Annotated in this window: 59 protein-coding genes, 1 tRNA gene, 1 pseudogene and 1 riboswitch; of the genes and pseudogenes, 30 read left to right on the forward strand and 31 right to left on the reverse strand. The window is 65.2% G+C overall.

Annotated elements, in window-relative coordinates; translation table 11 throughout:
- Window positions 1-164: 164 nt before the first annotated feature.
- A complete protein-coding gene (locus GGR40_RS00005) occupies window positions 165-575 on the reverse strand; it encodes a hypothetical protein (RefSeq protein WP_429274156.1) in 411 nt (136 codons plus the stop codon).
- Window positions 576-758: 183 nt separating this feature from the next.
- Here GGR40_RS00005 and lptB point away from each other — a divergent pair, with 183 nt between their 5' ends.
- The 4 genes from lptB (at window position 759) to GGR40_RS00025 (ending at window position 5,299) form a co-directional block, all read left to right on the forward strand.
- Window positions 759-1,559: an LPS export ABC transporter ATP-binding protein gene (gene lptB / locus GGR40_RS00010; RefSeq protein ID WP_429274157.1), complete on the forward strand. Its 801-nt coding sequence runs from the start codon at window positions 759-761 to the stop codon at window positions 1,557-1,559.
- Window positions 1,560-1,585: 26 nt separating this feature from the next.
- The gene (gene rpoN / locus GGR40_RS00015; protein WP_429274158.1) at window positions 1,586-3,079 is read left to right on the forward strand and encodes an RNA polymerase factor sigma-54; all 1,494 of its coding nucleotides are present in this window, start codon (window positions 1,586-1,588) and stop codon (window positions 3,077-3,079) included.
- Between the two features lie 124 nt (window positions 3,080-3,203).
- Window positions 3,204-3,890: an energy transducer TonB gene (locus GGR40_RS00020; RefSeq protein WP_429274159.1), complete on the forward strand. Its 687-nt coding sequence runs from the start codon at window positions 3,204-3,206 to the stop codon at window positions 3,888-3,890.
- Between the two features lie 116 nt (window positions 3,891-4,006).
- Window positions 4,007-5,299 (forward strand): glycosyltransferase, encoded by a 1,293-nt coding sequence (locus tag GGR40_RS00025; protein WP_429274160.1) that lies wholly within the window; start codon window positions 4,007-4,009, stop codon window positions 5,297-5,299.
- A gap of 64 nt (window positions 5,300-5,363) precedes the next feature.
- Here GGR40_RS00025 and GGR40_RS00030 read toward each other — a convergent pair whose 3' ends face one another.
- Window positions 5,364-5,981, reverse strand: a complete 618-nt coding sequence (locus tag GGR40_RS00030; protein WP_429274161.1) for an SOS response-associated peptidase family protein — start codon at window positions 5,979-5,981, stop codon at window positions 5,364-5,366.
- Between the two features lie 43 nt (window positions 5,982-6,024).
- A riboswitch (TPP riboswitch) is annotated at window positions 6,025-6,136 on the forward strand.
- A gap of 63 nt (window positions 6,137-6,199) precedes the next feature.
- Here GGR40_RS00030 and thiC point away from each other — a divergent pair.
- Window positions 6,200-8,059, forward strand: a complete 1,860-nt coding sequence (gene thiC, locus GGR40_RS00035) for a phosphomethylpyrimidine synthase ThiC (protein WP_429274162.1) — start codon at window positions 6,200-6,202, stop codon at window positions 8,057-8,059.
- Between the two features lie 40 nt (window positions 8,060-8,099).
- Here thiC and GGR40_RS00040 read toward each other — a convergent pair whose 3' ends face one another.
- Complete coding sequence (locus tag GGR40_RS00040) at window positions 8,100-8,408, reverse strand: alkylphosphonate utilization protein (protein WP_429274163.1); 309 nt, start codon at window positions 8,406-8,408, stop codon at window positions 8,100-8,102.
- A 106-nt stretch (window positions 8,409-8,514) separates the two neighbouring features.
- On the opposite strand from GGR40_RS00040, the gene GGR40_RS00045 reads away from it, so the two are divergent.
- The 6 genes and pseudogenes from GGR40_RS00045 (at window position 8,515) to GGR40_RS00070 (ending at window position 11,362) form a co-directional block, all read left to right on the forward strand.
- A complete protein-coding gene (locus tag GGR40_RS00045) occupies window positions 8,515-8,802 on the forward strand; it encodes a hypothetical protein (protein ID WP_429274164.1) in 288 nt (95 codons plus the stop codon).
- Window positions 8,799-9,535, forward strand: a pseudogene (locus GGR40_RS00050) (DUF72 domain-containing protein). The gene GGR40_RS00045 and the pseudogene GGR40_RS00050 overlap by 4 nt, the downstream one beginning before the upstream one ends.
- A gap of 36 nt (window positions 9,536-9,571) precedes the next feature.
- The gene (locus tag GGR40_RS00055) at window positions 9,572-10,186 is read left to right on the forward strand and encodes a hypothetical protein (protein WP_429274165.1); all 615 of its coding nucleotides are present in this window, start codon (window positions 9,572-9,574) and stop codon (window positions 10,184-10,186) included.
- 40 nt (window positions 10,187-10,226) lie between these two features.
- Complete coding sequence (locus GGR40_RS00060) at window positions 10,227-10,535, forward strand: YciI-like protein (RefSeq protein ID WP_429274166.1); 309 nt, start codon at window positions 10,227-10,229, stop codon at window positions 10,533-10,535.
- Window positions 10,532-10,912: a DUF4440 domain-containing protein gene (locus GGR40_RS00065; RefSeq protein WP_429274167.1), complete on the forward strand. Its 381-nt coding sequence runs from the start codon at window positions 10,532-10,534 to the stop codon at window positions 10,910-10,912. Before GGR40_RS00060 ends, GGR40_RS00065 begins: the two co-directional genes overlap by 4 nt.
- A 159-nt stretch (window positions 10,913-11,071) precedes the next feature.
- The gene (locus tag GGR40_RS00070; protein ID WP_429274168.1) at window positions 11,072-11,362 is read left to right on the forward strand and encodes a hypothetical protein; all 291 of its coding nucleotides are present in this window, start codon (window positions 11,072-11,074) and stop codon (window positions 11,360-11,362) included.
- 2 nt (window positions 11,363-11,364) lie between these two features.
- On the opposite strand, the gene GGR40_RS00075 is transcribed toward GGR40_RS00070, so the two are convergent.
- Together GGR40_RS00075 and GGR40_RS00080 are read right to left on the reverse strand one after the other, a co-directional pair.
- Window positions 11,365-11,850 (reverse strand): hypothetical protein, encoded by a 486-nt coding sequence (locus GGR40_RS00075; protein ID WP_429274169.1) that lies wholly within the window; start codon window positions 11,848-11,850, stop codon window positions 11,365-11,367.
- A 228-nt stretch (window positions 11,851-12,078) separates the two neighbouring features.
- On the reverse strand, window positions 12,079-12,351 hold the full coding sequence (locus tag GGR40_RS00080; protein ID WP_429274170.1) for a hypothetical protein: 273 nt from the start codon (window positions 12,349-12,351) through the stop codon (window positions 12,079-12,081).
- 313 nt (window positions 12,352-12,664) lie between these two features.
- Between GGR40_RS00080 and GGR40_RS00085 the strand changes: the two genes are divergently transcribed.
- Window positions 12,665-13,105, forward strand: a complete 441-nt coding sequence (locus tag GGR40_RS00085) for a COG3650 family protein (RefSeq protein WP_429274171.1) — start codon at window positions 12,665-12,667, stop codon at window positions 13,103-13,105.
- On the opposite strand, the gene GGR40_RS00090 is transcribed toward GGR40_RS00085, so the two are convergent.
- From GGR40_RS00090 to GGR40_RS00105, 4 genes are all read right to left on the reverse strand, one after another.
- On the reverse strand, window positions 13,102-13,530 hold the full coding sequence (locus tag GGR40_RS00090; RefSeq protein WP_429274172.1) for an OsmC family protein: 429 nt from the start codon (window positions 13,528-13,530) through the stop codon (window positions 13,102-13,104). The genes GGR40_RS00085 and GGR40_RS00090 overlap by 4 nt on opposite strands.
- A gap of 549 nt (window positions 13,531-14,079) precedes the next feature.
- Window positions 14,080-15,231, reverse strand: coding sequence for a glycosyltransferase family 4 protein (locus tag GGR40_RS00095; RefSeq protein ID WP_429274173.1), 1,152 nt, complete (start codon window positions 15,229-15,231; stop codon window positions 14,080-14,082).
- 152 nt (window positions 15,232-15,383) lie between these two features.
- Complete coding sequence (locus GGR40_RS00100) at window positions 15,384-15,884, reverse strand: hypothetical protein (RefSeq protein WP_429274174.1); 501 nt, start codon at window positions 15,882-15,884, stop codon at window positions 15,384-15,386.
- A 241-nt stretch (window positions 15,885-16,125) separates the two neighbouring features.
- Entirely contained in the window at window positions 16,126-16,473 is a 348-nt protein-coding gene (locus tag GGR40_RS00105; protein ID WP_429274175.1) for a hypothetical protein, read from the reverse strand.
- A 488-nt stretch (window positions 16,474-16,961) separates the two neighbouring features.
- Between GGR40_RS00105 and GGR40_RS00110 the strand changes: the two genes are divergently transcribed.
- From GGR40_RS00110 to GGR40_RS00130, 5 genes are all read left to right on the forward strand, one after another.
- Window positions 16,962-17,690: a response regulator transcription factor gene (locus tag GGR40_RS00110; RefSeq protein ID WP_429274176.1), complete on the forward strand. Its 729-nt coding sequence runs from the start codon at window positions 16,962-16,964 to the stop codon at window positions 17,688-17,690.
- The gene (locus tag GGR40_RS00115) at window positions 17,690-19,015 is read left to right on the forward strand and encodes an ATP-binding protein (RefSeq protein WP_429274177.1); all 1,326 of its coding nucleotides are present in this window, start codon (window positions 17,690-17,692) and stop codon (window positions 19,013-19,015) included. The genes GGR40_RS00110 and GGR40_RS00115 overlap by 1 nt, the downstream gene beginning before the upstream one ends.
- Before the next feature lie 139 nt (window positions 19,016-19,154).
- Window positions 19,155-19,844 carry a carbonic anhydrase gene (locus GGR40_RS00120; RefSeq protein ID WP_429274178.1) on the forward strand — a complete coding sequence of 230 codons (690 nt, stop codon included), beginning with the start codon at window positions 19,155-19,157 and terminating at the stop codon, window positions 19,842-19,844.
- Entirely contained in the window at window positions 19,841-21,394 is a 1,554-nt protein-coding gene (locus GGR40_RS00125) for a SulP family inorganic anion transporter (protein WP_429274179.1), read from the forward strand. The genes GGR40_RS00120 and GGR40_RS00125 overlap by 4 nt, the downstream gene beginning before the upstream one ends.
- A gap of 274 nt (window positions 21,395-21,668) precedes the next feature.
- Window positions 21,669-22,520 carry a TorF family putative porin gene (locus tag GGR40_RS00130; protein WP_429274180.1) on the forward strand — a complete coding sequence of 284 codons (852 nt, stop codon included), beginning with the start codon at window positions 21,669-21,671 and terminating at the stop codon, window positions 22,518-22,520.
- Between the two features lie 53 nt (window positions 22,521-22,573).
- On the opposite strand, the gene GGR40_RS00135 is transcribed toward GGR40_RS00130, so the two are convergent.
- Window positions 22,574-23,197, reverse strand: a complete 624-nt coding sequence (locus GGR40_RS00135) for a YitT family protein (protein WP_429274181.1) — start codon at window positions 23,195-23,197, stop codon at window positions 22,574-22,576.
- A 125-nt stretch (window positions 23,198-23,322) separates the two neighbouring features.
- Window positions 23,323-25,155 (reverse strand): translational GTPase TypA, encoded by a 1,833-nt coding sequence (typA, locus tag GGR40_RS00140; RefSeq protein WP_429274182.1) that lies wholly within the window; start codon window positions 25,153-25,155, stop codon window positions 23,323-23,325.
- A 312-nt stretch (window positions 25,156-25,467) separates the two neighbouring features.
- On the opposite strand from typA, the gene GGR40_RS00145 reads away from it, so the two are divergent.
- From GGR40_RS00145 to GGR40_RS00155, 3 genes are all read left to right on the forward strand, one after another.
- On the forward strand, window positions 25,468-28,185 hold the full coding sequence (locus GGR40_RS00145; protein WP_429274183.1) for a TonB-dependent receptor: 2,718 nt from the start codon (window positions 25,468-25,470) through the stop codon (window positions 28,183-28,185).
- 224 nt (window positions 28,186-28,409) lie between these two features.
- Window positions 28,410-28,892 carry an RDD family protein gene (locus GGR40_RS00150; RefSeq protein ID WP_429274184.1) on the forward strand — a complete coding sequence of 161 codons (483 nt, stop codon included), beginning with the start codon at window positions 28,410-28,412 and terminating at the stop codon, window positions 28,890-28,892.
- Window positions 28,893-28,916: 24 nt separating this feature from the next.
- Window positions 28,917-29,372, forward strand: a complete 456-nt coding sequence (locus tag GGR40_RS00155) for a DUF805 domain-containing protein (RefSeq protein ID WP_429274185.1) — start codon at window positions 28,917-28,919, stop codon at window positions 29,370-29,372.
- On the opposite strand, the gene GGR40_RS00160 is transcribed toward GGR40_RS00155, so the two are convergent.
- Window positions 29,369-31,906: an ABC transporter permease gene (locus tag GGR40_RS00160; protein WP_429274186.1), complete on the reverse strand. Its 2,538-nt coding sequence runs from the start codon at window positions 31,904-31,906 to the stop codon at window positions 29,369-29,371. The genes GGR40_RS00155 and GGR40_RS00160 overlap by 4 nt on opposite strands.
- The gene (locus GGR40_RS00165; RefSeq protein WP_429274187.1) at window positions 31,899-32,630 is read right to left on the reverse strand and encodes an ABC transporter ATP-binding protein; all 732 of its coding nucleotides are present in this window, start codon (window positions 32,628-32,630) and stop codon (window positions 31,899-31,901) included. The genes GGR40_RS00160 and GGR40_RS00165 overlap by 8 nt, the downstream gene beginning before the upstream one ends.
- Window positions 32,631-32,681: 51 nt before the next feature.
- Between GGR40_RS00165 and GGR40_RS00170 the strand changes: the two genes are divergently transcribed.
- The gene (locus tag GGR40_RS00170; protein ID WP_429275182.1) at window positions 32,682-33,374 is read left to right on the forward strand and encodes an arylesterase; all 693 of its coding nucleotides are present in this window, start codon (window positions 32,682-32,684) and stop codon (window positions 33,372-33,374) included.
- Here the strand turns inward: GGR40_RS00170 and recF are convergent.
- The gene (gene recF, locus GGR40_RS00175; protein WP_429274188.1) at window positions 33,371-34,462 is read right to left on the reverse strand and encodes a DNA replication/repair protein RecF; all 1,092 of its coding nucleotides are present in this window, start codon (window positions 34,460-34,462) and stop codon (window positions 33,371-33,373) included. The genes GGR40_RS00170 and recF overlap by 4 nt on opposite strands.
- Window positions 34,463-34,530: 68 nt before the next feature.
- Window positions 34,531-35,271 (reverse strand): queuosine precursor transporter, encoded by a 741-nt coding sequence (locus GGR40_RS00180; RefSeq protein ID WP_429274189.1) that lies wholly within the window; start codon window positions 35,269-35,271, stop codon window positions 34,531-34,533.
- A 99-nt stretch (window positions 35,272-35,370) separates the two neighbouring features.
- Here GGR40_RS00180 and GGR40_RS00185 point away from each other — a divergent pair.
- Window positions 35,371-35,447: transfer RNA gene (locus tag GGR40_RS00185), tRNA-Arg, on the forward strand.
- Between the two features lie 59 nt (window positions 35,448-35,506).
- Window positions 35,507-35,815 (forward strand): PilZ domain-containing protein, encoded by a 309-nt coding sequence (locus tag GGR40_RS00190; RefSeq protein WP_429274190.1) that lies wholly within the window; start codon window positions 35,507-35,509, stop codon window positions 35,813-35,815.
- On the opposite strand, the gene GGR40_RS00195 is transcribed toward GGR40_RS00190, so the two are convergent.
- The 8 genes from GGR40_RS00195 to GGR40_RS00230 all read right to left on the reverse strand — a co-directional run bounded on the left by GGR40_RS00195 (window position 35,812) and on the right by GGR40_RS00230 (window position 40,700).
- Window positions 35,812-36,606: an NUDIX hydrolase gene (locus tag GGR40_RS00195; RefSeq protein WP_429274191.1), complete on the reverse strand. Its 795-nt coding sequence runs from the start codon at window positions 36,604-36,606 to the stop codon at window positions 35,812-35,814. The genes GGR40_RS00190 and GGR40_RS00195 overlap by 4 nt on opposite strands.
- Before the next feature lie 318 nt (window positions 36,607-36,924).
- Complete coding sequence (grxD, locus tag GGR40_RS00200; protein WP_429274192.1) at window positions 36,925-37,254, reverse strand: Grx4 family monothiol glutaredoxin; 330 nt, start codon at window positions 37,252-37,254, stop codon at window positions 36,925-36,927.
- A gap of 28 nt (window positions 37,255-37,282) precedes the next feature.
- The gene (locus GGR40_RS00205; RefSeq protein ID WP_429274193.1) at window positions 37,283-37,516 is read right to left on the reverse strand and encodes a BolA family protein; all 234 of its coding nucleotides are present in this window, start codon (window positions 37,514-37,516) and stop codon (window positions 37,283-37,285) included.
- A 25-nt stretch (window positions 37,517-37,541) separates the two neighbouring features.
- Window positions 37,542-37,844 carry a DUF1476 domain-containing protein gene (locus tag GGR40_RS00210; protein ID WP_429274194.1) on the reverse strand — a complete coding sequence of 101 codons (303 nt, stop codon included), beginning with the start codon at window positions 37,842-37,844 and terminating at the stop codon, window positions 37,542-37,544.
- Window positions 37,845-38,027: 183 nt separating this feature from the next.
- Complete coding sequence (gene leuD / locus GGR40_RS00215) at window positions 38,028-38,624, reverse strand: 3-isopropylmalate dehydratase small subunit (RefSeq protein ID WP_429274195.1); 597 nt, start codon at window positions 38,622-38,624, stop codon at window positions 38,028-38,030.
- On the reverse strand, window positions 38,624-38,806 hold the full coding sequence (locus GGR40_RS00220) for a hypothetical protein (RefSeq protein WP_429274196.1): 183 nt from the start codon (window positions 38,804-38,806) through the stop codon (window positions 38,624-38,626). Before GGR40_RS00220 ends, leuD begins: the two co-directional genes overlap by 1 nt.
- 18 nt (window positions 38,807-38,824) lie before the next feature.
- The gene (gene leuC / locus GGR40_RS00225; protein ID WP_429274197.1) at window positions 38,825-40,273 is read right to left on the reverse strand and encodes a 3-isopropylmalate dehydratase large subunit; all 1,449 of its coding nucleotides are present in this window, start codon (window positions 40,271-40,273) and stop codon (window positions 38,825-38,827) included.
- A gap of 70 nt (window positions 40,274-40,343) precedes the next feature.
- Complete coding sequence (locus GGR40_RS00230; RefSeq protein ID WP_429274198.1) at window positions 40,344-40,700, reverse strand: hypothetical protein; 357 nt, start codon at window positions 40,698-40,700, stop codon at window positions 40,344-40,346.
- A gap of 178 nt (window positions 40,701-40,878) precedes the next feature.
- Here GGR40_RS00230 and GGR40_RS00235 point away from each other — a divergent pair, with 178 nt between their 5' ends.
- On the forward strand, window positions 40,879-41,394 hold the full coding sequence (locus GGR40_RS00235; protein ID WP_429275183.1) for a sterol desaturase family protein: 516 nt from the start codon (window positions 40,879-40,881) through the stop codon (window positions 41,392-41,394).
- A gap of 32 nt (window positions 41,395-41,426) precedes the next feature.
- Here GGR40_RS00235 and GGR40_RS00240 read toward each other — a convergent pair whose 3' ends face one another.
- Both GGR40_RS00240 and GGR40_RS00245 read right to left on the reverse strand, forming a co-directional pair.
- Window positions 41,427-41,786 (reverse strand): YbaN family protein, encoded by a 360-nt coding sequence (locus tag GGR40_RS00240; protein WP_429274199.1) that lies wholly within the window; start codon window positions 41,784-41,786, stop codon window positions 41,427-41,429.
- A 14-nt stretch (window positions 41,787-41,800) separates the two neighbouring features.
- Window positions 41,801-42,211: a SufE family protein gene (locus tag GGR40_RS00245; RefSeq protein WP_429274200.1), complete on the reverse strand. Its 411-nt coding sequence runs from the start codon at window positions 42,209-42,211 to the stop codon at window positions 41,801-41,803.
- A 168-nt stretch (window positions 42,212-42,379) separates the two neighbouring features.
- Between GGR40_RS00245 and GGR40_RS00250 the strand changes: the two genes are divergently transcribed.
- Window positions 42,380-44,434: an NAD(+) synthase gene (locus GGR40_RS00250; protein ID WP_429274201.1), complete on the forward strand. Its 2,055-nt coding sequence runs from the start codon at window positions 42,380-42,382 to the stop codon at window positions 44,432-44,434.
- A gap of 33 nt (window positions 44,435-44,467) precedes the next feature.
- Here GGR40_RS00250 and GGR40_RS00255 read toward each other — a convergent pair whose 3' ends face one another.
- From GGR40_RS00255 to GGR40_RS00280, 6 genes are read right to left on the reverse strand one after another with little or no spacing between them, the layout of a single operon-like run.
- Entirely contained in the window at window positions 44,468-44,719 is a 252-nt protein-coding gene (locus GGR40_RS00255) for a hypothetical protein (RefSeq protein ID WP_429274202.1), read from the reverse strand.
- Window positions 44,716-45,024, reverse strand: coding sequence for a hypothetical protein (locus tag GGR40_RS00260; RefSeq protein ID WP_429274203.1), 309 nt, complete (start codon window positions 45,022-45,024; stop codon window positions 44,716-44,718). Before GGR40_RS00260 ends, GGR40_RS00255 begins: the two co-directional genes overlap by 4 nt.
- Entirely contained in the window at window positions 45,021-45,299 is a 279-nt protein-coding gene (locus GGR40_RS00265; RefSeq protein ID WP_429274204.1) for a hypothetical protein, read from the reverse strand. Before GGR40_RS00265 ends, GGR40_RS00260 begins: the two co-directional genes overlap by 4 nt.
- A 30-nt stretch (window positions 45,300-45,329) precedes the next feature.
- Window positions 45,330-45,725 carry a PspC domain-containing protein gene (locus GGR40_RS00270; RefSeq protein ID WP_429274205.1) on the reverse strand — a complete coding sequence of 132 codons (396 nt, stop codon included), beginning with the start codon at window positions 45,723-45,725 and terminating at the stop codon, window positions 45,330-45,332.
- 28 nt (window positions 45,726-45,753) lie between these two features.
- The gene (gene pspA / locus GGR40_RS00275; protein WP_429274206.1) at window positions 45,754-46,557 is read right to left on the reverse strand and encodes a phage shock protein PspA; all 804 of its coding nucleotides are present in this window, start codon (window positions 46,555-46,557) and stop codon (window positions 45,754-45,756) included.
- The gene (locus tag GGR40_RS00280) at window positions 46,554-46,775 is read right to left on the reverse strand and encodes a hypothetical protein (protein WP_429274207.1); all 222 of its coding nucleotides are present in this window, start codon (window positions 46,773-46,775) and stop codon (window positions 46,554-46,556) included. The genes pspA and GGR40_RS00280 overlap by 4 nt, the downstream gene beginning before the upstream one ends.
- A 161-nt stretch (window positions 46,776-46,936) precedes the next feature.
- Here GGR40_RS00280 and pspF point away from each other — a divergent pair, with 161 nt between their 5' ends.
- The 5 genes from pspF to infB all read left to right on the forward strand — a co-directional run bounded on the left by pspF (window position 46,937) and on the right by infB (window position 54,001).
- Entirely contained in the window at window positions 46,937-47,971 is a 1,035-nt protein-coding gene (gene pspF / locus GGR40_RS00285; RefSeq protein ID WP_429274208.1) for a phage shock protein operon transcriptional activator, read from the forward strand.
- A 226-nt stretch (window positions 47,972-48,197) separates the two neighbouring features.
- A complete protein-coding gene (rimP, locus tag GGR40_RS00290; protein WP_429275184.1) occupies window positions 48,198-48,788 on the forward strand; it encodes a ribosome maturation protein RimP in 591 nt (196 codons plus the stop codon).
- 3 nt (window positions 48,789-48,791) lie between these two features.
- Window positions 48,792-50,447 (forward strand): transcription termination factor NusA, encoded by a 1,656-nt coding sequence (gene nusA, locus GGR40_RS00295; RefSeq protein ID WP_429274209.1) that lies wholly within the window; start codon window positions 48,792-48,794, stop codon window positions 50,445-50,447.
- On the forward strand, window positions 50,428-51,183 hold the full coding sequence (locus tag GGR40_RS00300) for a DUF448 domain-containing protein (RefSeq protein WP_429274210.1): 756 nt from the start codon (window positions 50,428-50,430) through the stop codon (window positions 51,181-51,183). Before nusA ends, GGR40_RS00300 begins: the two co-directional genes overlap by 20 nt.
- A 22-nt stretch (window positions 51,184-51,205) precedes the next feature.
- A complete protein-coding gene (gene infB, locus GGR40_RS00305; RefSeq protein ID WP_429274211.1) occupies window positions 51,206-54,001 on the forward strand; it encodes a translation initiation factor IF-2 in 2,796 nt (931 codons plus the stop codon).
- Window positions 54,002-54,054: the final 53 nt, after the last annotated feature.

Below are 54,054 nucleotides of genomic sequence, written 5' to 3' on the forward strand. Positions count from 1 at the left end.
CCTCCCGCCGATCACAACCCTCGATGAAACGCCCCATCTCACGCCTCCCAAGCAGGCCCGAAACATAGCACATCAACGCGTTTTCACACAGCCTCTACCCAGACAGACATATTCGCTACAATCCGCGCAAACGGGGCGACCTGCCTCGGGTTCGTATCCCGATTTCAATCCGCGAACGCCAGCGACAATCCCTTGAACAACGCGGTCAGGGCGAACGGCAGGCCTATCGCCAGCAGCCACACTGCCAGTCGGTCCCGGCGATAGCGGGGTGTCAGCGCCGGATCGTGGGCCTGTTCATCGGTCAAGCCGCTCCACCGCGCTTCGAAGCGGCGGCAGGCGGGGATGATCGCCACGACCAGTATGACCAGCGCGAAGTAGGGCACCAGAGAACCGCCATGCGACTTCAGAGCGCCGATGGTCATGAAGATCTGCAGGGCGGTGTAGCAGAGCAGGGCATAGGCGATGTGGTCGCTCATCTTCCGGCGCCAGTCGAGCGTGGATGCCGCAAAGGGCGATGATGCCGGCGGGGAACCGTGGGACGTCTCGTGCGCTGCCTGATCCGTCATCCTGTCCATGAAGGCGGTTATCCTTACGTCTTTGCCGCTTGAACTACATCACTGAAAGGCGTTCATGACAAGTTCAGTTCCTGAGCCCGTCTGCGGCAGGTCATTGCGTCATGCACGAAACCTGCCAACTGGCCTCCCTAAGCGCAAATGCCGTCTTGCGGCGCCGTGCCTGCCTGCGGTAAGTCTTCGGCGATGACGGTACGAACGCAGGATTCCGATCTCGGCCCCCACCATGGGCCGGCAGCCACCGATGCCTCGCTTCTGGCGCAGAACGGCGGGCTTGAGGTCATCTCGATCGCCAAGAGCTATGACAAGCGCGCGGTGCTTACCGACATTTCGCTCTCCGTCGCGAAGGGCGAAGTCCTGGGTCTGCTCGGCCCCAACGGCGCGGGCAAGACGACGTGCTTCTATTCGATCATGGGGCTGGTGCGGCCGGATTCGGGGCGCATCCTGATGGACGGCGTCGATGTCACCCGCCTGCCGATGTACCGGCGCGCCATCCTTGGGCTGGGCTACCTGCCACAGGAAACCTCGATCTTCCGGGGCATGACGGTGGAGCAGAACATCGGCGCGGTGCTGGAACTGAACGAGCCGGACAAGGCAGTGCGCGCCGCCGAACTCGATCGCCTGCTGGACGAATTTGGCCTGACGCGGCTGCGTTCCAGCCCGGCGATGGCGCTTTCGGGCGGTGAGCGCCGCCGCTGCGAGATCGCCCGCGCGCTGGCGGCCAAGCCTTCGATCATGCTGCTGGACGAACCGTTCGCAGGCATCGATCCGCTGTCGATCTCGGATATTCGCGATCTTGTGAAAGATTTGAAGACGCGCGGCATCGGTGTGCTCATCACCGACCACAACGTGCGCGAAACGCTGGATATCGTCGATCGCGCCTGCATCATCTACGGCGGGCAGGTTCTGTTCGCGGGCAGCCCCGAAGCGCTGGTGGCGGACGAGAACGTGCGGCGCCTTTACCTCGGCGAAGGCTTCACGCTGTGAGGCCGCGCCGACCGGGCTGCTGATCCATGGCGCTGGGGCCGCGCCTCGATCTTCGGCAAAGCCAGTCGCTGGTGATGACGCCGCAGCTGCAGCAGGCGATCAAGCTGCTGGCGCTGTCAAATCTGGAGATCGAGACCTTCATCGGTGAGGCGCTGGACGCCAATCCGCTACTCGATGTCGGCGCGCAGGCTCCGGCGGCCGAGACGGTGGAACCGCCCGCAGATGTTCGGGCAACCGCGCTGGAGACGTCGGGCGTCGATCGCCTGATCGGCGAAGGGCGCGCGGCAGACGACCGCCCGCTGGACATCGATGCCGCCGCGCTCGACCGGGATCGGGATACGGGGGACGGCGCCGATGCCGCCTGGGGATCGGACCTGCGCATGGGCGGGGGCGAGGAAGGCCCCGGCATCGACGAGCGAGCGGCTCTGGGCGGCACCCTGTCGGAACATCTGGAGGCGCAGGTCGGCGCGGTTTCGCGCGATCCCTTCACCGAAGGCGTGGCGCGCTACATCATCGGCCAACTGGACGAGGCGGGCTACCTGCCGATCAGCCTGTCCGAACTGGCTGGCGATCTGGGCGTCGGCGCGGCGGACATGGAGCCGGGACTGGCGCTGGTGCAGTCGCTCGAGCCGACCGGCGTGGGCGCGCGCGGCCTGTCCGAATGCATCGCCCTGCAGGCGCGCGAGGCTGACCGCTACGACCCGTTGATGGCGCGGATGATCGACAATCTGGACCTGCTGGCGCGCGGCGAACTATCGCGGCTCAAGCGGATCTGCGGCGTCGACGACGAGGATTTCGCAGACATGCTGGCCGAACTGCGCGGCTACGACCCCAAGCCGGGTCTGCGTTTCGGCGGGGAGCCGAGCGGGGCGGTCACGCCCGACATCCTCATCACGCCCAAGGCCGATGGCGGCTGGACCATCGCCCTGAATCAGGCGACTTTGCCGCGGCTGATCGTCAACCGCGGCTACTACGTGGAACTGAAGGGCGAGTGCGACGACAAGGCGTCCCGCGCGTGGCTTTCGGACAAGCTGGCCGATGCCAACTGGCTGATAAAGGCGCTGGACCAGCGGCAGAAGACGATCCTGAAAGTCGCCGCCGAACTGGTGAAGCAGCAGGACGGGTTCTTCCGTCATGGCGTGTCGCACCTCAAGCCCCTGACCCTGCGCACCGTGGCCGAGGCGATCTCGATGCACGAATCGACCGTCAGCCGGGTGACTTCGAACAAGTTCCTGAACTGTCCGCGCGGCACTTATGAGCTGAAGTATTTCTTCAGTTCGGGCGTCGCATCGGCGGACGGCGAGGGCGGGGCTTCGGCGGAAGCGGTGAAGGCGGCGATCCGGCAACTGATCGATGGCGAGGATCCCAAGGCGATCCTTTCGGACGATGCGCTGGTGGACCTGCTGAAGGCCAGGGGGTTCGAACTGGCGCGGCGTACCGTGGCCAAGTACCGCGAGGCGATTGGACTGGGCAGCTCGGTGCAGCGGCGCCGTCAGAAGGCTTTGGCAGGCGTGCGTTAAATTTCAGCCACAGTGGATGAATGCCATTCCCAAGTAAAACGGTTGTGATACTCTCCTCTTTCGTGACCGGTGCCGTATCTGCGGTAAGTCGCCAAGGATACGGGCCATGCTTGAGGAGAAGCCCATGTCTTACGTCGACGGCAATTCCGGAAGTAGAAGCAAGGTTCTGACGGGCGGCGCGGTCGCCCTGATGCAGGTCGGACTGGCGATTGCGCTGGTCAACGGCTTTGCGGTCAAGTTCTTCGAGAAGGAGAAACCCCCCCGCCTCGCCAGCGAGTTCTTCCCGACCAGACCGGTCGAGCCCGAAATCCTCCCGACGCCGGAAACCAGGCCCGAACAGAAGCTGGTTCGCGATACGCCGATCACCGCGCCGTTGCCCAAGATCGACGTCGCGCCGCTGCCCGACATCACCGGCGTCGCCATCGATCCGATGCCGACCGGCAGCGGCCTCGACCTCGATCGCGGGCTGGTCCCGCCTTCGTCCACGCCCAGCGATCCGCCCGCGCGCTTTGCGCCCAGGACGGCCAAGCCGCGCGGCAACGTGGCAGGGTGGGTGACGACTTCGGATTATCCCACGGCGGATATCCGCGCCGGGCACACCGGAACCGTGCGGTTCCGCCTTGCCATCGACGCGAACGGGCGGGTGAGCGACTGCACCATCACCCAGTCCAGCGGTTTCCCCGGGCTCGATGCCGCTACCTGCCGCAACGTCAGCAAACGTGCCCGGTTCGATGCGGCAAGCGATGCCACCGGCGGTCGGACGGCAGGCACTTACGATGGCACCATCCGCTGGGTGATCCCGAACGACTGACGGACCTGAACAACTCGGGGGTGGCCCGGTCGTCGTTTGCGCGGCGGCCGGGCTTCGGCTTTCCCGTAGGCGCAGGTGGACAAGCGATTCACCATGTTAGTCCTAGCCTTGGCGGCATGATCCCCAAGACCTTCCACTTCATCTGGGTCGGCGACGAAAGCAGGCGTCCCGACAACTGCATCGACACCTGGCGCCGCGCGCATCCCGACTGGCAGTTCCGCCTATGGGGCAATGCGGAACTGGGGGACCGTAATTGGGTCAACGCACGCCACATGGCCGAAATGGGCGCGCGCGAACTGAACGGCGTGGCCGACATGATGCGCTGGGAAATCCTGCTGGAGCACGGCGGCGTAGTGTTCGACGCCGATTCGGTCTGCGCCCGCCCGCTCGACGACTGGCTGCTCGATTGCGAGGCGTTCGCCTGCTGGGAAAGCGAGATCGCGCGGCCCGGCCTGATCGCTGCAGGCTATTTCGGTTGCGGCGCAGGCAACCCTTTCGTTCGCCGCATCGTAGAGGACATCGCCGCATCGCCGACGGTGACGGACGCGATGGCATGGCAGACGGTGGGGCCGCAGCGGCTGACCGACTGCTATCGCAAGTTCGCCTACACGCCGCTGCGCATCTACCCGAGCCACTACTTCATTCCGCGCCACTTCACCGGCGTGACCTATGAGGGTGCCGATCCGGTCTATGCGCACCAGCTCTGGGGATCGACCCTGCGCGGGTATGAAACGATGCACGCGATCGACGTATCCGAAGTCGCCGCGCCGGTTCCAGATGCGCCCATCTCACCGCTGGAGCGGATTCATGCGCCCTACTTCCTCCAACGGGTGCCGGTGGGATCGGAACTGGCGGATCTGGGGCGGCTGGAGGTGTTGGCGGGCCTCTGCGCCGGGCAGCGGGTGCTGCACCTTGGCTGTGCCGACTGGCCCATCACCGACCCGGCTACATCCTTGCACGTTGCGCTGGAGCCGCATTGTGCGCGACTGGACGGCCTCGACCCGCATGGCGAGGCACTGGAGGCGCTGCGCCCGCACGTCTCAGGGGCACTGTTCACCGATATCGCGCAGGTGACCGGCAGCTACGACGTCGTGCTGGTCCCCGAAGTCATGGAGCATGTCCCCGACATCGCCGCTTTTCTGGCCGATGTGGAGGCGATTGACGCGCCGCTGTTCCTCATATCCGTGCCCGACGCATTCCAGTGCCGCACCCGCCACTTCGATTACGACACCGAGGCCGGGGTGTTCCTGGAAGGCGTCCACCCCGATCACAACCACTGGTATTCGCCCTATACCTTCGCCAACACGCTGGCGAAGTACAGCAACCTGCATCTGGAACGGATGTGGTTCTTCAACCAAATTTCTCTGCTGGCGCTGCTGAGCAAGCGGGAACAATCCGCGGCGGCGTGACTTTCGAAGGTGTGTCCCCGGTCAAGGGCGGTTTCTTCGACGAAGAGGCCGCCCTTCCAACGTTTTAGCGCACCGTCATCAGCGAGGACGAATAGGGCTGCACCAGCGCTCTGGCCCGGTCCCACCCACCGCGCAGCCACGTGCTCTGCACCGCTGCGTCGGCGGGCAGGATCACCGGCATCGTCTCACGCCCCTCTGCCCGAAGCGCCGCGTTGGCGGGACAGGCCAGCAGCGCGAAGGAGGGGATCTCGCTGTCCTTCCATACCGCCGCCATGGCGAACACCGGCTGGTCGGCGCATCCGAACCACGCCTGTCGCCGCTTGCCGTCAGTGGGGGAAGGGCGACCCCATTCCATGAAGGCGGTGGCCGGGACCAGGCAGCGGAACTCGCTGTTGCGCAAGTTGCCGATCCAGAACGGGCTTTCCAGATTGCGCACCGTCAGAATGCCGCGCGCCTCATGCACCGAGGGCGGTGGGGGCACGCCCCATAGACGGGGGATCATCCGGCGCGGCGTGCGGTGCTGCGGGCGTGGCCCGGCGATTGCCTCCCGGCCCGCCGTGATCGCCGGCGCGAACTGCCCCGGTGCGATGTGGCCGCCGTCCCAGGGGTCGTTCCCGGATTCGGCACCGAACTGGTGCGCGACTTCGGGGGCGGGGGCGTCAAGGCGATAAAGCATCGGCATTGCGCAGGGCACTAGACCTGTGGCCTGACCGCGTCTATCTTCGCCCTCGTCCCCGGGGAGCCAGCAAGTGGCTGAGAGTTGTGGGTATGCTCCACAAGACCCGTCGAACCTGAACCCGTTAATACGGGCGGAGGAAGTGGAGCGTCGGGTGGAGAACCGTGTTCACGCCTGCGGTTGCATCTCTTTTTCCGTCCCATGGAAAAACAGAGAGGCATTCCATGGCAGACGTAAATTCCAGGCTTGAAATCGGTGTCACCACCGGCCCCATACGCGGATCGCGCAAAATCCACGTCGGCCCCTTGCGCGTGGCCATGCGCGAGATCCACCTTGAACCCGGCAGCGGCGAGCCGCCAGTGCGGGTCTACGATACTTCTGGCCCCTACACCGATCCCGATGCGACGATCGATATCTCGGCGGGCCTTCCCCCAAAGCGGCGCGAGTGGATTCTGGCGCGCGGGGACGTGGAGGATTACGCCGCCCGCGCAGTGAAGCCCGAGGACAATGGCCTGAAAGGGCCGGATCGCTCAGCGGGCGTACCGGGCTTTCCCAACGTGGTGCAGCGGCCGCTGCGCGCAAAGGCGGGGGGCAACGTCAGCCAGATGCACTACGCCCGGCGCGGCATCATCACGCCCGAGATGGAGTACGTGGCCGAGCGCGAAAACCTGGGCCGCGCGATGCTGCGCGAATACGCGCGCGACGGCAACGACTGGGGCGCGGCCATTCCCGACTACGTAACGCCAGAATTCGTGCGCGAGGAAGTGGCGCGGGGCCGGGCCATCATCCCCAGCAACATCAACCATCCCGAAAGCGAACCGATGGCGATCGGTCGCAATTTCCTGGTGAAGATCAACGCCAACATCGGCAACTCCGCCGTCGCATCCGACGTGGCGATCGAGGTCGACAAGATGGTCTGGTCCACCCGCTGGGGCGCCGACACGGTCATGGACCTGTCGACCGGACGCAACATCCACGACACCCGCGAATGGATCATCCGCAACAGCCCCGTGCCGATCGGGACGGTGCCGATCTATCAGGCGCTGGAAAAGGTCGGCGGCGTGGCCGAAGACCTGACCTGGGACGTGTTCCGCGACACCCTGATCGAACAGGCGGAGCAGGGCGTGGATTACTTCACCATCCATGCGGGGGTGCGCCTGCCCTTCGTACCGCTGGCGGCGAAGCGCGTTACCGGGATCGTCAGCCGTGGCGGTTCGATCATGGCCAAGTGGTGCCTGGCGCATCACCGGGAATCGTTCCTCTACGAACATTTCGACGAGATCACCGAGATCATGAAGGCCTACGATGTCGCCTATTCCCTGGGCGACGGACTGCGGCCCGGCTCCATCGCCGACGCCAACGACGAAGCGCAGTTCGCCGAGCTTTACACGCTGGGCGAACTGACGAAGCGGGCGTGGGCGCAGGACGTGCAGGTGATGATCGAGGGGCCGGGCCATGTGCCGATGCACAAGGTCAGGGAGAACATGGAAAAGCAACTGGCCGCCTGCGGTGAAGCGCCGTTCTACACGCTAGGGCCGCTCGTCACCGACATTGCGCCGGGCTACGATCACATCACCAGCGGCATCGGCGCGGCGATGATCGGATGGTACGGCACGGCGATGCTCTGCTACGTGACGCCCAAGGAACACCTTGGCCTGCCTGACCGCGACGACGTGAAGGTGGGCGTCGTCACCTACAAGCTGGCCGCCCACGCCGCCGATCTTGCCAAAGGACACCCGGCGGCGCGCGTGCGAGACGATGCCCTGTCCCGCGCTCGCTTCGAGTTCCGCTGGCGCGACCAGTTCAACCTGTCGCTCGACCCCGATACGGCAGAACAATACCACGACCAGACCCTGCCCGCCGAGGGGGCCAAGTCAGCACACTTCTGTTCCATGTGCGGCCCCAAGTTCTGCTCGATGAAGATCAGTCAGGAAGTGCGCGAGTTCGCGGCAACGCAGAACGCACCGGTCGAAACCTTCGTCGCCGTAGAAGACGCGGAAGCCGGCATGGCGCAGATGAGCAAGGTGTTCCGCGAAACGGGCAGCGAACTCTACATGGGTTCAGGCGGCCGCGAACACGATTGAGAATGCCGTCGTCCCGGACTTGATCCGGGACGACGCAGCCTTACCGCTTGCGCACGAATTCGGCGCGCAGGACCAGCCCTTTGATGCCGGGATAGCGGCAGTCGATCTCCTGCGCGTCGCCGGTCAGCCGGATGGAGGGGATCACGGTGCCGCGCTTCAGGGTCTGGCCTGCGCCTTTGACGTCCAGATCTTTGATCAGCGTCACCGAATCTCCGTCCGCCAGCGGGTTGCCCACGGCGTCGCGCACTTCGACGGTGTCCGCCGCCGCGCGCCGGGCGGCCAGCTCGGACGCGGGGAGCCATTCGCCGCTGTCCTCGTCGTAGATGTAGTCCTCTTCGTCGTTCGTCACGCGGGCAATCTCCTCCGGCTGCGCCTTGGCAGGCCGGGGACGATTTGACCAGCTTCGCAGCGGGGCAGGGTGTGCTAGGTTGCGGTCTCCCAACGGAGAATCCTGCATGCGCCGTGACGATGCCGCCGACTGGATGAAACTGGCCCACGACAGCTACTGGCTATGGGCGGAAAGCCTGATGGTCATGGGCATGCGCACCACCGACATGATGACCGGGCGCGGCAGCGATCGCGAGAATCGGCTGATGGTGTCGGAAAAGGTCAAGGCCGCCACCGAAGTGGGGATGATGCTGGCAACCGCAGGCGTCTCTCCGAAAAGCGCAGGGAAAGCGGTGCGCCACTATCGCTGCAAGGTCAGCGCCAATCGCAGGCGGCTGGCGCGGAAGAAGACATGAGCGTGCATGTCGGCATCGGCGGCTGGACCTATGAGCCTTGGCGCGGGCTGTTCTATCCCAAGGGCCTGCCGCAGACGCGCGAACTGGCCTACGTCGGCGAACACCTGACCGGCACCGAGATCAACGCCACCTTCTATCGCGGGCAAAGCCCGGCCAGCTTCGCCAAATGGCGCGATGCCGTACCGCAAGGCTTCCGTTTTGCCCTGAAGGGCAGCCGCTACTGCACCAACCGCAAGGACTTGTCTGAAGCAGGCGAAAGCGTCGCCCGGTTCATGGCGCAGGGACTGACTGAGCTGGGTGACAAGCTCGGCCCCATCAACTGGCAGCTCGCGGCGACAAAGAAATTCGACGCGGCGGAGATCGCCGCCTTTCTCGCCCTGCTGCCCGGCAACCATGACGGGCTGGACGTACGTCACGCCATAGAGCCGCGGCACGAGAGCTTCGACAACCTGCATTCTTCGACTTGTGCCGCAAGGCCGCAGTGGCCGTGGTGCTGGCCGACTCGCCCAAGTATGCAGTGCTGGACGCGCCCGACTGCGCGCCCTTCGTCTATGCGCGCCTGCAGAATGCCCGTGCCGAGCTGAAAACGGGGTACCCGGATGCGGAACTGGATGGCTGGGCCGGGCGCGTGGCGGGCTGGGACAAAGAGCGCCGGGACGTCTTCGCGTTCTTCATCAATGGCGCCAAGGAACGCGCACCGGCGGCGGCCATGGCGCTCATCGCAAAACTCTGACGGCAACTTCGCCGTAAACCGTTCGTTGGAGCTGATATGAAACAGATCGCTTCGCTCACCGCCATCGCCTTCCTTGCGCTTGCCGCATGTTCGTCCGGCAAGCAGGAGCCTGCCCCCAGCGCGTCGGCCAGCGACGATGCGGCCGTCGAAGCGATTCCGCCCGAGGTCGGCACCGAGACTGCGTCCGAAAGCGCGACGACGGCAACGCCGACTGCCGCGGCGGATGTGCTGGGTCTCGAAGGCTTGGGAGCGCTCAAGATCGGCCAGCCGGTCCCGAAGGGCGGCACCTGGGCAGAGCGCGGCGCGCAAACCGGCGACGCCTGCCGTACGGTCAGTTCCCCCGATTATCCGGGCGTCTATGCCATCGTAGAGAACGGCAAGGTGCAGCGCATCACGGTTGGCGGAACCTCGAAGGTGAAACTGGCCGAAGGCGTCGGGATCGGCGCGACCGAAAAGGATGTGAAGGGCTGGTTCGGGGGCTTCCGCGAAGAGCCGCACAAGTACGAGGCCGCGCCCGCCAAATACCTCACCGCCCCCAACGCGCGTCCGGGCGAATCGGCGCTGCGCTTTGAAATCGGGCAGGATCGACGCGTATCGCTGATCCACGTCGGCCAGATGCCTGCGCTCGGCTATGTCGAGGGTTGCGCCTGAGGGGCTTCTCAATGCGCCGATCCTGGGCAAAGGTCGGCGCATGAACCACTATCTGCTGACCTATCACCTCGCCCCTGACTACCTTGAACGCCGGGGCGAGTTTCGCGCCGAGCACCTGGCAGCCGCGTGGGCCGCTGCCGAGCGGGGCGAACTGCTGCTGGGCGGCGCGGTGGAAGAACCGCTGGATACCGCCATGCTGCTGTTTGCGGGCGACGGACCCGACGCTGCCGCAGCCTTCGCTGAAGCTGATCCCTATGTGGTCAATGGACTGGTGGAGCGCTGGAGCGTACGGCGCTGGGCCACCGTCGTGGGCGGGGAAGCCGCATCTCCGGTGCGATCGGCAGCATGACCGAACTTGCCATCCGCGCCCGCCGCGCCGCCTTCAACCGCGCTATTGCAGACGGTGATGCGGCTGCCATCGGGCCTCTTCTGGCGAAGGATTGCGTGATGATCACCGGCACCGACAGCGCCGTCATTGCCGGTCGGATGGGACAGGTGAAGGTATGGCGGCGCGAGTTTTCCCATGCAGGGCGGCTTGTCTACCTGCGCAGGCTCGAAAGCGTCATCCTCTCGCCGGTGGAGCCCATCGCTATGGAGAGCGGACATTGGCAAGGTGCTGCGCCGGGTTCGGAAACAATCGCCGCCTCAGGCACTTATGCGGCAAAATGGCGTGAAGTGGCGGGCGAATGGGTGATCGAAGCAGAAGTCTTTGTGACGCTTGCGTGAAAGGGTTTCCTCAAGCGGAAGAGTTCGGTTAAAGGCGCGGTGCAACCCGGCGCGCGGGTATCGTGCGTGCTTCGGGCTTGCGGGGATGCATGATGTTGGCGACCGGCCCGCCGAAGCGCACGCGAACCGTCGTGCGCGCGGGTATGCGAGGACGTGCCGATGATGCAGGATGCCGCCGCCGAAACCCTGATCCGTGATGCGGGCCAGCTGTGGATGGAAGCCGGGTCTGTGATCGCCCTGCGCAGCGCACGCATCACGTTCGGCGACCCCGATGCCGCCGACGAAATGGTCCGCATGGTTACTGAAAAGGTCTGGGCGGGACTGGAACTGGGCGTGGCCCTTGCGACCGGGCGGTTGGGCTACGATCCCGGCACGGTCTGCAGCCGCACTGTCAGCCACTACCGCGAAGCCGTTCAAGGCAACTTGCGCCGCCTTTCGGCCAACGACTGACGTTAAGGCGTACTTTCCGCAGCCCTCACGTCGCGCGCGGCGTCAGCGGCACGGGCCGCTGCAGAATCGGCAGCATCGTGTCCGGCATCGTCACGCGCGCCCACGGGCGCCTCGGCTTCGGCATAGGCCGGGTCGTGAGCGTAGGGCAGGGGTTCGGGCATCATGTCATGCGCGCCGTATTGCCGGCGCTCCCATGAACCATCGTCGGCATTGTCCGGCGGACCATAACCATAAGGCGCATAGCCGTCCGCGTCATCTTCGGCAGGTTGATCGTATTCCTCGCTGCGCCCGAACGGCCACGCGGGGGAATTGAGCGCTGTCACCCCCTGATCCAGCCAGGACCGCGTGGAGGGGCGTGAGTCCGCCGAAAGCTGCTGCGAATGTTGTGGAGTCACATACTTCGGCAGCGCGCCGGTAGTGACGGCAGCGAATGCCGCGCCAGCCAAGCCGCACACGATGAGCAGAAGGCCGAATTTGCCTAGGCTCATGCCACTGGTTCCACGTTCTGGAGCATGGGCATGCCGCTACGCCACCACGTATGACAGGGGGCTGAACGCGATCGCCGGGGCAAACGCCATCTGACACAGGCAAGAAAAAGGCGCCGTCCCGCACGATGGGGGACGGCGCCTGTTCGGCGCTCAGCGCAGGCTCCGGGCGTTGGGAGAGGAGAACTGCCCGGAAACTGCGCGAGCCGCGCGATTCAGTCTGCCCGAAGCTTACTCGCCCAGGTGGAGCTTGGCGGCTTCGGCAGTGGTGAACGACACGTAGCGGCTGTTGTAGGTGCCGGTCACGCGGCTGCCCTTGACGTACAGGCGGAAAGGAACGCCAGCCGAGGTGGCGCCGTCGATGACGGTTACCTTGCCCTTCTGGGCGGTGGTGTAGGTGTAGTTGACGCCCTCGTGCGAGAATTCGCGGCTGTCGTCGGCCTGCGCCACGGCAGGAACGGCAAGGAGAGCAACGGCGGCAGAGGCGAATACGGTCTTCAGCATGGCAACATCCTTTAGCGTTGTGCGAGGCTGGCGTACCGCCTCGGGCGACTTTGTATCTTGTGCGGTGCAGCAAAAGCGGATGTTGAGGCTGCGATCAATCTCATTAGGGGCACCGGCCGTTGCAGAATATGCACCTATCGGAAAAGCTGCCCGCTTTTTAAGCAGATAGAAGTCGCAGCAGGTCGCGAAATTTGTGCGTTCCAACTTAGAAAGTGCTGGATGTACGCTGCTGCGGGGCCGATTCTGCTTGGCGGTCAAACGAATCAGCTACCGTTTCTTGCATCTGGTCGCCCTCGGGCGTAGCCAATGCACCATGAGCCGTTCGTCTATGCAGGGAGGTATCGCCGTTGCCATCGCCTTCGCGATCGCAGCATGTCATTCGGCATCGGAAACGGTGCCGGGTAATCGCGACGATCACCGGCCATGGTCGGGAATCGCCTCCGACGAGACGATCCACTTCACGGGAACAGAGCCATTCTGGGGCGGCGTAGTTGGCCCGGCCGGATTGACGTATACGACACCAGACGACGAAGATGGGGAGACAGTGCCGGTAACGCCCTTTGCGGGCCGGGGCGGCGTATCGTTCAGCGGATCGCTGAAGGCGGGCGCGGCGACGCTGGCGGTCACGCCCGGAGCGTGCAGCGACGGCATGTCGGACGTCCGCTATCCCCTGACGGTCACACTGCGCATAGGCGAGGCGGTCCGTCAGGGTTGCGGCTGGACGGATCGCCAGCCGCGCAGCGGAGGGGGTTAGTCGCCCAGCGACTTCTCCAGGGTCACTTCGCAGTTCAGAAGCTTGGAGATCGGGCAGCCAGCCTTTGCTTCGTCGGCGATGCGAGCGAAATCCTCGGGCGTGATGCCAGGGATCGAGGCGTTCAGGGTCAGCGCCGACTTCGTCACGGCAAATCCATCGCCGTCCTTGTCCAGCGTGACAGTGCACTGCGTGTCGAGCGTACCTTCGCTGTGCCCGGCGGCGGCCAGCGCGAAGCTGGTGGCCATCGTGAAGCATGCGGCGTGAGCGGCGGCGATCAGCTCCTCGGGATTGGTGCCGGGCTTGCCTTCGAACCGGGTACCGAAGCCGTAAGCCTGGTCGGTCAGGACGCCGGACTTGGTGCTGATCGAACCTTTGCCATCCTTGCCGAGGCCGACGTAACGGGCAGAAGCGGTATTGGTGGTCATGATGAAATCCCTCCGAAATGCATTGCCGATGCGAACGCCGCCCTTCTGCGAAGGTTCCTTCGCGGCGGAGCGGTACCGGATGGTACGCGATTCGTTGCGCAGTGCAAAATCCCGGATTTGCGCGGGTTTCGAGCGATTTTTGTTTCCACCGGTCAGCTTGCCGTGATATGCCCGCACCACGGAACAAGGAACCGCCATCGACGGCGCCGACCGGGATAGAGGATAGTCGCTGCGGGATCGTACGCGGCGACACTGGCTGGGCTCCATGATCTTCATCACGGTCCTCGGCTGGGCAGACCGCACGCCTGAACCGCCACTGCCACCGGCGTTCAGGTATGAGCGACGCAGTCCCTTATCCTCGAATGGCTTTCCTGAAGATGTGCGCACATGACCGTGCAAAGAAGAATGACGCAGGGAGAACACGCGCGAGGGTCGGCTGGCCCCTCGCGCCAGAGCCGAGGGACGGGGAGAAGGCAAGGCGCGGCGGGACACATCGCCGCGCCTTGTTCTTGCCCACCGTATCACGGCAGGATCACCTGCGCCTGACGCTTATCCGCGTGCCTTCTGGCGGATGAGGCGCAAGTACGTGTCGGCGACTTCCTGATTGATGCGGTCCCAGCTGAATTCGCGCGCGCGGGCAACGCCTGCTTCGCCATGGCGGCGGCGCAGGTCCGGATCCTCGACATAGCTTTTGAGCGCCTCGGCAAACTGGTGGACCGCGCCCGGAGGCACGAGACGGCCCGAAACGCGGTCGTCCACAAGGCTCTGGCTTCCGGTGGCGGCGGCGGCAATGACGGGCAGGCCGCAGGCCATCGCCTCCAGCGTGACGTTGCCGAACGTCTCGGTGACGGACGGATTGAACAGCACGTCCATCGATGCGACCGCGCGACCCAGATCTGCGCCCGCCTGGAAGCCGACGAAGGCGCCGCCGGGCAGCCGTTCCTCGAACCATTCGCGCGCCGGGCCCTGGCCGATCACCATGACCTTGTGCGCCACGCTGCGGCGGCGCAGGTCGTCCAGCGTGTCGGAGAAGACGTCCAGCCCCTTTTCCATGACCAGCCGGCCCAGGAAGCCAATCGCCACTTCATGATCGGCGATGCCATGGCTGCGGCGCCATTCGAGATCGCGGCGGCCGGGGTTGAAGATTTCGTGATCGACGCCGCGCGACCAGATCGAGACGTCGTAATTCATCCGCTGTTCGCGCAGCAACTGGGCCATGCTTTCCGACGGGGCGACGAGCGCGTCGCAGCGGCGGTAGAAGCGGCGCAGGATCGCCTCGATCACCGGTTCGCCCCAGGCCATGTTGTAATAGCGCAGGTACGTTTCGAAGCGGGTGTGGACGGATGCCAGCACCGGCAGTTTGCGGTTGCGCGCCCAGGTTACAGCCTGGTGGCCGACCGGATCGGGCGAGGATACGTGCACGACATTGGGCTGGAACGCCGCCAGATCGCGCCGCGCCTTGTGGGAGATCGCGAAAGGAACACGATATTCCGGACGATTGGGTATCGCGAAGGAGCGAACGCTGACGAGGTCTCCGGTCGGCTCGAACGCGGGCTCGGCAACGGTCGGGGCGTAGACGCGAACTTGCGCACCCTGGCGCAGCAGGTAGCCGACGAGACGGTTGAGGGCCTGGTTGGCGCCGTCGCGGACGTAGTTGTAATTGCCCGAAAACAGGGCGATGCGCAGGTCTGCGGTGTCCATGATCGGTGCCCCATAGCCGCCCCGGTTGCGCTTGGCGAGGGTGCTTGATCGTCGGGCCTGTGCAGACGCGTTCTGGTGTGGATATGTGATTGGGGCGGAAACCGGTCCGGTCTCCGCCCCAACTTTAAGAGGTCTTCAGCAATGCTGCCGGATCAGCGGCGGTCCCAGCGGTCGCCCCGGCGATCCCAGCGGCGGTCGCCTCTGCGGTCCCAGCGCCGATCGTCGCGACGATCCCAGCGACGGTCATCGCGCCAGCCGCGACCGCGGTCCCAGTTGCGGCCTCGATCCCAGCCACGGCTCCAGCGGTCGCGTCCGCCGGACCAGCGGTCGCGCGACCAGCGCGAATAATCGCGCCCGTAGTAGCGATCGCGGTAGTAGCGGTTAGGATAGCCGTCATAGTAGTAATAGTAGTCCGGGCGGCCGCGCACCGTCACATAGCGGCGCGAACCCCAGTAGCCACGGTCGCCATAGTACCGGTCGTCCCGATCCGCGAGGGCGGCGCCCAGCGCCAGCCCGATCACACCTGCGCCGATGGCTACAGCGGCGGTGTTGTCCCGGTCGCGGTAGCGTTGCGCCTCTGCCGGGGCCGAAGCCACCAGCGTTGACGCAGCAAGCGCCACGCCGATGGTCAGTTTCTTGAACAGCGTTTTCATCAGTTGCGTCTCCTTTGCGAGCCAACCGGGTAACGGCGGTTGCGGTGGGCGCGTTGGGATGAAAATGGGTCCGGCGGACTGAACGGCGAGTGAATTCCTGCCCGCCAGTATCTGTGGTGCGACGAGCCGTGCGGCCTGCCCGTCCGATGTTGACCAAGCCATGCGAAAACGCCCGGCTCCACGAGGGTGGGCCGGGCGTTTCGAACCGTCATAAGGCTATTGGCCGTCCTGCGTATGCCAGTCAGTAACCCCGGCCCCACTGGCCGCGATCGTAGCCACGCTCGCCATAGTAGCCGCGCCCGTCGCGACGATAGCGATCGTAATCGTCGCGCGAATGGCGGCCACCATCGCGATCCCAATAGTACCCGTTGCGATAGGACCAGTCGGAAGCGTAACGCCTGTCGTCGCGGCGTTCGTTGCCTGACGCCACCAGCGCACCTACGGCAAGGCCCAGAATGCCCGCGCCAATGGCGACTGCAGCGGTGTTGTCGTTGCCGCGATGCCAGTCGCGCGCCATCGCCGGCGTCGTCGATGCAAGAGCAGTGGCGGCAAGGCCGGCAGCGATCGCAGTCTTCCTGAATACGTTCATGGCTATACTCCTTGTTCGGGGTGGCAGATCAAGGAAGCCGTTGTCCCCGTGTGAGTATCGGTATAAGTCCTGTGTGCTGAACCGGACCGAAGCGGGTCTGGCAGAATCCATTCAAGATTGTACGCAATTGTATGCCGACGGTTACGACCGTCTCCGGCAGCAACGTTTCGTAATTGCATAGCCCGCCGATCGACATATGCGCCCCCCACTCTGGCATCATAGAGTTGCCCGACTGGAGAATTGTCGCATCATTTCCGCCGCTTCAAGGTGATCCGGATGCAGGTAGCGAAGAGCGTGCCAGCGTCTCGGTCATCGTTCCAGGCGGCTGCCGCGCAGCACTGATCGCCCCCCCGTTCGGGCCGTTGCATCGGCCAGCGGGTGATATTCCGACCGGCGCAGTTTGCGTGACTGCGCCGGTGTCTATATGCAATTGCAGAGTATTCAGTAAGATGACGGTTTCACCTCGCTATAAACTGCCGCAAGAAACGATGACCACTCCGCCCACCATCCTGCTTGTCGAGGACGACGGTGCCCTGCGCACGCTGACCGCACGGGCGCTGCGCCAAAGCGGATTCAACGTCCTGACCGCCGCCACCGGCGCGGAAATGTGGGTGACGCTGCGCGAAGCGACGGTCAACCTGGTGGTTCTGGACATCATGCTGCCGGGCACCAGCGGCTTCGACCTGTTCCGCCGCCTGCGCCGTGAAAGCGATGTGCCTATCATCTTCGTCAGCGCACGCGGCAGCGAAGAGGACCGCGTGCTCGGCCTCGAACTGGGGGCAGACGATTACCTTGCCAAGCCGTTCAGCACCCGCGAACTCGCCGCCCGCGTCAGTGCGGTGCTCCGGCGTGGCGGGGGACTTGATTCGTCCAGCGAGCCGGTGCCCGAACTGCGCGCGGCGGACTCGATCCAGTTCGACGGCTGGCACGTCTCCATGGCGCGGCGCGAACTGCGCTCGCCCAGCGGCGCCATCGTCGACCTGACCGGGGCTGAGTTCGATCTGCTTTCCACCTTCCTCGGCTATCCGCAGCGGGTGCTCGGGCGCGAACGGCTTATGGAATTGTCGCGTTCGCGCATCGGTGACAGTTCTGACCGCTCGATCGACGTGCTGGTCAGCCGCCTGCGCCGCAAGCTCCAGGCAGAAGGTTCGGAATCGCCGATCGTGACCGTTCGCGGCGTCGGCTACATGTTCAAGGCCGAGGTCGTTCGCAACTGATGCTGGGCAGGCTCGTCGCCCTGTTCCGGCGGATGGGCCTGCCCGAACGGCTGCTGGCAGTGCTGCTGCTGGTGGTGCTGATCGAGTTTGCCGCAAATTCCTTCGTGTTCGAGCGCGTGGATTCGTTCATGCTGCGCCGCGACGATGCGGAGCGTATCGCCGAAAGCCTGGTTCTCGCCCGTCGCACCCTGCAGCGGGAAGAACCGGGGGAGCGCGACGACATCGCGCATGTGCTCAGCACCGACAGGTTCCAGCTGAGCTGGTCGGCGCCGACAACGCGCCGCCATTCGCAGCTCGGTCTGTCCAACTTGCGCGAACAGGTTGTCGATCTGGCACCCGAACTTGCGCTGGCGGATCTGGAACTTCACCTCGAACAACTGCCGGGCAAGGGCAACATCGGCGGTTCGATCCGCTTGTCCGACGGCAGCCTGGTGCGGTTTCACACACATGCCAATGCCGCCTGGAAGCTGACCGCTGGACGCATTCTCAGCCTCGTCCTGCCCACGGTGCTGCTGTTCGCGCTGGCCTGGGTGCTGGTGCGCCAGACCCTCAAGCCATTGCGCAACCTGATCGGAGCGACGCGCCACCTCGGTTCGGGGCCGCCAAACCCGGTTCCCGAACGCGGGCCGGACGAACTACGCGCCCTGATCCGCGCGCTCAATGAAATGCAGGAGCGGATACATCAGTCGCTGGTGGACCGGACCCAGACGATGCTGGCGATCGGGCACGATCTCAAGACGCCTCTTTCGCGGATGCGCCTGCGGCTCGACGACGAGAGTGTCGATCCCGAAGTACGCGAAGGCCTGAACCACGACATCGACGAGATGCGGATGCTGCTCGATTCGATCCAGGCCTATGTGGACAGCGACGGGCGCTCGATCCCGGCGGAGCGGATCGACATTGCCGTCATGGCCGAAACGCTGGTGGATACCGCCGCAGACCACGGGGCCAATGCGACGTATTCCGGCGTTTCCAGTCTGGAAGTGCGGGCTCGTCCAGTGGCGATCCGCCGTGCTCTGTCCAACCTCATCGAAAACGCGCTGCACTATGGCGGCAATGCCCGCGTCAAGGTGCGGCGGGATGGCGGCGCGGTGGAGATCGTCGTGGAGGATGACGGTCCCGGCATCCCGGACGATCGCATCACAGACGCACTCCAGCCTTTCGTGCGACTCGATACGGCGCGTGCTCGTGACACTGCGGGGATGGGGCTGGGCCTGCCCATCGTGCGCAAGGCGGTGCGCATGGAAAACGGTACGCTGGATTTGCGCAACCGGCCCGAAGGCGGCCTCAGCGCCACCATCCGCCTGCCGCTGACGGCGGACTGAACGCCCGTTCAGGCGCGTTGCGCCGCAGAAAGCTTTCGTAACATCCGCGCACGAAGGCCGACAATCGCTGCACCTAACTTTTCCAATGCGAGCCTCGGCGCGTGCGCTGGGGCCAAACAGATAAAAGAAAGGTGTTCCAGTGAACGAACTGATCGGTCGCGTCTTCAACTTCGAGAAGACCCTTTTCCCCGCCTCCAGCGAACTGTTCGGCAAGCTGACCTCGCAGGGCCAGTCGCCCAAGGCGCTCATGATCTCGTGCGCCGACTCGCGCATCGTTCCCGAGCAGATCATGCAGGCTGAACCGGGCGACCTGTTCGTGTGCCGCAACGCCGGCAACATCGTACCGCCTTACGCCACCCAGAACGGCGGCGTCACCTCCACGGTGGAATACGCGGTGATGGCACTTGGCGTGCGGGACATCATCGTGTGCGGCCATTCGGACTGCGGTGCGATGAAGGCGCTGTCGGACCCGACCGGCCTTGAAGCCATGCCCAACGTTGCCGCCTGGCTCAAGCATGGGGCCGCTGCCGAGAACATCGTCACCAGCTGCCACGCCGACCTCGACGGCAAGGAGCGCGTCCGTGCAATCACGCTGGAGAACATCATCGCCCAGATCAGCCACCTGCGCACGCATCCGTCGGTCGCCGCAGCGATCGCGAAGGGTGAGATGACGCTGCACGGCTGGATGGTGGACATTCACGCAGGCCAGGTGATCGGCCTTGATGGCGACACCGGTGAATTCGTGCCGCTGCGTGAAGACCGCGACCTGCCGGTCGCGCTGGCGGCGCGCAAGCGCTTCGCTACAGAATACGCAGAAGCGGCGGAATGACCGCCGCACCCTCTGGCGCAACCGCGGGTGGGGGAGACGGCCGCACAGGCCTCTTCTCTCACTTCGGCCGGGATTTCACGGCGTCCATCGTCGTGTTCCTGGTCGCCATGCCGCTGTGCATGGGCATCGCCATCGCCTCGGGCGTTCCGCCTGAAAAGGGTCTGGTCACGGGCATCATCGGCGGGATCGTCGTTGGTGCCCTTGCCGGTTCTCCGCTACAGGTCAGTGGGCCGGCGGCGGGTCTGGCCGTCATCGTCTTCGAGTTCGTGCGCGAGAATGGGCTGGAAGCGCTTGGCCCGGTCCTTTTGCTGGCAGGCGTGTTCCAGCTGATCGCCGGCGCGCTGAAGCTCGGCGGGCTCTTCCGCGCCATCAGTCCTGCCGTCGTCCACGGGATGCTGGCGGGGATCGGCGCGCTGATCGTGATAGGTCAGTTCCACATCCTGTTCGATGCACGTCCGCTTTCAAGTGGGTTGCAGAACCTTGCGGCGATGCCTTCGCGTGTGCTGGGCCTCGACTTCACCAATGCCGCCGCCACCGAGATGGCGCTGCTGGTCGGCCTGCTGACCATCCTGGTCATGGTCGGCTGGGAAAAGATGAAGCCCAAGTCGATGGGACTGGTCCCCGGCGCGCTGCTTGGCGTGCTGGCTGCCACGCTGGTCGCTTGGGGTCTTTCGCTCGACGTCGCGCGCATCGAAGTTCCGGCCTCGATCGGCGCGGCCTTCACGCTGCCGACTAGTGCCGCGTGGTTCGCGCCTCTCGCCAAACCGGCCCTGATCGTGGCGGCGCTGGCCATCGCGTTCATTGCCAGCGCGGAAACGCTGCTTTCGGCTGCTGCGGTCGATCGCATGCATGATGGCGCGCGTACCCAGTACGACAAGGAACTGCGTGCGCAGGGCATCGGCAACTTCCTGTGCGGTGTCTTCGGCGCATTGCCGATGACCGGCGTGATCGTGCGTTCCTCGGCCAACGTGCAGGCTGGCGCCCGCTCGCGGCTTTCGACGATGCTGCATGGCATCTGGATTCTCGCTTTCGTCGCGCTGCTGCCATGGCTGCTGCGCGAAGTGCCGATGGCGGCGCTGGGCGGCGTGCTGGTCGTCACCGGCTGGAAGCTGGTCAGCCTCAAGCATGTCCGCCACCTGTTCCAGGCGCACGGGCCGCTTCCTGCCGCGATCTGGGCGGTGACGTTCGCGCTTGTGGTGACCACCGACCTGCTGACCGGCGTGCTGGTAGGCCTGGCGCTTTCGGTCGTCGAACTGCTGCCTCATGCCAGACACCTGCGCCTCAAGGTGCATGAGCATGACGAGGGAGAGGCGACGCGCGTCGAACTGAATGGCGCTGCCACTTTCGTCGGGTTGACCCGCCTCAACGCCGTGCTGGAAAAACAGCCGGCGGATCGCCCGGTTCACCTCGACCTCGACCGCGTCAAGGCGATGGACCATACCACAGCCGAGACCCTGTCCGAATGGATCAGCCGTCGCAGGCAAGGCGGACAGCGTGACCGCGTAACCGGGCCTGCCGCCATCCTGCGCCCGCTTCCGCTTGCTAGCTGACGGGCACGAGACGAATGCTTGCGGGCCGGTATTCACAACCGGCCTGCCTCCTTTCGGCCGGAGCGCTGCGCGTCTCCGCCCATGTTGCTAAAGTATCACACTTGCTGCGTCGCAGCAAATGGCAATACTTCGTTGCAATATAGAAATCATTTAGCAACTCATAAGCCATACTCATGAAGCCGCCGGTGTGAAACGGACCCGCCATGCAGCAGGGTTCGGCATACAGGCCGCAGGACGGAACATGCTACGATAGTAACATGAGGGTGTTCCGACTATGAAGTTTGGTCTGTTTGCCGGCGTTGCCGGTCTCGCCAGCGTTTTCCTCGCAGCCGCGACTCCCGCCATGGCGCAGGAAGAAGCCCCCAAAGAATTCACCGTTGCCGGCAACGTGGCGCTTGTCACCGACTATCGCTTCCGCGGTGTCTCGCAGTCCGACAAGGAACTCGCAGTGCAGGGCGGCGTATCGGTGACGCACGCCAGCGGCTTGTATGTCGGTACCTGGGGTTCGAACCTGTCTGGCTGGGGCACCTTCGGCGGTTCCAACACCGAACTCGACATTTATGGCGGCTACGCGACCGAAATCTCGAGCGGCGTGAAGCTGGACGTCGGCGTGACCTGGTACATGTATCCGGGCGGTGCGTCGGACACCGACTTCGCTGAGCCGTACGTCAAGCTGTCGGGCTCCGTCGGTCCAGCCAACGTCCTTGTCGGCGCCGCTTACGCGCCCAAGCAGCAGGCCCTTGGCCGCTGGTATCTCGACGCCGATTCCTACGCCACCGGCATCCCTGACGCGCCGGGCGCCAAGTCCGACAATTTCTATGTCTGGGGCGATGCGAGCACCGGCATTCCCGGCACACCGCTGACGCTGAAGGGCCACCTGGGCTATTCCGACGGTAACGCGGGGCTGGGACCGAACGGCACGAGCGTGGCGCCGACCGGCAGCTATCTTGACTGGATGCTGGGCGCCGACCTGGCAGTAGGCCCGGTGACGCTGGGCGTCGCCTATGTCGACACCGATATCTCGAAGTCGGAGTCGGCTTATCTGCAGCCCAACTTCTCCTCGACCAAGAACGGTTCGCAGATTGCCGGATCGACCGTGGTGTTCTCGCTCTCGGCAGCGTTCTGATCGCCTCATAGCGGGCAACAGGGGAGGGTCGGCCGGGCAGGGCCGGCCCTCATTCAATATCCGGTATAGCGCCCAGGACGGTGCCAGGCCCAAAGGATGCCTGCGGTGGCCGCGACGCCCAGCATCGACCAGCCCATGCGCACCGCATCCAGCCGTGAGGCCGCGAACAGCAGCACGCTGCCGTCGATGATCAGCTGGGTCCGTCCCGCGTTCCATCCGCGCGTGCGATAAAGCCACAGCACCAGCGCGCCCGAGCCACCAGTTGCCGCGCCATGGCGGGCAAGCGCCAGCGCTCCCATGCCAATCAGGCTGCCGCCGACCACTCCGGCAACCGGGTCGCTGACCCAGGCGATGGTAATGCCCATGGGGGCAAGCGCGGTCATGGCGAACAGCCCCAGCGTCACCACTGCCGTCTTGATGAGGAAGCGCCAGCTCATCGCGCGCAGCGTGATCGCCATCAGCGGCGCGGAAATTACCGCATAGAGCAGGCCGACCGGCCATCCCGTGGCGTAACTGAGCACCAGCGCCACCCCCGCGACACCGCCTGTCGCCAGCCCGGCCGCGCGCAGCAGCACAAGGCCGACCGCCAGATGCACCGTGCCCACGAACAGGGCGTATATATCTTCGCCATGTCCATGCGGAGTAGGTCCGGGCGTGGGTGTATTCGAGGAAGTCATTGCGCGTTGCCTGCATGAAACACGAAAGGCCGGAAGCGCCCCTGGGCGCCCCGACCTTTCATTCAACCGATGATGCATCCCCCCGCAGTCGCTCTTTCTAAAGCCCGACCGCTAGGGGAGGACAATCAGGCGTTTTCCTTCTTGCGGCCCTGCTTCTTGCGCTCGTTCGGGTCCAGCCAGACCTTGCGCAGGCGGATCGACTGCGGGGTCACTTCGACCATCTCGTCATCGTCGATGTAGGCGATCGCCTGCTCCAGCGTCATCACGCGGGGTGGGGTAAGGCGGATGGCGTCGTCCTTGCCGGTCGAACGGAAGTTCGTCAGCTGCTTGGACTTCATTGGGTTGACTTCGAGGTCGTCGGTCTTGGCGTTCTCGCCGATCAGCATGCCCTCGTAGATCTTTTCCTGGGGCTTGATGAACAGCACGCCGCGATCTTCGAGGCTGTTCAGCGCGTAGCCGACCGCCTCACCGGTGCAGTTCGAGATCAGCACGCCGTTCTGGCGGCCTTCGATCGGACCCTTGTGGGCGTCGTACTTCTCGAACAGGCGGTTCATGATGCCGGTGCCGCGGGTGTCCGAGAGGAACTCGCCGTGGTAGCCGATGAGGCCGCGCGAGGGGGCCGAGAAGGTGATGCGGGTCTTGCCCGAGCCGGACGGACGCATGTCGGTCAGCTCTGCCTTGCGGCGCTGCATCTTCTCGACGACCGTGCCCGAGTGCTCGTCGTCAACGTCGATCACGACGGTTTCGTAAGGCTCGGTGCGGCCACCCTTTTCGTCGGTGCCGAACAGCACGCGCGGGCGGCTGATGCCCAGCTCGAAGCCTTCGCGGCGCATCGTCTCGATGACGACGCCCAGCTGGAGTTCACCACGACCGGCGACTTCGAAGCTGTCCTTGTCGGCCGATTCGGTGACGCGGATGGCGACGTTGGTTTCCGCTTCGCGCATCAGGCGGTCGCGGATCATGCGGCTGGTGACCTTGTCGCCTTCACGGCCCGCGAGCGGCGAGTCGTTGACGGCGAATCGCATCGCCAGGGTCGGCGGATCGATCGGCTGCGCCTTGATCGGCACGGTGACCTGCGGGTCGGCGATGGTGTTCGACACGGTCGCCTTTTCGAGGCCGGCCAGCGCGATAATGTCACCGGCGCGGGCTTCTTCCACCGGAACGCGATCGAGGCCACGGAACGACAGCACCTTGGTGGCGCGGCCCACTTCGACGACCTTGCCCTCTGCGTCGATGGCGCGGATCGGGTCGTTCACCTTCAGCGTGCCCGACTGGACGCGGCCCGTCAGGACGCGGCCCATGAAGTTGTCGCGGTCGAGCAGGGTGGCGAGGAACGAGAACGGCGCGTCGACGTCGAGGTCGGGCGCGGGAACATGCTCGACGATCTTCTCGAACAGCGGGGTCAGGTTGCCTTCGCGCGCGTCCGGATCGTAGCTGGCATAGCCGTTGCGGCCCGAAGCGTAGAGGGTCGGGAAGTCCAGCTGCTCGTCGTTGGCGTCGAGGCTGACGAAGAGGTCGAACACTTCGTCCAGCACTTCGGCGTGGCGGCCGTCGGGACGGTCGATCTTGTTGACGACGACGATCGGCTTCAGGCCAAGGCCAAGCGCCTTGCCGGTGACGAACTTGGTCTGCGGCATCGCGCCTTCCGACGAGTCCACCAGCAGGACGACGCCGTCGACCATCGAGAGAATACGCTCCACTTCGGCGCCAAAGTCGGCGTGTCCGGGCGTGTCGACGATGTTGATGCGATAGCCGTTCCACTCGATCGAGGTCGGCTTCGCCAGAATGGTGATGCCGCGCTCCTTTTCGAGGTCGTTGCTGTCCATCGCGCGCTCTTCGATGCGCTGGTTCTCGCGGAACGTGCCGGACTGGCGGAACAGCTGGTCGACGAGGGTGGTCTTGCCGTGGTCGACGTGCGCAATGATCGCGATGTTGCGCAAGGGAAGCGGGGCGGACATTGTTGTTCTCTCTGTACGAGGGCCGGGGCGGGCAACCTGTGTGCTGCACCGCAAAATTGGCGCGCCCTTAGCTGATCGAGCGCATTTCGGCAAGCGGTGTGCGGCAGGTCGGCCAGAACATTCGGCCTGTTTCTGCTCGCTACATGCCATGCGATGTGTCGATAGAGCAACAATGGTGCAAATTGTCTTCATCTATAAGCATGCACGGATTGTGAGAGTACGAAAAACCTCATAAACTGGCGCTCTTACACTTTGCGGCCAGCTTCGCGCATGACGATGCAGGCAGCCGCGCAGGAAGGACAGGGGATCCCAATGAAGGGTGTTTTGGCGGGCATCGGCGCGCGAGGTACGCGCATCTTCACCGGACGTGGTTCTATCGAAAGCGGAGTTTTCGGAACGAAGAGTGCGTTGCTGGCGGGGGCTTCGGCCTTCCTGGCGTGGGCGCCGGGGGCGGCTGCCCAGGATGCCTCCGTCCCGAATGCCGAGGAGCCCTATTCCGAGACGATCATCGTCACTGCGACCAAGCGCGAGCAGACGCTGCAGGACGTCCCGGTGGCTGTCTCGGTGACCAGCGGGGCGACGCTGGAACGCGCGCAGATGCGCGATCTCAAGGATCTGCAGACGCTGGTGCCGTCGCTGCGCGTCAACCAGCTGCAGTCCAGCGCCAATACCAACTTCTACATCCGCGGCTTCGGCAACGGCGCCAACAACGCCGGGATCGAGCCGTCGGTTGGCCTGTTCATCGACGGCGTATACCGTTCGCGCTCGGCCTCCATGATCGCCGACTTCCCCGATGTGGAGCGGATCGAGGTGCTGCGCGGCCCGCAGTCCACCCTGTTCGGCAAGAACGCGTCGGCGGGCGTGATCTCGATCGTGACGCGCAAGCCGCAGTTCGAGTTCGGCGGCAACGTGGAGGCCAGCTATGGCAATTACGATGCCGTCGTGGTCAAGGGCACCGTCACAGGGCCGCTGAGCGAGAACGTGGCGTTCAGCCTGGCGGGTGGTCTCAACAAGCGCGACGGCATTGTCAGGGATCTGGCCACCGGCGGGCGCACCAACGAGCGCGATCGCTGGTTCGGACGCGGGCAGCTGCTGTTCGACAACCACGATGGCCTGGAACTGCGGCTGATTGGCGACTACGGCAAGATCGACGAGAACTGCTGTGCGGTCGTCAATCTGCGCCAGGCTACCCCGACTGCGGCGATCTTCGCGCTGGGCGGCGCGGTGAACCAGCCCGGCGAGAAGTACGACAACGTCGTCTACAACAATTTCGAATCGTCCAACCGGATCGAGAACTGGGGCGTTTCGGGCCAACTGGACTATGATCTTGGTGCCGCCAAGCTGACGTCGATCACCTCATACCGCCGCACCAACGCACTGACCGATCAAGATTCGGATTTCTCCAGCGCCGACCTGCTGGGCCGCAACTGGCAGGATCTGCGGATCAAGACCTTCACGCAGGAACTGCGCGCCAATTTCGAGCTTGGTGACCGGATCACCGGCCTCATCGGCGGCTATTACTTCAACGAGAAGATCGACCAGAACAACGAGGTGTTCTGGGGTACGCAGGCGCGTCCATACGCCAACCTGCTGGTGCAGAGCCTGTCCGGCGGCGCGCTCAGCGTGCCGGCGCTGGAAACTGCGTTCGGCAGCTATGAAGGCAATCCTGCCAAATACGCCGGTCAGTTCTTCCGTTCGGGCACCGGGTTGACCGAAGCCTACAAGCTGAAGAACGAAGCGTGGTCGATCTTCGGGCAGGTCGATTTCGAAGTAGCGCCGGGCCTGACGGTGACCGGTGGCCTCAACTATACCCATGATACCAAGCGCTTCGCCACCGGCACGACGTCGAACGACCTTTTCTCGGGCATCAATTTCGACGATCCGCGCTACGCTGCGTTCCGGCAGCAGTTGCTGCTGGGCGGGGCGCTGCGTTCCGTCGGCGTCGATCCGACCAACCCGGCAGCGATCTTCGCCTTCGCGACCAATCCGCAGACCGCGCCGATCTATCAGCAGCTGGTGGGCTTCGCCAATGGCAACGCCAACAACCCGGCGGCCAATCCGCTCAACCCGCTGCGAGCGCTGCAGTATTTCCCGCAGTTCATGAACGTGCCCAACGCCGTGGAGCCGGGCAGGGTAAGCGACGGAGACTTCAGCTACACCGCCCGTGTCGCCTGGGACGTGACCCCGACCGTCAACTTCTACGCTGCTTATGCGACGGGCTACAAGGCGGCGTCGATCAACCTTTCGCGCGACAGCCGCCCCACCCCGGCAGACCTTTCCCAACTGCGTGCGCAGGGGCTGGCGGTGACGAATCTGACGGCCGGTAGCCGTTTCGCCAACGCGGAAAATTCGACGGTCTACGAAGCGGGCGTAAAGGGCAACTGGGGCATCGTTTCGGCCAACGTCGCCGTGTTCAAGCAGGAGATCAAGAACTTCCAGTCGAACATCTTCACGGGTTCGGGTTTCTTTCTGGCGAATGCGGGCAAGCAGTCCGCGTTCGGCATCGAGTTCGAAGGGTCGGCGAAACCCGTGGACCAACTGACGCTGACGATGGCCTGGACCTACCTCGATCCCAAGTACGACACGTTCCAGCTTTCGGCGTTCGGCGACCTTTCGGGCACCACGCCCGCCGGCGTTTCGCCACTCTCGGCGACGTTCTCGGCAGAGTGGGTGCAGCCGGTGGGTTCGCGCGGGGACCGCGTAATCCTGCGCGGTGACTATCACTACGAATCGCAGTTCCAGCTGGTCGAGGGGCTGCCCGGCCTCGTGGTGCGGGACACCGCGGGCAACGTCACCAGCGTGGCCGCCGCTCTCGCCGCCGCGCGGGAGTTCAAGCAGGACATCAACGACATGAACGCCTCGTTGACGTATGCGATGGCGAACGGGCTGGAACTGACGGTCTGGGGTCGCAACCTGCTCAACGACCGCACTATCCTGCAGATCTTCGACAGCCCGGCGCAGCCCGGCTCGATCTCGGGCTATCCGAACCAGCCGCGCACTTACGGCGTGGCGGCGCGCTACCGGTTCTAAGCCGGAGCGCAAACGCAGGGCCCGTCGCGCCGTCTCTGGGAGGAGAAGCGGTGCACCATGGCGGGCAGGGCGGACTTGAAAAGGGGCGCGAGAGGCACGGCCTTTCGCGCCCCTCTTTCGATCCGTAGCTAATACGATGCAGAAAAGGCTTGGTAAATTCGGTTTTCCTGTGTGAACCTGCGAGCCGTTGTCAGCTTTGTAACGACATTGAACGGGGGAAATCGATGATACCGTATGGCGGCTTCTGGTGGCGCGTGCTCGCCTACATCCTTGATGCCATCATCCTGCAGATCGCAAGCTCGGTCGTCGGGGGCATCTTCGGCGTTGGTCTGGCGTTGCCCCTGACAGGGCTGGGCGCAGCGGAAGAGACCACGATCGGCACGATGATGTTCGGTGTGTTTGGCGTGACGCTGATCATCAACTGGCTTTATTTCGCGATCATGGAAAGCTCCAAGCTGCAGGCCACCGTCGGCAAGCTCGCCGTCGGCGTCGTCGTCACCGATCTTAAGGGCGAACGACTGACTTTCGCCCGCGCCACGGGGCGCTACTTCGGCAAGATCCTGTCGGGCGTGGTGCTGTGCATCGGCTACATCATGGTCGCCTTCACCGAGCGCAAGCAGGGTCTGCACGATCTGGTCGCCGGCACCCTGGTCTACAAGACCCGCGATCCCGGCCAGCTTTATGACAACCGCGAAGTCTTTGCGTAAACCTGTCCTCTCCGGAGAAAAGACATGCTCGATACCATGTTGATGCCGCTTCGGCGCTATGCTGACTTCAAGGGCCGTTCGCGGCGCAAGGAATACTGGCTGTTCACGCTGTTCGTTCTGATCGTGACGATCGTTCTGGTCGGCATCGCGTTCGCTTCCGGGTTCTCCTACCGGGCGATGGTGCAGGGCGGGTCGGCTGGTGCCGGACTGGGCGTAATCACGATAATCGCCTTATCGCTTCTCGGCCTGTTCTACCTGGCAATCTTCATTCCCGGCATCGCAGTGGCCGTGCGCCGCTTCCACGACCGCGACATGAGCGGATGGTGGTATCTTGGCTTGATCGTGCTCGGCATGGTTCCGCTGATCGGATCACTGGCAGGTATCGCGCAGATCGTGATCTTCTGCCTTCCCGGCACTCCGGGCACCAACAGGTTCGGCGCCGATCCCAAGGATCCGTCGGGCGCGGAAATCTTCGCCTAAAGTTCCCGCAGCGCCCTTGCCGGTTTCGCCCGCAGCAGCGGCAGCGTTCCGGCAAGGGCGAAGCCCAGCACCAGGGTCAGCCCGGCCAGCAGGACGGCGATCACGCGGGGCCAGTCAGGCATCCAGGTGAACTCGAACAGCTTCACCACCACGGCCCATGCCATTGCGCTGCCTGCGCCCAGCGCCACGACCGCCAGCACCAGCGCGATGAGGCCGTACTCGGCCATTTGCGCCGCCAGCAACTGCGCGCGGCTCCCGCCCAGAATGCGCAGGATGACGGTGTCGTAAGTGCGGCTGGCTCGCGCGGCGGCGATAGCCCCCAACAATACCGCAAGCCCCGCCAGCACCGCCACCGAAGACGCCGCCATGATCGCCGCCGACATCTGGTTCAGCAAGGCGCGGGCATCGCGCAGCAGGCTGCCGGTTTCGATCACCGAGGTCGATGGAAAGGCGCGTACCAGCCGCGGCAACAGTCCCGTGGTGGCGGCACCCGGCGGCACCTCTATCGTCGCAGCCAGGTTGTGCGGCGCGTCGGCGAGTGCATTGGGCGAGAATACCAGTACATAGTTGAAGCCCAGACTGTCCCAGTCGATCCGGCGCAAAGCGGCGACGCGGGCGGTGCGCTCTACCCCCAGCACGCCCACGGTCACGTAATCGCCCACCTTGAGGCCGATTGCCTGTGCCAGCTTCTCGTCCAGCGAGACGAGCGGTTCACCGCGATAGATCTGCGGCCACCACTGCCCGGCCGTGACGGTGCTGCCTTCGGGCACGCCTACCGAGTAGGTCAGGCCGCGTTCTCCGCGCAAGGCCCAGGCGCCGTCCGGCAAGTCCTTGCCCAAGCTGGCGACGCGGGTCATGCGACCCTTGGGGCCATAGGCCAGGATGCGGCCGCGCAGGTTCGGCACAAGTTTCACCACGGCGCCGGGCACCGTGCGGGTCGCGGCGCGGTCGAATTCGGCGGCCTTGTCCCTGGGCACATCGAGCACGAAGAAGTCCGGCGCGCGTTCGGGCACGGTCTTGCGGATGTTGGCCTCCAGACTGGTCTGGACGGCGGCGATCAGCACGAAGGCGGACAGGGCGAATCCCAGCGCCGTCACCAGCGCGCCGGTCTGCGCGCCGGGCCGGTGCAGGTTCGCCAGTCCCGCACGCAGCATCGGCCCGCGTGGGCGGGGCAGGCGGGCGGCAAGGCTGCGGATACCCAGCCCGATCGTGGCCAGCAGCCCCAGCATCGCCGCCGATCCGCCGAGGAAGCCCAGTGTCACCAGCGGCTGCGCGGCATTGACCAGTGCCAGCGCAACGATAGCCGTAAGTCCCAGCCCAACCGGCAGGATCAACGCCTTGCGATCGGCAGCCAGCGGAGAAACGCGCGCGCGCATCAGCGCCATCGCAGACCAGCCACGCGCTCGTACAAGCGGCGGCGCGGCGAAGACCAGCGCCACCAGTAGGCCGTAAGCAGCAGCGGTCGCCAGTGCCGCCGGGGAGACGGCGAAGCCTGTCTCGACCGGCAGCAGGCTTTGCAGCGCAGACGACAGCAGTGGTGTCACCAGCACGCCCGCAGCAAGGCCCGCCACGCTGCCGACCACGGCGGCGGCGCCGACCTGCAGCAGGTAGATGCGCGCAATGTCGCCGCTGGTCGCGCCCAGCACTTTCAGCGTGGCGATGGAAGTGCGGCGCGCCTCCAGATAGGAAGACACGCCGCCGCCGATGCCGATCCCGGCGATCACCAGCGCGGCCAGCCCGACGAGGACGAGAAATTCGCCCATGCGGGTGACGAAGCGCTCTGTGGACGGTGATGCGGCAAGGCGGGTGCGGGTGTCGAAATCGTCTCCAAAGCGGGCCTTGAGGGCATCGACAGCCGCTTGGGGATCGCGCGCCGGATTGGCGAAGCGCACCTTGGCAACGCTGCGGTACATGGCGCCGGGTGCGGTAAGCCCCGCCCGCGCCGGCAGGTCCAGAGCGACGATGGCGCTGTCGCCCAGCGCGAAGCCTTCGCTCATCTGTTCCGGGTCGGCCTGGATGATGCCGCCGACCTTCACCGGCACACCGCCGATGGCGATCCGGCCGCCCCGGTTCACGCCCAGCCGTGCGGCGGTGCCCTTGGCGATCCACGCGATGCCCGCAGGCGGGGCGCCAACCCTGCGCCCATCAATCAGTTCCAGCCTACCGTACAGGGGCCAGCGCGTATCCACCGCTTTCAGCGCGACGGGCGCAGTGGCGTCGGTGCGGGTGGCGATGGCCTGCATCCTCAGGCCCTTGGACACTGTGCCCAGCTGGGCGAAGGCGGCGTCCTGTCGATTGTCGAAAGCACGCTGCCACAGCCGCAATTCGATGTCGCCGCCCAGGATTTCGCGCCCGCGAGCGCCCAGTTCACGTTCGATGGAGCCGGTCAGCGTGCCGATCGCCGCAATCGCGCCGACGCCCAGGAACAGGCAAACGAGCAGCAGCCGCAGCCCCCTGAACCGCGCCGACAGATCGCGCCGGGCCAGTGTCAATGCGGTGCGCCAGGGCAGGGCTGCGGGGCCCGTGTCAGGCAAGGGTGTCGCTCGCGATACGGCCGTCGCCGATGGTCACCACGCGCTCGCAGCGGTGAGCCAGCGTTTCGTCGTGCGTGATGATAAGCAGCGTCGCGCCGGTTTCGGCGCGGCGGGCAAAGAGCAGGTCGATGATGGCGGCACCGGTCGCGGCGTCGAGGTTGCCGGTCGGCTCGTCGGCGAAGACCAGCGCGGGGCGCGGAGCCAGCGCGCGGGCGATGGCGACGCGCTGCTGTTCGCCGCCCGAAAGCTGGGCGGGATAATGCGACAGGCGATGGCCCAGCCCCACGCTGCGCAGTTCCGCTTCGGCGCGGGCGTGTGCATCGGGCATCCCCGCCAGTTCCAGCGGCGTGGCAACGTTTTCCAGCGCGGTCATCGTCGGCAGCAGGTGAAAGGCCTGCAGCACCACCCCGATGCGGCCACGCCGCGCGCGGGCCAGCGCGTCCTCGTCCATGCCGACGAAGTCCTGCCCGGCCACTTGCAGCGCCCCCGAACTGGCGCGCTCCAGCCCGCAGAGCACCGCCATCAGCGAGGACTTGCCCGACCCTGACGGGCCGAGCAGCGCCAGCGTCTGCCCCTGCGGCACCGTCAGATCGATGCCTTTCAGGATCTCCACCGCGCCGTCACCGGACCCCAGCGTCAGCCGAAGATCGTGCGCGATAATGGTGGGGGACGGCTGGGCCAGAGATTGGGCGGGCGAGTGGGAAGGGCTTGTCACGATCCCCATATGGGATAGCACCTGTGCTTCCGGCAAGTCGGCCCCTTCAGGAGAATTCCCCTGCGCTTCGTTTCTCTCGCGTTTCCCGCCATCTGCGCCCTGTCTCTTGCCGCTTGCGACAAGGCTGCTCCGCCTGCGCCGCCAAGCGAAAGCGCGGCAGAGGTTCCGCCCGCGATCCCGGTGGTGGGGCCGGAACGCCCGATCCTCGCTTTCGGGGACTCACTTCTGGCGGGTTATGGGCTGGAGGACGGCGAAAGCTACCCCGATCGGCTGGAGCAGGCCCTGCGCGCGCGCGGCGTGAACGCGAAGATCGCCAATGCCGGGGTCTCCGGCGACACCACGGCGGCAGGCTTGCAGCGGCTGAACTTCACACTGAAGAGCCAGCCGGTGAAACCGCAACTGGCGATCGTCAGCCTTGGCGGCAACGACATGCTGCGCTCGCTTCCGCCCGCTGAAACCCGCGCCAATCTGGACAGGATGCTGCAACGGCTGAAGCAGGAAGGCATTCCGGTGGTGCTGCTGGGCATGCTGGCCGCACCCAATCTGGGCAAGGACTACGCCGCTCAGTTCAACCCGATCTATCCGCAGCTGGCAGAAAAATATGGCGCGGTGCTGGTGCCGTTCTTCCTGCAGCCGGTGATCGACAAGCCCGATCTGATGCAGGGCGATCACGTTCACCCCACGGCGATCGGCATCGACGCCATCGTCGCAGCGACGGTGGACGACGTGGAAGATGCGCTGCCGAAGACTTAATCGACGCGGCGGACGGTACCGCCGCTGACTTCCCACACCGCCGCTTCCCCGGCGATGGCGTCGAACGGCGCGATTTCCGTGCCGGTCAGCCAAACTTGGGCGGAACCGGCCCGCAGGCGGTCGAACAGGGCTTCACGTCGCAGCGGGTCGAGGTGGGCGGCGACTTCGTCCAGCAGCAGCAGGCGCGGGCGATGTTCGCCATCGCGCTCCAGCAGTCGCGAATGGGCCAGCGTGATGGCGATCAGCATCGCCTTCTGTTCGCCGGTGGAGCAGTCCGCAGCTGGCTGGTCCTTGCCCGCCATCGTCACGGCCAGTTCGTCGCGGTGCGGGCCGGTAAGAGTGCGCTGGGCGGCGCGTTCGCGGGCACGCCCGTCCAGCAGCGCCATTGCCAGCCCCTCTGCCGTTAGCGGTCCGCCGGGCTCATAGGCCAGCGAGGGCCGGGCGAAAGGCGCTTCGGGCAGGGTAGCCAGCGCGGCATCAAGCTGCGTGACCAGCCGCGCGCGCGCTGCGGCGACCAGCGATCCGGACTCGGCGATCTGCAGTTCTATTGCGTCCAGCCAGCGCGGATCAGGCGCACGTTCCTCACTGAGCAGGCGGTTGCGTTCGCGCACGGCGGTTTCCAGCCGGGCGGTGTTGCCCGCATGTCCCGGCTCGATCGCCAGCACCAGCCGGTCGAGGAACCGCCGTCGGGCCCCCGCGGTGTCGACGAACAGGCGGTCCATTGCCGGGGTCAGCCATCCGATGGAAAGCCATTCGCCCAGACTGAGCGCGCTGGCACCCGCGCCGTTCACCTGCACCAGCCGCCGTCCGGGCCGCTCTGCAGACACGCCGGTGCCCAGCCGCACCGGGTCACCCTGCGGCATGCGCAGCGCGGCGTTCACCGCAAAGCCGCCGTCTCCGTCCTGCGCAGGCACGTCCGCAAGCTGCGCGCGGCGCAGGCCGCGACCTGGGGCCAGCAGGCTGATCGCTTCCAGTACGTTGGTCTTGCCCGCGCCGTTCTCCCCAACCAGCAGGTTGAACTGCGCCGTACCTTCCACCGCAGTATCGCGATGGTTGCGGAAACGGGACAGGAGGATGCGGTCGAGCATGGTCGGCGCGGCCTAGCGGTTCGGCAGGCTTTTGCAAATCCGCAGCAGGCGGATTTGGCCGCGAACCTTCAGACCGACCGCGTTCTGGCAAAGGGCGAGAAGTCCATGTTGTCGTCGAACACCTCGACCCCTTCGCGCGCCTTGAGCCAGCCGACGACCGCATAGGTCACCGGGGTCAGCACCACTTCCCACAGCACTTTCATTCCCCAGTTGGTGACCATGACGGTCAGCACCTGTTCGTGGCTCCAGTTGCCCAGAAACGCGATCGGGTAGAACAGCGCGCTGTCCACCGCCTGCCCGACCACAGTGGAGCCGATGGTGCGCGTCCACAGATGTTTGCCGCCTGTGAGCAGCTTCATCTTGGCAAGTACGAAGGAATTGACGAATTCGCCCGCCCAGAATGCGGTGAGAGATGCCAGCACGATGCGCCAGGTGGATCCGAACACCGCTTCGTAAGCGGCCTGCCCGGCCCACCCCGCGTCAGGCGGCATGGCGACCACGACGAAGCTCATGAAGGCCATGAACACCATCGCGAAGAAGCCCGCCCACACGCAGCGCCGCGCGTTGGCATAGCCGTAGACCTCGGTCAGCACGTCCCCGATGACGTAGCTGACCGGGAAGAACAGGATCCCAGCGCCGAAAGTGACGCCGCCGAAGTTCGCCAGCTTGGACGCACCGATCAGGTTCGACAGCAGCAGGATGGCGACGAAGGCCGACATCACGTAATCGAAATAGCGGAAATGCCGCCGGGCGCCGGAAACGCCGTCGATGCGGGACAGGGGCTGGTTGACTTCGGGCGAGGCGATCATCGCCTGTGCGTAACGTGGCTTTGCTGCACTGCAAAGCACAAGTTTGCACGCGCTTCCCGTTTGCGTGAGCGGCCAAGCGCGCTATGGGGAACCCGATGCGCGCCCGTAGCTCAGCTGGATAGAGCACGAGCCTTCTAAGCTTGGGGTCACAGGTTCGAACCCTGTCGGGCGCGCCATCGTCATCATCGTCATTGCGGTTAAGCGATGGTCAACCAATCGCGGTTAACGTTTGCGCATGACCCGCACCATCCTTCCTCGACGATCACAGCGCCGCCCGGTGGCTCTGCCCGTCCAGTGCCGCACGCAGAGCGGCCTTCGGGATGACGGCGAAATTTCCGACATTTCCAGCGAGGGATGCTGTTTGCGCATGCACGGCATCTACTTTCGCGTCGGTGCGCGGCTGATCGTGCGGCCTACCGGGCTTGAGGGCATGTCAGGCGTGGTACGGTGGGTCAGCAGCGATCTGGCGGGTGTGGAGTTCGACCGACCGCTTTATGGCCCGGTGCTGGACCATATCGTTGCCCGCAACGCTCCGCCCGCCTAACCCCGGTCCGCCGTCGCCTTCAGTTCGCCGAGCACGGGGTAGCCGAGCCCTTCGGGTATCACGAGCCATTCGCCGTCTTCGCGCATCTGCGTTTCCGGGCTGATCCGCTGGACCGGATGAGCCGCAATGTCCGCAAGGGCCTCGGCATGGTCGGCATATTGCGCCAGCCGGTCGAGGTTGCGGCGGGTCGGGAAGATCACCGTGATCTCCCTGCGGTCGGACATCGACAGGGCCTGTGCCGCGCTGGTCCAGAACAGGCGGCTGTTTTCCGTGGCATCGACCGTCACGTCGACCGCGCCGGTGCCGATGTCGGCAACGAAGAAGCGAGTGTCGAACGCCCGGTCCCACAAGGGGCACCAGTGCGCGAATAAGGTCAGCGCATGCGGTTCCAGTTCCCAGCCGAAGCGATCGAGCACAGTGTCGAGCCGGGCCACTTCCAGCAGCATCTTGCGCGCGGCGGCGGCCTCTTGCGCGGCGATGGGCGCGCGGGTGGCGATCATCAGGCCGGTTTCCTCCAGCGTCTCGCGGATGGCGGCGACACGGGCGGCGGCGATCTCAAGCGGTTCGTCAGGCTGGAGGCGGGCGGCGAGTTCGTAGTCGGCAGGATCGACGCGCCCGCCGGGAAACACCGCCGCGCCGCCGGCAAAGCGCATGCCTTTGGCGCGCTGGACCATCAGCAGTTCCGGCGGGCCGCCATCAGCCGCATGGCGAAAGACCACGACGGTCGCAGCGGGAACGACGGCAGGGCCGCCCGCAGGCATGCGTTGGTCGGAAGGTGCCAGGCGGATCATCCCGGGAATGTTGCGCGGGGGAAGGACCGCTCGCAAGGAGAAATTGCTCCGCAGCTTTACGGAGGGTTGTCGGAAGATTTTACAAAGGCTGATCTTCAGCGCCGCGCCATGCGCTGCGAAACCGCAGATTTGCGACGAAAATCGAAACTGGCACGCAGCATGCTTATGAAATGTCGTACCTACGAGAAGCAGTCTCGACAGAAGCGGGGCCGGAGTCTCTCCCGGCCCCGCTTCCCCGGTACTCCCCGCATTCCAGCACACACGAAAAGGCCCGGAAGTTGCCTTCCGAGCCTTCGTTACCTTGGCAATCGTACAGGTTCAGCCCTGCGCGGCGATGCCGTTGTCGGCCAGAAGCTGGTGCAGTTCGCCCGCTTCGTACATTTCCATCATGATGTCGCTGCCGCCCAGGAACTCTCCCTTGACGTAGAGCTGGGGGATCGTGGGCCAATCCGAATAGGACTTGATGCCCTGACGGATTTCCATGTCCTGCAGCACGTCGACCGTCTCGTAAGGGACGGCAAGGTGTTCGAGGATGGCGATCGCGCGGCTGGAAAAGCCGCACTGCGGAAACAGCGGGGTGCCCTTCATGAAGAGAACCACGTCGTTGCTCTTTACGATGTCCCCGATACGGGCGTTGACGTCCGACATTGTTTGAAACCCTTGAGTGATACTTGCGTCAGTTGGGGACGGCGGTGGTCAGTTGCAAGGCGTGAAGCACGCCGCCCATGCGTCCGCCCAGCGCTTCGTAGACCAGCTTGTGCTGGGCGACGCGCGGCTTGCCCGCAAAGGCGCCGGACACGACATGTGCGGCGTAATGGTCGTTGTCACCGGCCAGGTCGGTGATGGTCACTTCCGCGTCGGGCAGGGCGGCGCGGATCATGGTTTCGATTTCGGTGGCGGTCATGCCCATGGATGTGGTCCTTAAACCTGCGGGATCAGCCGAGGAACTGGCGGCGCGCTTCGACCTGCTTAGCCGAAAGCGCGGCACGCACTTCGGCTTCGGTGGTCTCCACGCCGGCGGCGGTGAGGTCGCCCAACAGCTTGCGGATGACGTCTTCATCGCCCGCTTCCTCGAAGTCGGCCTGGACCACGGCCTTGGCATAGGCGTCGGTCTCGGCCTGCGAGAGTTCCATGCGCGCGGCGGCCCATTCGCCAATCAGACGATTGCGGCGCGCCTGGATGCGGAACAGCACTTCGGCCTCGTCCATCGGACCGGAACCGGGCTGGAAACTCTTCATCGGACGACCTTCCGGGATTTGGGTGTGCCACTGCCGATAGGGAAGGGCGGCCCTTGGGGCAATCCCGATTCGCATTAGCACGCTTCTGTAGGACGGCACCCCTGCAGCAGGGCTTCAGCAGGTCAGCCGGAGTCGGGACAGGAGGCTGCGCCAGTCCCGCTCACCCGAGAGCCTGCCGAAAGATCAGGCCAGTTCCGCCTTCGCGAGGAACGGCAGCCCTTCGCGGGCTTTGCCTTCGTAGGCGCCGATCGCATCGCCCTGCGCCATCGTCAGGCCGATTTCGTCAAGGCCGTTCAGCAGGCAGTGCTTGCGGAACGCGTCGATGTCGAACGTGAAGCGGTCCTGGAAGGGCGTGGTGACCGACTGCGTTTCCAGATCGACGTCGATCGGCTGATCCTGCGCCACTTCCATCAGGCGGTCGATGGCGTCCTGCGGCAGGGCCACGGTCAGGATGCCGTTCTTGAACGCATTGCCCGAGAAGATGTCCGAAAAACTGGGCGCGATCACGCAGGTCACGCCCATGTCGAGCAGCGCCCAGGCGGCATGTTCACGGCTGGAGCCGCAGCCGAAGTTGTCGCCCGCGATCAGGATCGGCGCACCGGCCCACGCCGGATCGGTGAAGACGTTGCCGTCTTCCTGCTTGACCGATTCGAACGCACCCTTGCCGAGACCTTCGCGGGTGATGGTCTTGAGCCAGTGGGCCGGGATGATCACGTCGGTATCGACGTTCTTGCGGCCAAAGGGGATCGCCTTGCCGGCGACATGGCTGATCGCCTGCATCAGTCGGTCTCTGACGGGAAGTGCGGCGCGGTGTTCGTCCTGGGCGGCTGCGCGTCAGACTTCTTGCGGTCGCTGCGGCGCTTCACGAACATCAGGGCGGCGGCGATGGCGGCCGAACCGATGGCGGCACCGGCGGCAATGGCAGCGCGGCCTGCGAGCGAGTTTTCGGAGTCGTTGGACATGAGGGGTATCCTATCAGTTCAGGCCGGTTCGGTAACCGGGGCAAGGTCACGCACGTCGGTCAGCTTGCCGGTGACGGCGGCGGCGGCGGCCATGGCGGGGCTCATCAGGTGGGTGCGCGCGCCCGGGCCCTGGCGGCCGGTGAAGTTGCGGTTGCTGGTGGAGGCGCAGCGCTCTCCGGCAGGCACCTTGTCCGGGTTCATGGCAAGGCAGGCCGAGCAGCCCGGCTCGCGCCATTCGAGGCCGGCGTCGATGATGATCCGATCCAGCCCCTCGGCCTCGGCCTGCGCCTTGACCAGACCCGATCCGGGGACGACGATCGCCCACTTCACATTGTCTGCCTTGTGGCGGCCCTTGAGCACTTCCGCGGCGGCGCGGATGTCCTCTATGCGGCTGTTGGTGCAGCTGCCGATGAAGACGTTCTGCACTTCGACGTCGGTCAGCCGGGTGCCGGGCGTTAGGCCCATGTAGTCCAGGCTGTGCTTCACCGCATCGCGCTTGGACGCATCGGCGAAGTCCTCGGGTGCGGGGACGATGCCGCCGATGCCGGACGTGTCTTCCGGGCTGGTGCCCCAGGTCACTGTGGGCTGAATGTCCTCGGCACGGATGAAGATCGACTTGTCGTAGGTCGCGCCTTCGTCCGTCGCCAGGCTCTTCCACCAGGCTACGGCCTTGTCCCAGTCGGCACCCCTGGGCGCATAGGGACGGTCCTTGACGTAGGCGAACGTCGTATCGTCCGGGGCGACGAGGCCGGCGCGGGCGCCGCCCTCGATCGACATGTTGCACACGGTCAGGCGGCCTTCGACCGACATTTCGCGGAACACGTTGCCGGTATATTCAATGACATGGCCAGTGCCGCCGGCGGTGCCGATCTCGCCAATGATGTGCAGGATCACGTCCTTGGGCGTGACGCCGGCGCCAAGCGTACCCTCTACCCGGACCTCGAAGGTCTTCGACTGCTTGAGCAGCAGGGTCTGCGTGGCGAGAACGTGCTCCACCTCGCTGGTGCCGATGCCGAATGCCAGTGCGCCCAGACCGCCGTTGCAGGCGGTGTGGCTGTCGCCGCACACGATGGTGGCACCGGGCAGCGAAAAGCCCTGTTCGGGGCCGATGACGTGAACGATGCCCTGTTCGGGATCGGCATCGCCGATGTAGCGCACGCCGAATTCGGGAGCGTTGCGTTCCAGCGCGGCCAACTGCTGCGCGCTTTGCGGATCGACGATGGGAATGCGGTTGCCCTGCGCGTCGCGCCGCGGGGTGGTAGGCACGTTGTGATCGGGCACCGCAAGCGTAAGATCAGGACGGCGCACCGGTCGCCCGGCGGCACGAAGGCTTTCGAAAGCCTGCGGGCTCGTCACTTCATGGACGATGTGCCGGTCGATATAGATGAGGCAGGTGCCGTCGTCCCGTCGGTCGACGACGTGGGCGTCCCAGATCTTCTGGTAGAGGGTGCGCGGAGTCGGTGTCATGATCAGGCGCGAATAGGCGCGCTCGCTGCGCAATTCAAGTGCTGCGAGCGCGCTGTTTCCGGCAACTATCTTAGCCGCGGCGACGATCGTAGTCGTGGCGCTCCATCCGCAGCTTGGCATAGACGGCATTGACGCGCGCGCCGAGTACGCGGGTTTCCTGCGCGCTCAGGCCGCCGCGGGCATACTGGCCATAAGTGCGCTGAATGTTCACCACATCGCGGCGCAGGCCGGTGGCTTCCCGCTGCGAGATGGTGCGGCGAGCGGCGGCGCGATCGATGTTGGCGCGCAGGCCGTTGATGTCGCTGCGGATGTCGTAGTGGCGGGCGGCCTGATGGCGGGGCGCTGCCTCTGCGATACCGGGCACGACGGCGGCGAGGCCCATTGCGGCGATGAGGGCAGGGGCGACGGCCTTGGTGAACTTGCGCATGAGCTTTACTCCTTTGCTGAATTTCGGTGCGGAAGGCTTGCTTCCGATGAATTCACAAATAGGGCCTCGAAACTGAACGCCAGATCAATGACGCGTCGCAGGAATGTGCGCGTTTGTAAGAGAGTGTCGCACGGAAAGGGCCCTTCCTGCCTGCATGACAAACGCCTATAGCGCCCTTATGTCCGTCCTTGCCGCCGTCCTGATCGTCCTCTCCTCCGCCGCCGCGATGGAGTTCGTCGCGTGGTCCAGCCACAAGTACATCATGCATGGGTTCGGCTGGGCCTGGCACCGCGATCATCACGAACCGCATGACCGGATGCTTGAGAAGAACGACCTCTACGCGGTGTTCGGCGCCGCCATCAGCATTTCGATGTTCGCTTTGGGTTCGCCGTTGGTGATGGGCGCGAATGCGTGGTGGCCGGGGACGTGGATCGGGCTGGGCGTGCTGGTCTATGGCGTGATCTATACGCTGATCCACGACGGACTGGTTCACCAGCGCTACTTTCGCTGGGTGCCCAAGCGTGGTTATGCCAAGCGTTTGGTGCAGGCGCACAAGCTGCACCACGCGACCGTCGGCAAGGAAGGCGGCGTCAGCTTCGGCTTCATCGTCGCGCGCGATCCGGCGGTGTTGAAGCGCGAATTGCGGGCGCAGCGCGAACGGGGCATCGCCGTGTTGCGCGACGCGGTGGAGTAGAGGCGAGGATCAGGTGCGGGACGACGGAGTGCTCACTCTGCCCGGGTCCATATCCAGGTGCCGACCGTGGCCAGCACCGCCAGCGGGATCAACGCCCACAGCTCCCCGGCGGTGAACCATACGATCCCGACGCTCAGCGCCATGGTGCCGATCGCGGCGATCTTGCCCTTGCGGCTGATCGCGCGACGATCGCGCCATTCGCGCAGGTGATGGCCGTATTTCGGATGGTCGTAGAGCCGCTCCGCCCATTCGGGATGGCTTTTGGAGAAACACCCGGCTGCCAAAATCCAGAAGATCGTAGTCGGCAGCAGCGGCAGGAAGATGCCCAGCGTCCCGATCCCGACGAGGATGACCCCCGCCGCGATCCAGAGGTATTTCCCGGCTCTGTTCACGGAGCCCTGTTCATCTACCCTTGCGCATAGCGCGCGGCGGTTTCCCGGATGAGGGCGATCATGTTGGGCACGCCCTGGGTGCGGTTGGACGACAGCTGGTTCTTCAGGTCGAACGGTTCGAGCGCGGCCGCGATGTCGGTCTGCGCGACGGTTGCGGCGGGCTTGTCCTGCACGGCGGCGATCACCAGCGATACGATGCCCTTGGTGATGGCGGCGTTGCTGTCGGCAAGGAAGTGCAGGGTGCCGTCGCCGCGCGCCATCGGATAGACCCAGACGCTGGCCGAACAGCCGCGCACCTTGGTCGCGTCGGTCTTGAGCGCATCGGGCATCGCGTCCAGTTCGCGGCCCAGTTCGATGAGGAGCCGGTACCGTTCGTCGCCGTCGAGAAATTCGTACTCTTCGCGAATGTCATCAAGCTCACGCATGAACCGGCATTTAGAGCCGGGAACACGCAGGGCAAGAGGGTATTGAGAACATTTCGCATGAGGCCGCCGTCGTCCCGGACTTGATCCGGGACCGCTGGCGGTCTTTAGGAGAAGCCGGTCGTGCAGGGCGTCTGTTCACGTCCGGGATGACGAATACGAGGAATGCCGATGACCGAGCAGAGCCACCCGTTCTTCAGCATGCACGAACACGGCTTCGTGCGCGTCGCCACATCCACCCCGCGCGTGACCACTGCCGACGTGGAGGCGAACCGCGACGCTGTGCTTGCAGAGGCGCGGCGGGCGCATGATGCGCATGTCGATCTGCTGGTCTTCCCCGAACTGTGCCTGTCCTCCTACGCCATCGACGACCTGCACCTGCAGGCGACGGTGATCGAGGCGGTGGAGGCCGCGCTGGCCGATATCGTGAAGGCCAGCGCCGCCTTGTCGCCGGTGCTGCTGGTGGGCGCCGCGCTGGAGCGCAAGGGGCGGCTGTACAACTGCGCGGCGGTGATCGCGCACGGTCGCCTTCTGGGTGTGGTGCCCAAGTCCTATCTGCCCAATTACCGCGAGTTCTATGAAAAGCGCTGGTTTGCCAGCGGCAAGACCATCCGCAATTCCACGATCGCCGTGAACGGACAGGACGTGCCCTTCGGCGTCGACCTCGTGTTCGCGTCCGAAGTGCTGAGGAACTTCCGCTTCTTCGTGGAAATCTGCGAGGATTTCTGGGCGCCCACCCCGCCTTCGTCGCTGGGCGCGCTGGCCGGGGCGACGATCCTGGCGAACCTGTCCGCATCCAACATCGTCATCGGCAAGTCGGACGAGCGCCACATGCTCTGTCGCGCACAGTCCGCGCGGGCCGCTGCCGCCTATATCTACTGCGCCGCGGGCCATGGCGAAAGCACCACGGACCTGGCGTGGGACGGGCAGGGCGTGGTCTACGAACTGGGCGACCTGCTTGCGGAGTCGGAGCGGTTCTCGCTGGATGCGCAGCTGTGTGTGGCCGACGTCGACTGCGACCGGATCGTCATGGACCGCCTGCGCAGCCCCACCTTCAACGATGCGGCGGACGTCGCGGAAAAGCCGGAGGAGACATTCCGCACCATCTCCTTCCGCCATGCTCCGGCGGGCGGCGACATCGGCCTGATCCGCCCCGTCAGCCGCTTCCCCTTCGTTCCCTCGCGCGCGGACAAGCTGGATGCCGACTGCTATGAAGCGTTCAACATCCAGGTTGACGGGCTGATGCGGCGGATGGAATCCACGCGGTCGAAGTCGCTGGTGATCGGCGTTTCGGGCGGGCTTGATTCCACTCACGCGCTGATCGTGGCGGCGCGAGCCTGCGACCGCCTCGGCCTGCCGCGCACCACGATCCGGGGCTATACGATGCCCGGCTTCGGCACCAGCGAGGGCACGAAGTCCAACGCGTGGAAGCTGATGACAGCGGTGGGCATCACGGCGGAGGAGATCGACATCCGCCCCGCCGCGACGACGATGCTGGAAGGGATTGGCCATCCGTTCGCGAATGGAGAGCCGGTCTACGACGTAACGTTCGAGAACGTGCAGGCGGGCCTGCGCACCGATTACCTGTTTCGTCTGGCCAGCCAGCATCACGGCTTCGTCATCGGCACGGGCGACCTGTCTGAACTGGCGCTGGGCTGGTGCACTTATGGCGTCGGCGACCAGATGAGCCACTACGCGGTGAACGCCGGCGTGCCCAAGACGCTGATCCAGTACCTGATCCGCTGGTGCGCCACCGGCGACCGCTTCGATGCGGCGACCGATGAAATCCTGCTGGCGATCCTGGCGACCGAAATCTCGCCCGAACTGGTCCCTGCCGGAGAGGACGGCGCGATCCAGAGCACTGAGGCGAAGATCGGGCCGTATGAACTGAACGATTTCTTCCTGCACCATATCGCTCGCTTCGGGCAGAAACCGTCTAAGGTGGCGTTCCTGGCCTGGCATGCGTGGCGCGATGCCGCTGCGGGCACGTGGCCGCACGACTTTCCCGAGGGGAAGAAGAACGCCTATGACCTGCAGGTCATCCGGTCCTGGCTGGAGAAGTTCCTGAACCGCTTCTTCGCGTTCAGCCAGTTCAAGCGCTCTGCCATCCCCAACGGCCCGAAGGTATCCACCGCCGGCGCCCTTTCCCCGCGTGGGGACTGGCGCGCGCCTTCGGACGCCAGCGCTGCGGTGTGGCTGGCGGAACTGGAGAAAAGGGTGCCTTGAAGCGAGGGTTTCAGGAACGGCGGGGGCCCGCCGTCAATCCCGCAGCGCGTCGATTTCGCGCGCCAGATCCTTTTCGCGGCGCTCGTCGGTAGCGATCCGTTCAAGGACGGCGATGCGCTTGCGCATGGTTTCGACTTCGCGTTCCAGCTCGTGCTCACGCGCCGTGCGGTCGGTAACGCCCGCTTCGCGATCGCGACGATCGCCCAGCGCGCGATAGCGCTGGGATTTCAGCCAGGTAACGCAGCCGATGGCGAATAGGACGACTACGGCAGTCCAGAAACTCATTGCTTGGTCACCTTCAGAACGTGCATGTCGCGCTCGCCATTGTCGCGCAGCGCCTCGATCTGCATGGCGATGTCGCGACCGGCACCGCCATCCGTGATGATCCTTTCGAGCACCCGCACGCGGTTTTCAAGCGCGCTGTTATGCGTTGCGTACTGTGCGGCCTTTTCCGCCGTGGCGCCTGCGGTGATCTCCAGCTTGCGCTCAAGGAACTTGAGGCGACGCTTGTACATCTCGCCCAGCATGCCGAACACCGCCACCATCGCGATCAGGATCGCGGCAAGGCCCATGAAGTCGCCGAAGGTCACTGCCGTGTCTCCGCAGGCAGGCGGCTGGCTTCGACCTCGCGCTGGTCGCGCAGCGACTCGATCTGTAGCGCGGTGTCATACCCGCCGTCGGTGATGATGCGCTCCAGCACCCGCACGCGCTCTTCGAGCTGGGCGTTGCTGGTGGCGTAGAGCGCGGCCTTTTCCGCCGTGGTCTCGGCCTGGATCGCCGCCATCTTCTGCTGGTGGCGGGTCCAGATGGTGACGATGGGAATGGAAAGCGCGAAAAGCGGTACGAGAATGCCAAGATCGGCCATGTGAAGTGTCCCTGTTGCCCGGTTCGCGCGTCAGCGCAGCGAGTCGATCTCTGCGGCCAGGCGTGAATTGCTGCTGGAATAGTGTGCTTCCATGTCCGCGATCCGGCGGTCCATGTCGGACAGGTCGGAGCGCAGGCGGCTGGAAGAGGAGGACGTCGCCGTCAGGCCCTTTTTCGCGCGACGGCGTTCCATCCGGCGCAGCAGGCGCATCTCCTCTTCCTCGGAGTAGAGGCCCATCGGCTTGCTGTCGGCCAGCCACGCCACGCCGAAGTAGATCGCGATCACGATCGGGAACCCGGCGAACAGCAGCAGCACCGCGCCCAGCCGGATCCACAGCGAATCGACGCCGGTATATTCGGCGATTCCGGAGCAGACGCCGGAGATTTTGGCGTTCGACTTGTCGAGATAGAATTGTCCGCGAGACATTGCCTGTTTTCCCTTCCCTCGAATGGTCTTAGTGCTTGTCCGCCATCTGGCGCTTCATCTCTGCCAGTTCGGCGTCGATGCTGTCCCCGTCGGCAAGCGCTGCGATCTCCTCTGCGAGGCTGGGCTGGCGGCGATCCGACAGGCTCATCGCCTCGGCGCGGCCTTCCGCATAGTCGACGCGGCGCTCAAGCTGGTCGAACCGGGCCATCGCCTCGTCCACGCGCTCGTTAGACAGGAGCGTGCGCAGTTTGACCCTGTTTTCCGCGCTCTGCAAGCGTGCCGCGATGGACGACTGGCGGCTGCGGGCCTCGCGAAGGCGGGTCTGCAGCTTTTCGATGTCGGCCTCGTAGGCGCGCAGCGCATCGTCGAGCACCAGGATCTCCGCCGAAAGCTGTTCGCCCATGTCGGCGGCCTTCTTGCGTTCGAGCAGAGCGGCGCGGGCCAGATCCTCGCGGTCCTTTGATAGCGCCAGTTGCGCCTTGTCGGCCCAGTCGGCCTGCAGCTTTTCCAGCTTGCCGACATGGCGGCGCAGTTCCTTCTGGTCCGCGATGGTGCGCGCGGAGCTGGTCCGCACTTCCACCAGCGTCTCCTCCATTTCGAGGATGATGAGGCGGATCATCTTGGCCGGGTCTTCCGCCTTGTCGAGCAGGTCGTTGAAGTTGGCGGCGATGATGTCACGGGTGCGGGAGAAGATGCCCATGGCGGTGTGTCCTCGTGGGTAATGAGTGTGGCCGACGGGTTCGGCGTCGAAACGGTAGGCGCGGCCTGAGAAAGTCTGAGCGCTGGAAGCGGGATTCTGGAGCACTTCGATCTCCGCGTCGAGCCTGCTCATGCCAGCGGCGCTCCGCAGGCCCGGGCGGGTGCATGGATCGCCGCGGCATGGGCCTCGGGCACTGCAATCTTGTCGGCCAGCGCCACAAGGTTGAGCGCACCCATCGCCAGCAGGCTTGCGATGATGGCCCAGTCGAGCTTGGTGCGGGCCATCGTGGAGCGGACTGGCGCGGTAGTGGAGCGTCCCTGGCCCTGATTGTCGGCGGTGATCGGGAGCATGGTGAAGGTTCCTCTAAATCCTGAACTTGGTCTTGCGGAGACAATAGCAACGGGCGTGCCAAACTGCGCAAATGGCCGATTTGCGCGGGTTGAGCCTGAATGTGCGAAAGTGGCCGGAAAATGAATTGCCAATGAATGGGAATTTTCGCTAACTCTCAGGAATGGAGCGCGACGCACACTTCATTGGCCAGTCTACCGCCTTCCTCGACGCAGTTGAGCGAGCCAGTCGTGCCGCTGCCGTTCGCCGTCCGGTGCTGGTCATCGGAGAGCGGGGGACCGGCAAGGAACTGATCGCCCAGCGCCTCCATCACCTGTCGCCTCGCTGGGGAGAGCCGCTGGTGACGCTCAACTGCGCCGCGCTGCCCGAAACCCTGATCGAGGCCGAGTTGTTCGGGCACGAGGCGGGCGCCTTCACCGGGGCCACGCGGGCGCGGGCCGGGCGGTTCGAGGAGGCGGATCGGGGCACGCTGTTCCTCGACGAACTGGGCAACCTGTCGATGGCAGCGCAGGAACGGCTGCTGCGGGCAATCGAATACGGCGAGGTCGTGCGGATCGGCTCTTCCCGCTCGATGACGGTTGACGTGCGGATCGTTGCCGCTACCAACGCGGACCTGCCGCGCATGGCGGCCGAGGGTACGTTTCGCGCCGACCTGCTCGATCGCCTGAGCTTCGAGGTGATCACCCTGCCGCCGCTGCGGGCGCGGGAAGGGGACGTGACGGAACTGGCGGACTACTACGGCCGCCGCATGGCCAGCGAACTGGAATGGGGCCGCTTTCCCGGATTTTCGGGCGCGGCAATGGTGGCGCTGGAGAACTACCAATGGCCGGGCAATGTGCGTGAACTGCGCAATGTGGTGGAACGCGCGGTCTATCGCTGGGGCGATGAAGCGACGCCGATCGACGAAGTGGTGTTCGATCCGTTCGCCAGTTCCTGGGGTCTGCGGGCCATGACCGAAGGGGCTCCACCGCCGCCGACGCTTGCCGAAGTATTGCCCTGTGCGGCAGACACGGCGCCCGCGTCGGATATGCCGGCCTCCTTGCGGGAAGCGGTGGAAGCACATGAGCGCGGCCTGCTGCTGGCCGCGCTGGAGCGGCTGCGCTGGAACCAGCGCAAAGTCGCAGGCGCCCTGGGGCTGACCTACGATCAGTTACGCCACTGCCTCAAGAAGCACGGTTTGCATCAGGGGCGGGGATAAATACTATCGGCGCGGCGGGCTGCAGGTGCGCGGCGATTTCTGTTTGGGCGTGACACCGAAGGTCGAACCTTAGCCCTTGCGTTTTTGAGGAATCGCGCCTATCTGGCGGTCATCCCGTAATTGGTGAAACAAGGAACGGGCTGGCGCCGGTAGGGGCCGGCACGAAACCGCATTGCCGATTGCGCCCGAAACATACGCTACGAAACACATGAAGCTGGAGCCAGGATTGGTCGATATCGCACGCCTTACCGAAGTCATCGAGCCGGAGGTCGCCGCCCTGGGCTTTGATCTCGTGCGCGTGCGCGTTTTCGGCAAGAGCGAAGTCGGTGACGATGAAATCGCCCTCCAGATCATGGCCGAAGACCCGAAGACCGGCCAGCTCGTGCTCGATGATTGCGCTGCGCTCTCGCACCGCATCTCCGACCGCATGGACGCGCTGGAAGAAGCGGGCGAAGTGCTGATCGAGGAGGCGTATCGTCTCGAAGTCAGCTCGCCGGGCATCGATCGTCCGCTGACCCGTCCCAAGGATTATGCCAACTGGGCCGGGCACGAGGCGAAGATCAATCTGATCAATCCCGTGGAAGGCAACCGCAAGGGCCTGCACGGCGATCTCGTCGGCATCGACGGCGAGGCCGGAAGCGAAGTGGTTACGGTGCAGGACAAGAAGTCCGGCGCCGTGTCCTTCCCGCTGACAGACGTTCAATCGGCAAGGTTGATCCTTACCGACAGGCTCATCGCAGCAAGCCGCCCGCAGGATACATCTGGTGCAGATGATATCGACGGCGCGGACGACATTCTTGAGGAACAGGAAGACTAAGTCATGGCCAGTGCGATTTCCGCCAACCGCGCCGAGCTGCTCGCGATCGCGAACTCCGTTGCTTCGGAGAAGATGATCGACAAGTCGATCGTCATCGAGGCGATGGAAGAAGCCATCCAGAAGTCGGCCCGCAACCGCTACGGCGCCGAGAACGACATCCGCGCGAAGCTTGATCCGCGCACCGGCGACCTGCGCCTGTGGCGCGTCGTCGAAGTGGTTGAGCATGTCGACGACTACTTCAAGCAGGTGGATCTGGCGCAGGCCCAGAAGCTGCAGAAGGATGCCGCGCTGGGCGACTTCATCGTCGATCCGCTGCCCCCGGTGGATCTGGGTCGCATCGATGCGCAGTCGGCCAAGCAGGTGATCTTCCAGAAGGTCCGCGACGCCGAGCGTGATCGCCAGTACGAGGAATTCAAGGACCGCGCGGGTGAGATTATCACCGGCGTGATCAAGTCGGTCGAATTCGGCCACGTCATCGTCAACCTTGGCCGCGCCGAGGGCGTGATCCGCCGCGACCAGCAGATCCCGCGCGAAGCCGCCCGTGTTGGTGAGCGCGTGCGGGCGCTGGTCCTGCGCGTGGAGCGTCAGAACCGCGGTCCGCAGATCTTCCTCAGTCGCGCGCACCCGGACTTCATGAAGCGCCTGTTCGCGCAGGAAGTGCCCGAAATCTACGACGGCGTGATCGAGATCAAGGCCGCCGCCCGCGATCCGGGCTCGCGCGCCAAGATCGGCGTCATCAGCAACGATCATTCGATCGATCCTGTCGGCGCCTGCGTCGGCATGAAGGGCAGCCGCGTTCAGGCCGTCGTGCAGGAAATGCAGGGCGAAAAGATCGACATCATCCCCTGGAGTGAGGACACCGCGACGTTCGTGGTCAACGCGCTCCAGCCCGCGACCGTCAGCCGCGTCGTCATCGACGAGGAAGAAAGCCGCATCGAAGTGGTGGTGCCGGACGACCAGCTGTCGCTCGCCATCGGCCGCCGTGGCCAGAACGTGCGTCTGGCCTCGCAGCTGACCGGTTCGCAGATCGACATCATGACCGAGGCGGAATCCTCGGAGAAGCGCCAGAAGGAATTCGTCGAGCGCTCGAAGATGTTCGAGGAAGAACTGGACGTCGACGAAACGCTGTCGCAGCTGCTGGTCGCCGAAGGCTTCAGCGAGCTGGAGGAAGTCGCCTACATCGACGTCGCCGAACTGGCGAACATCGAAGGCTTCGACGAGGAACTGGCCGAGGAACTCCAGAGCCGTGCCCACGAAGCGCTTGAGCGCCGCGAGGAAGCCAACCGCGAAGCCCGCCGTGCGCTGGGCGTCGAGGATGCACTGGCCGACCTTCCGCATCTGAACGAAGCGATGCTGGTGACGCTGGGCAAGGGCGGCATCAAGACGCTCGACGACCTGGCCGACCTCGCCACCGACGAACTGATCGCCAAGAAGCGTTCGGAACAGCGTCGCCGCGACGGTTCGGTGAACAAGCGCGCCCGCGACGAGGACAAGGGCGGTGTGCTCGGCGAGTACGGCCTGACCGAAGAGCAGGGCAACGAGATCATCATGGCCGCCCGCGCCCACTGGTTCGATGACGAGCCCGAGGCCCAGGACGCAACCGAAGTTCAGGACGTGCCGCAGACCGAGGAGGCCGCCGATGCGGAATCCTCGCAATGAGCGCGTAAGCTCCGACATCGAAGGCACTTCGGCGGAGAGGACATGCATCCTCTCCGGCGAGAAGGCTGTGCGCGGGGAGTTCATCCGTCTGGCGATCTCGCCTGATGGGCTGGTGCTCCCCGACATCCACGCGCGTGCCCCCGGGCGCGGCGCGTGGATCGGCGTTTCTCGCGATGCCCTTGAAATTGCGGTGTCGAAGAACAAACTAAAGGGAGCGCTGGCACGGGCCTATAAAGGCGCGGCCATCACCATCCCTGATGATCTGGCGGATCGCATCGAAGCCGCGCTTGCGCGCGCGCTGACCGACCGGCTGGGTCTTGAACTGAAATCGGGCAGGCTGCTCATGGGCTCGGACCGGATCGCGCAGAACGCGCGCGAAGGTCGGGTGGAGTGGCTGGCCCATGCCGCCGATGCGCGAGAAGACGGCTCGCGCAAGCTCGACCAGGCATGGCGGGTCGGGAGCGAGGCGGAAGGAACTGGTTTACGAGGCGTCACCTTGCCTCTGGACCGGGACACGTTGTCTGTGGCATTGGGCCGCGACAACGTCGTTCACCTGGCGCTGAACGATCGCGGAGCGGCTGACCGAGTCGATACGCTGCTAAAGCGCCTCCTGCATTTCCAAGGGCAGGTCATCAGCCGGGAGGCCTCGAACGGGGGCGGCGGCCAAAGTGACTTGAGGCCCGGCATGGATGACAACAACGGAGCGACTTCGGTCGACTCCGTGACGACGAATTGAGCGAAGGGCGAAGACGAGAAATATGAGCGAGACCGACAACAAACCGACCCTGGGCCGCAAGCCGCTTGGGCTTAAGCGCTCAGTGGAAGCGGGTGAGGTCAAGCAGACCTTCAGCCACGGCCGCACCAACAAGGTGGTGGTCGAGGTGAAGCGCCGCAAGCTGGTACCGGGCGGCAAGCCCGGCGAAGGCGAAGCGACTCCGACGCCGGCAGCGCCTGCCGCCGCTACGGCGCCTGCTCCGCAGGCCGCCGCCCCGCGCCCCGCGCCGCCGCCGGTCAAGCGCCCCGCGCCTTCCAACGAGACCCCGCAGGAGCGCGTCGCGCGTCTCCAGCGCGAGGCCGAGGAAGCGCGCATGCACATGCTCGAAGAAGCGACCCGCCGCGAGCAGGAAGCCCGTCAGCGCGCGATCGACGAGGAAAGGCAGCGCGCCGAAGCGAACCGCCGTGCAGAAGAGGAAGCCGCTTCCGCCGCTCAGGCAGAGGCGGAAGCCGCGAAGGCGCCCGAACCTGCGCCCATTGCAGAACCTGCTCCGGCACCCGTTGCCGAACAGGCCGCTGCGCCGGTAGAGGCGCCTGCCGAGGCACCCGCCGCCGCTCCGGTTGCGGAACCGGCTGCCGAGGCGCCCGTCGCCAAGGCTGCTGCGTCTGCTCCCGTCGCGCCGGCACCCGTGGCGGCTCCGGCTCCGGCCCCGCGCCGCTTCACCCCGGTGCAGCGCCCCGAACCGCGTCGCGCCGAACCGGCCGCGCCTGCTGCAGCTGCGGCATCGACCGGCGGCGCGGCCACCGGTAATGTCGGCGGCAACGCGGGCGGCGGCACGGCCGCGCGTGCTCCACTGGCTGCCAAGAAGGGCCCGGCAACGCCAGCCCGTCCTGCCGCGAACCAGCAGAGCGATCGCAATGCCAAGGGCGGCGACCGTCGCCAGGCCGGCAAGCTCACCGTCACCCGCGCGCTCAACGACGACGAAGGCGCCCGCGCCCGTTCGCTCGCCGCACTCAAGCGTGCGCGTGAAAAGGAACGTCGCTCCAGCTACAGCGGCCGCTCGCAGCCGCGTGAAAAGCAGGTTCGCGACGTCATCGTGCCCGAAGCGATCACGGTCGCCGAACTGGCGAACCGCATGGCCGAAAAGGCCGCCGACCTCGTCAAGTCGATGTTCAAGATGGGCATGATGGTCACCGTCAACCAGACGATCGACCAGGACACCGCGGAACTGCTGGTCGAGGAATTCGGCCACAACGTGCAGCGCGTGTCGGAAAGCGACATCGACATCGACCACACCACGGACGTCGATCCCGAAGAGACGCTGAAGGCGCGTCCGCCGGTGGTCACGATCATGGGCCACGTCGATCACGGCAAGACTTCGCTGCTCGATGCGCTGCGCGGCACCGACGTCGTGCGCGGCGAGGCTGGAGGCATCACCCAGCACATGGGCGCCTATCAGATCAAGACCAAGGGCGGCGACTTCGTCACCTTCCTGGATACGCCGGGCCACGCCGCGTTCACGCAGATGCGCATGCGCGGCGCCAACGTCACGGACATCGTGGTGCTGGTGGTGGCTGCCGACGACGGCATCATGCCGCAGACGGTAGAGGCCATCAATCACACCAAGGCCGCCGGCGTGCCGATGATCGTTGCAATCAACAAGTGCGACAAGCCCGAAGCCAACCCGCAGAAGGTGCGCGAGCGTCTGCTCGAACACTCGATCGTGGTCGAGGAAATGTCGGGTGACGTGCAGGACGTCGAAGTCTCCGCCAAGACCGGCAAGGGGCTGGACGATCTGATCGAGAAGATCCTGCTTCAGGCCGAAGTGATGGAGCTGAAGGCCAACCCGGATCGCATGGCCGAAGCCACCGTGATCGAAGCCAAGCTCGACAAGGGCAAGGGTCCGCTCGCGACGGTGCTGGTCAATCGCGGTACCCTGAAGGTCGGCGACATCCTTGTCGTCGGCACGGAAAGCGGCCGTGTTCGCGCCATGCTCGACGACAAGGGCCGCCAGCTCAAGCAGGCTCCGCCCGCGATGCCGGTCGAAGTGCTGGGCATCGGCGGCGTGCCGATGGCCGGTGACATGCTCACCGTCGTCGAAAGCGAAAGCCGTGCCCGCGAGGTTTCGGCCTGGCGTCAGGAGCAGGCGACTGCCAAGCGCACCGCATCCGCGCCCACCAGCCTCGACACGATGTTCTCGGCGCTGGCCGCCAAGCAGAGCATCATCGAGTATCCGGTGGTCATCAAGGGCGACGTGCAGGGGTCGGTCGAGGCGATCGCAGCCGCGCTTAACGCGCTGTCGAACGACGAGATCAAGGTGCGCGTCCTCAGCTCCGGCGTCGGCGCGATCACCGAGTCCGACGTGAACTTGGCGGCTGCCAGCGGCGCGCCGATCGTCGGCTTCCACGTCCGCCCGAACGCCAAGGCGCGCGAGTTGCTGGAAAAGACCAAGACGCCGATGATGTATTACGACATCATCTACGAACTGACCGCCGAAGTCGCCAAGCAGATGGCCGGCATCTGGGGTCCGGAGCGGATCGAAACCGTCGTCGGTCGTGCCGAAGTCAAGCAGGTCTTCCCGGCCGGCAAGAAGGACAAGGCAGCCGGTCTGCTGGTGGTCGAAGGCTACATCCGCAAGGGTCTCAGCGCCCGTCTCACCCGCAACGACGTCATCGTTTCGGCAACGACGATCTCCTCGCTGCGTCGCTTCAAGGACGACGTGGACGAAGTGCGCGCCGGCCTGGAATGCGGCGTGGTACTGGCCGACACGAACGACATCAAGGCGGGCGACCACCTAGAAGTCTTCGAAGTCAGCCACCGCGAACGCACCGTGGGCTAAGGTTCGGCTAAATATCAACGCTGATGAACGCGGCCACTGTCGGGGAGACTCGG

Source organism: Novosphingobium gossypii (assembly GCF_050433305.1).
Classification (GTDB): domain Bacteria; phylum Pseudomonadota; class Alphaproteobacteria; order Sphingomonadales; family Sphingomonadaceae; genus Novosphingobium; species Novosphingobium gossypii.

Bases quoted from the DNA above. Each gene is read 5' to 3' on its own strand.
- GGR40_RS00005 (WP_429274156.1), bottom strand. From the start codon at position 575: ATGGACAGGATGACGGATCAGGCAGCGCACGAGACGTCCCACGGTTCC.
- lptB (WP_429274157.1), top strand. From the start codon at position 759: ATGACGGTACGAACGCAGGATTCCGATCTCGGCCCCCACCATGGGCCG.
- rpoN (WP_429274158.1), top strand. From the start codon at position 1,586: ATGGCGCTGGGGCCGCGCCTCGATCTTCGGCAAAGCCAGTCGCTGGTG.
- GGR40_RS00020 (WP_429274159.1), top strand. From the start codon at position 3,204: ATGTCTTACGTCGACGGCAATTCCGGAAGTAGAAGCAAGGTTCTGACG.
- GGR40_RS00025 (WP_429274160.1), top strand. From the start codon at position 4,007: ATGATCCCCAAGACCTTCCACTTCATCTGGGTCGGCGACGAAAGCAGG.
- GGR40_RS00030 (WP_429274161.1), bottom strand. From the start codon at position 5,981: ATGCCGATGCTTTATCGCCTTGACGCCCCCGCCCCCGAAGTCGCGCAC.
- thiC (WP_429274162.1), top strand. From the start codon at position 6,200: ATGGCAGACGTAAATTCCAGGCTTGAAATCGGTGTCACCACCGGCCCC.
- GGR40_RS00045 (WP_429274164.1), top strand. From the start codon at position 8,515: ATGCGCCGTGACGATGCCGCCGACTGGATGAAACTGGCCCACGACAGC.
- GGR40_RS00055 (WP_429274165.1), top strand. From the start codon at position 9,572: ATGAAACAGATCGCTTCGCTCACCGCCATCGCCTTCCTTGCGCTTGCC.
- GGR40_RS00060 (WP_429274166.1), top strand. From the start codon at position 10,227: ATGAACCACTATCTGCTGACCTATCACCTCGCCCCTGACTACCTTGAA.
- GGR40_RS00065 (WP_429274167.1), top strand. From the start codon at position 10,532: ATGACCGAACTTGCCATCCGCGCCCGCCGCGCCGCCTTCAACCGCGCT.
- GGR40_RS00070 (WP_429274168.1), top strand. From the start codon at position 11,072: ATGATGCAGGATGCCGCCGCCGAAACCCTGATCCGTGATGCGGGCCAG.
- GGR40_RS00075 (WP_429274169.1), bottom strand. From the start codon at position 11,850: ATGAGCCTAGGCAAATTCGGCCTTCTGCTCATCGTGTGCGGCTTGGCT.
- GGR40_RS00080 (WP_429274170.1), bottom strand. From the start codon at position 12,351: ATGCTGAAGACCGTATTCGCCTCTGCCGCCGTTGCTCTCCTTGCCGTT.
- GGR40_RS00085 (WP_429274171.1), top strand. From the start codon at position 12,665: ATGAGCCGTTCGTCTATGCAGGGAGGTATCGCCGTTGCCATCGCCTTC.
- GGR40_RS00090 (WP_429274172.1), bottom strand. From the start codon at position 13,530: ATGACCACCAATACCGCTTCTGCCCGTTACGTCGGCCTCGGCAAGGAT.
- GGR40_RS00095 (WP_429274173.1), bottom strand. From the start codon at position 15,231: ATGGACACCGCAGACCTGCGCATCGCCCTGTTTTCGGGCAATTACAAC.
- GGR40_RS00100 (WP_429274174.1), bottom strand. From the start codon at position 15,884: ATGAAAACGCTGTTCAAGAAACTGACCATCGGCGTGGCGCTTGCTGCG.
- GGR40_RS00105 (WP_429274175.1), bottom strand. From the start codon at position 16,473: ATGAACGTATTCAGGAAGACTGCGATCGCTGCCGGCCTTGCCGCCACT.
- GGR40_RS00110 (WP_429274176.1), top strand. From the start codon at position 16,962: ATGACCACTCCGCCCACCATCCTGCTTGTCGAGGACGACGGTGCCCTG.
- GGR40_RS00115 (WP_429274177.1), top strand. From the start codon at position 17,690: ATGCTGGGCAGGCTCGTCGCCCTGTTCCGGCGGATGGGCCTGCCCGAA.
- GGR40_RS00125 (WP_429274179.1), top strand. From the start codon at position 19,841: ATGACCGCCGCACCCTCTGGCGCAACCGCGGGTGGGGGAGACGGCCGC.
- GGR40_RS00130 (WP_429274180.1), top strand. From the start codon at position 21,669: ATGAAGTTTGGTCTGTTTGCCGGCGTTGCCGGTCTCGCCAGCGTTTTC.
- GGR40_RS00135 (WP_429274181.1), bottom strand. From the start codon at position 23,197: ATGACTTCCTCGAATACACCCACGCCCGGACCTACTCCGCATGGACAT.
- typA (WP_429274182.1), bottom strand. From the start codon at position 25,155: ATGTCCGCCCCGCTTCCCTTGCGCAACATCGCGATCATTGCGCACGTC.
- GGR40_RS00145 (WP_429274183.1), top strand. From the start codon at position 25,468: ATGAAGGGTGTTTTGGCGGGCATCGGCGCGCGAGGTACGCGCATCTTC.
- GGR40_RS00150 (WP_429274184.1), top strand. From the start codon at position 28,410: ATGATACCGTATGGCGGCTTCTGGTGGCGCGTGCTCGCCTACATCCTT.
- GGR40_RS00155 (WP_429274185.1), top strand. From the start codon at position 28,917: ATGCTCGATACCATGTTGATGCCGCTTCGGCGCTATGCTGACTTCAAG.
- GGR40_RS00165 (WP_429274187.1), bottom strand. From the start codon at position 32,630: ATGGGGATCGTGACAAGCCCTTCCCACTCGCCCGCCCAATCTCTGGCC.
- recF (WP_429274188.1), bottom strand. From the start codon at position 34,462: ATGCTCGACCGCATCCTCCTGTCCCGTTTCCGCAACCATCGCGATACT.
- GGR40_RS00180 (WP_429274189.1), bottom strand. From the start codon at position 35,271: ATGATCGCCTCGCCCGAAGTCAACCAGCCCCTGTCCCGCATCGACGGC.
- GGR40_RS00190 (WP_429274190.1), top strand. From the start codon at position 35,507: ATGACCCGCACCATCCTTCCTCGACGATCACAGCGCCGCCCGGTGGCT.
- GGR40_RS00195 (WP_429274191.1), bottom strand. From the start codon at position 36,606: ATGATCCGCCTGGCACCTTCCGACCAACGCATGCCTGCGGGCGGCCCT.
- grxD (WP_429274192.1), bottom strand. From the start codon at position 37,254: ATGTCGGACGTCAACGCCCGTATCGGGGACATCGTAAAGAGCAACGAC.
- GGR40_RS00205 (WP_429274193.1), bottom strand. From the start codon at position 37,516: ATGGGCATGACCGCCACCGAAATCGAAACCATGATCCGCGCCGCCCTG.
- GGR40_RS00210 (WP_429274194.1), bottom strand. From the start codon at position 37,844: ATGAAGAGTTTCCAGCCCGGTTCCGGTCCGATGGACGAGGCCGAAGTG.
- leuD (WP_429274195.1), bottom strand. From the start codon at position 38,624: ATGCAGGCGATCAGCCATGTCGCCGGCAAGGCGATCCCCTTTGGCCGC.
- GGR40_RS00220 (WP_429274196.1), bottom strand. From the start codon at position 38,806: ATGTCCAACGACTCCGAAAACTCGCTCGCAGGCCGCGCTGCCATTGCC.
- leuC (WP_429274197.1), bottom strand. From the start codon at position 40,273: ATGACACCGACTCCGCGCACCCTCTACCAGAAGATCTGGGACGCCCAC.
- GGR40_RS00230 (WP_429274198.1), bottom strand. From the start codon at position 40,700: ATGCGCAAGTTCACCAAGGCCGTCGCCCCTGCCCTCATCGCCGCAATG.
- GGR40_RS00235 (WP_429275183.1), top strand. From the start codon at position 40,879: ATGTCCGTCCTTGCCGCCGTCCTGATCGTCCTCTCCTCCGCCGCCGCG.
- GGR40_RS00245 (WP_429274200.1), bottom strand. From the start codon at position 42,211: ATGCGTGAGCTTGATGACATTCGCGAAGAGTACGAATTTCTCGACGGC.
- GGR40_RS00250 (WP_429274201.1), top strand. From the start codon at position 42,380: ATGACCGAGCAGAGCCACCCGTTCTTCAGCATGCACGAACACGGCTTC.
- GGR40_RS00255 (WP_429274202.1), bottom strand. From the start codon at position 44,719: ATGAGTTTCTGGACTGCCGTAGTCGTCCTATTCGCCATCGGCTGCGTT.
- GGR40_RS00265 (WP_429274204.1), bottom strand. From the start codon at position 45,299: ATGGCCGATCTTGGCATTCTCGTACCGCTTTTCGCGCTTTCCATTCCC.
- GGR40_RS00270 (WP_429274205.1), bottom strand. From the start codon at position 45,725: ATGTCTCGCGGACAATTCTATCTCGACAAGTCGAACGCCAAAATCTCC.
- pspA (WP_429274206.1), bottom strand. From the start codon at position 46,557: ATGAGCAGGCTCGACGCGGAGATCGAAGTGCTCCAGAATCCCGCTTCC.
- GGR40_RS00280 (WP_429274207.1), bottom strand. From the start codon at position 46,775: ATGCTCCCGATCACCGCCGACAATCAGGGCCAGGGACGCTCCACTACC.
- pspF (WP_429274208.1), top strand. From the start codon at position 46,937: ATGGAGCGCGACGCACACTTCATTGGCCAGTCTACCGCCTTCCTCGAC.
- nusA (WP_429274209.1), top strand. From the start codon at position 48,792: ATGGCCAGTGCGATTTCCGCCAACCGCGCCGAGCTGCTCGCGATCGCG.
- GGR40_RS00300 (WP_429274210.1), top strand. From the start codon at position 50,428: ATGCGGAATCCTCGCAATGAGCGCGTAAGCTCCGACATCGAAGGCACT.
- infB (WP_429274211.1), top strand. From the start codon at position 51,206: ATGAGCGAGACCGACAACAAACCGACCCTGGGCCGCAAGCCGCTTGGG.